Source organism: Hymenobacter sp. AT01-02, assembly GCF_000961955.2.
GTDB lineage: Bacteria > Bacteroidota > Bacteroidia > Cytophagales > Hymenobacteraceae > Hymenobacter > Hymenobacter mucosus.
This window is the reverse complement of the sequence record NZ_JZIR02000011.1, coordinates 1-56,556: the sequence shown is the minus strand read 5'-3', so window position 1 is coordinate 56,556 and position 56,556 is coordinate 1. Positions and strand designations below refer to the sequence as shown.

Genomic DNA, 56,556 nt, shown 5'->3' with positions numbered 1-56,556 from the left:
GTCCTGAGTTTAATCCTCAGGAGGTCCCCTTCGGCATGGTGCCTTGCCCTGGCGGCACTTTCCACATGGGCCAGACTGACCAAGATATCTCAGCCTCCATGGTCAACATGAACAAGCAGGTTACCATCGCCGGCTTCTACATGGACGAAACAGAAATCACCAACAATGAATACCGTCAATTCATGAATGCCATTCGGCAGGATTCTATTGATGTGTTAGGTGAAGAATACGTAATGACAGAGCTCTACCCTGATACTACCGTTTGGGTACGCGACTTCACTTACCACATGGGGGATCCTCTCATGGAGTACTATTATACCCACCCGGCTTTCGATGATTATCCGGTAGTAGGAGTGGATTGGTTTGCGGCTAAGTATTTCTGCAACTGGCGCACCAAGAACAAAAATGCTGCTAACGAAGAAGCTGGTTTAGCGCCAACACCAAACTTCCGTCTGCCTTCCGAAGCTGAATGGGAGTATGCCGCTCGTGGTGGCCGTGACTTAGCTACGTACCCCTGGGGTGGCCCCTACCTGCGTAATTCGAAGGGCTGCATGCTGGCCAACTTTAAGCCCGGCCGTGGTGATTACGCTTCGGATGGCTATGCTTACACTTCTCCAGTAGGTGCCTTCTTCCCGAACGATTTCGGTCTGTATGACATGTCAGGCAACGTATCGGAATGGTGCGACGATGCTTACATGGAAGCTTCCGTGCCAGTAGTATGGGATATGAACCCGACTAACCCCGACGACAACGAGCCCCGCAAAGTAGTGCGTGGTGGTTCTTGGAAGGACATTGCGTACTTCCTGGAAACCGGCACCCGCAACTTTGAATATCAGGACTCAGCCCGCTCCTACATTGGTTTCCGCACTGCCATGATTCAAATTGGCATGGGCACCAATAGCAGCCTGAACTAAGCCTACGCCTACTGCACTGATTATTTCTAATTCCCCAATCTGCGTTTCTTTTTCGCTTTTCATTAATCAAAACCTCTTCTTTTCAACAATCAAATCACATGGCAGCAAAAGGCGGTAATTTTTTCTTCGACAAAGTGATGCCAATGATTTATGGCATCGGTGCTGCAGTCGTAATTGTCGGAGCACTATTTAAAATTCAGCACTGGAAGGGGGCTGACATTATGTTGATCGTTGGTTTGGGGACTGAGGCTCTAATCTTCTTGTTCAGCGCATTTCAGCCCACGGAGAAATCCCCTGATTGGTCGCTGGTATATCCGGAATTAAGCGAAGGCTATGACCCCTCGACTGGCAGCTCCAGCTTCCGTAACAATGCTATTGACAATGGCGGCACGGGCTTGACCCGTAAGCTGGACGATATGCTGAAGGATGCTAACGTAACCCCAGAAGCAATTAGCTCCTTGGGCCAGGGCTTGAACCGTTTGAGCGCTACTACTCAGCAGCTATCTACGCTTGGTGATGCTACAAGCGCTACTGATGAGTACACCACGAAGGTTCGTTCGGCCGCTCAGTCGCTTGAGCGCATCAACGAAGCCTACGCTAACACCGCTCAGGCTATGACGGCTATGGCTGATGCCACGTCTGACGCAAAAGAATATCACCTGCAGGTGCAAAACGTGACCAAAAACTTGGGCGCTCTGAATGCAGTGTATGAGATGGAACTTCAGGATGCCAACACGCACTTGAAGTCTATGAATAAGTTCTATGGCACGCTGTCGCAGGCAATGGAAAACCTAACAGAAGCCGGTAAGGAGACTGAGCAGTTCAAGCAGGAAGTAACTAGCCTGACCACGAACTTGAGCTCGCTCAACCGTGTGTATGGTAACATGCTGAACGCTATGCGTGCTACTAGCTAATCTGCTAGTTATCCTAACGATTCAGAATCAGTTCCACCCCAGTATAGATAGGTAGACACGATGGCGGGAGGTAAAGAGACTCCGCGGCAGAAGATGATCGGGATGATGTACTTGGTACTCACCGCTCTTCTGGCCCTTCAAGTAAACTCAGCAATTCTGCTAAAATTTAAATTCCTGGACGACAGCTTGCTCGGTATCAACGATAAGACGTCGGTATCGAACGATAACACAGTTAAAAGCATACAGTCCAAAGTAGAGCAAGCTCACAACCAAAAAGGCGACTTAGCCGTCCTGGAGCAGAGCAATGCAATCCGGACGCGCACTAAGCAGATGATTGATTATCTGCGCGGAGTACGTGACCGACTCGTAACTGCCACTGAGAACACTAAAGGCAAGAACGAGTACAAGAACATGAGCGCTGAAGACAAAGTGGCTATTACCATGATCGGTGGTAAAAAGGACGGCGCTGCTTACGAAATGAAGGACAAGCTCAATGAGTATTCTTCGTTCATTAAGCAATACGTACCGAATGCTGCTCCGTTGGCTTTAGATGCTAAAGAAGATCCAATGGTGACAGAGCCGGAGCAGAAGAGCAAGAACTTTGCTGAAATCAACTTCGAGAATACTCCCTTGGTAGCTGCGTTGGCAGTGCTTTCGCAAAAAGAGGCTGAGGTACTGAAGTACGAATCTGATGCTCTGGGTGTATTGGCCTCTAAAGTTGGTGCTAAGAATATCATCTTCGATAAGATTGGTGCTTTCGCCAGTGCTGAATCAAATACGGTAGCTGCTGGTACTAAGTACAAAGCGGAGTTGTTTTTGACTGCTTCAGCTTCTGGTTTGAACCCTTCGATGACTCTGAATGGCTCACCTCTGTCAGTAGGCCCCGATGGCAAAGGCAAGGTAGAATTCACTGCTCGTCCAGGTTCATTTGACCAAGCTGGTAATGCTAAGGCTCAATGGACCGGCACGATCCGCTTCAAGCAAGGTGGCCGCGATACGACTTTTAAAGTAACGGTGCCTTATACAGTCACTAAGCCAGTGATGCAGATCCAATCTGCCTCGGTGCAAGCTTTGTACTTCCGTTGCGGTAACAAGTTGAGCGTACAGGTACCTGCGTTGGGTGCACAGTATGAGCCCAGCTTCTCGGCCTCCGGTGCCTCTACTATCAAAGGTTCGGCTAAGGGCGAGGTAACGCTAGTGCCAAACTCGAAAGAGGTGACCCTAAGCGTAAGCAGTGGTGGTAACCCCATCGGTTCGCAAACTTTCCAAGTTCGTCCGATTCCTAAGCCAGAGATTAAATGCATCGTAGGTGGTCGTGAGGCTAATGAAAAGCAAGGAACTCCAGTTACAGCTGTGCGCAACATGCAGTTGCGTGCTGTAGCAGACGCTGGTTTTTCGACCTTCCTGCCTGATGATGCTCGTTTCCGCGTTGCTCGCTACGAGGTTATTTTGGTGCGTGGCAAACGCCCAGCAATGGCTCCTATTACTGTAAACGGTCCAACTGTTGATCTGAGCAGCATCGTAAACTCAGCCCGTGAAGGTGACCGTCTGTACATTGAAGTGAAGCAGGTACAGCGTCAAAACTTCCAGGGTAACGTTGAAGAGGTGAACGTGTCGAAGACGTTCAATATTCCGCTGATATAATACGTTACTCTTCTGAACTAACCGCCGCGCTTTTTTGATTACTTCGGTATGAACAAATTCCTCTCCTTCGCCGCTCTGACGGCCGGCCTGATGCTGTCGGTGGCAGCCTCGGCTCAGGAACAAGCTACCACCGCGAGCAGCAACGGCTCGTACCGCCCGATTCCTAATTCGGATATCATGTTCCGGAAGACGATTTGGCGCGCGATTGATCTACGCGAGAAGCAGAACAAGCCAATGTTCGCGGAGCAGAGAGAAATCAGCCGTGTAATTATCGAAGCGGTGAAGCGTGGAGAGTTGCAAGCATACAAAAACGATTCGTTGACTTCGACCTTCTCTTCGAAGGAAGTGATGTCGAATATGTCGTATGCTGAAGCCAGCGCAGGCCTTAGTGACGAAGAACGTGCGGCTGGTTTCTCGGAGGACACGGGCGATGATTGGGGTACACCAGCTCCTCGTAATCGTAACGGTCGTTCGGCTGCTGCCCCGCGCCAGCCTGCTGCTCCTGTAGCTAACGAGTATCGCTATAAGGACCTCTACCAGATGGAAATGAAGGAGGATATGATCTTTGACAAAAAACGGTCACGGATGTATCATGATATCAAAGCCATCACGCTATTGGTTCCTTCTACACTGTCTGCTAACACCTCCGGTATCGAGAAGGTAATTGGCACGTTTAAGTACAGTGACCTAGTGAAGGTGTTCCGCAACAATCCGGACAAGGCCATTTGGTTTAATCCGCAGAATGATGCCCAACACAAGAACTTGGCAGATGCTTTCGAATTGTGGTTGTTCAACTCGTACATCGTGAAGGTTTCCAACCCGAATGATTCGCGTCTCGACGAAATCTATGGTGGTCAGCAGCAGGGTATTCTTGCTTCGCAGCAGGCAGCCGCTGATCTTATCGAGTACGAATACAACCTGTGGAGCTTCTAAGCGGTAGTACCGTTTAATTACCTTGCAAAAAAGGCCTTGTCATAACGACAAGGCCTTTTTTGTCTTATATCTTGCCATCTCGTACATCAACGGGCCACAATAATATTGTGGTGTTAGTATGCTTGAAAAGAGAGTTTGTAGACCTTTGGCAAGGTGCCAAGTAGATATCGTTTCATAGCTTAGGTGGTAGCTTACCATCTAGCTGGCATAGTAGGCTGATTACAACTTCACGAACCTTTGTTTATTCCATGGACGCACAAGACAAGAAACAGCTAGCTTCGGCCGACAAAGTAGCTCCTGCAACACTGCAGTTAGGCAAGTACCAAAGTGCCATCAACGCCAAACTTCAGGAATTTGATGCAAGAGACTTTACGAAAGGCTTTTGGCAGAAAGAAGCTTCGCTGTGGGTGCAAGATGAGGCCGCGCAGCAAAGCGTACGTAGCTTTATGGGGTGGTTGCGAGTAGCTGAAACGATGGTGGCCGCTGTGCCTGAAATCGAACAGTTCGCGCAGGAAGTAAATGCGGCGGGGTTCAAGCACGTAGTCGTGATGGGCATGGGTGGTAGCACCATGGCTCCCATCGTATTTGAAAAGTCATTCCCGCAGGGTGAAGGTGGGCTTCCCATGTCCATTCTTGACACGACTAATCCTGGTACCGTACGTGAGATTGAGGAGTCGGTGCCTTTGACAGAGACGCTCTTCATTGTGGCCAGCAAATCAGGAACTACGGCTGAGCCACTAGCTTTCGGTGACTATTTCTACCACCGCTTACAAGAGCTAAAGGGTGACAAAGCTGGGGAGAACTTCGTGGCAATAACTGACCCAGGTTCTAAGTTTGTTACCGCAGCTACCGAGCAAGGATACCGCCGTATTTTCCTCAACTTTGCTGAAGTAGGTGGTCGTTTTTCGGCGCTATCGTACTTTGGGTTAGTGCCTGCTGCCTTATACGGAATCAACATTCGGGAGCTACTAGATCGTGCTGTTGAAATGATGCGTGCGTGCGGTGCCTACGGACCAGTTAATTATAATCCTGGTTTGGAGTTGGGTGTTGCACTGGGCGTATTAGCTCAGGAAGGCCGAGACAAGCTAACCTTGGTAGTACCGCAGTCGTTGAGTGACCTGGGCTTATGGCTAGAGCAGCTTATTGCGGAAAGTACAGGTAAAGAAGGAAAAGGCATTTTGCCAGTAGCCGGTGAGCCGCTAGGTGCACCGGCAGTATATGGCCAAGACCGAGTGTTCGTGTATGTTGGCTACCAAGCAAGCCTGACGAGGCCAACCAGCAAAAGCTAGGAGCATTAGAGCAAGCTGGGCACCCAGTAATTACCATTCTGATGGCTGACCCGCTAGATCTTGGCCAAGAGTTCTTCCGGTGGGAAGTAGCAACGGCCGTAGCTAGTGCTGTAATGCAAATCAACCCCTTCGACCAGCCGAACGTGCAAGCCGCCAAGACAGCTACCGATAGCCTGATGAAGGTGGTAGAAAAAGAAGGCAAGCTACCTCAGACGGAAGAGCCCAAAGTAACGGAAGATGGTGTATCGTATTACACTGCCGTTCAAGCTAATACGGCTGCTGACTTAGTGCGTGCATTCTTCGCGCAGGCCAAACCCGGTGACTTCCTCAATATCCAAGCGTACTTAACGGAATCGCCTGAGTTAAATGAAGATTTACAGCGGCTGCGTCAGCAGGTTGTAGATCAACTACACATTGCTACTACCTCTGGGTACGGGCCGCGCTTCTTGCATTCCACTGGTCAGTACCATAAAGGCGGTCCTAACACGGGCTTGTTCGTACAGTTCACCGTAGACCATCCGCAGGACATTCAGTTGCCCGGTCGTTCTTACTCGTTTGGTACTTTCCAAAATGCGCAGGCTGCCGGCGACTTGCAGGCACTGCATGACTACAGCCGCCGTACGTTGCGTATTCATCTCGGCGACAATGCCGAGCAAGGCATGCGTACCGTGCTTGCTCGCTTGCAAGGAGCCCCTCTAGTTGGTGCCCAGGCATAATGCCGAAACCGCCACTGCCTGCTAGAGTTAGCTGACAGTGGCGGTTAGTGCGCTACAAGAAGCTGGCCCGGATTGTCCGGACTACTGCACTGCGGGTGAGTCCTGCTCGGCAAAGTAGTCTAGGAGAATCCGGGCTTTTGCTTTGCCTACCTCTGCTATCAGTTCGGCTTCGGTCAGCTCCTTGATTTTCTTGACCGACTTGAACTTGGTTAAAAGCTTATCGGCCGTAATAGGACCGAGGCCTTTGACATCGGTTAGTTCCGTTTTAAGAGTAGCAGCATCGCGGCGGCTGCGGTGGAAGGTAATGCCGAAGCGGTGGGCTTCGTCCCGCATGCGCTGAATAAGGCGGAGGGTTTCGCTCTTCTTGTCGATGTAGAGCGGTAAGGGGTCATTGGGAACGTAAATTTCCTCTAAGCGCTTGGCGATACCAATGATGGGAATTTGCCCCCAGAGCCCAAGGTCCTTTAGTGCCTTAACTCCCATGCCAAGCTGGCCTTTGCCCCCGTCTACAATAATCAGCTGGGGCAAGCTGGCACCTTCATCCAACAAACGGCGGTAGCGCCGCGTCACAATTTCGTACATAGAGTCGAAGTCGTTGGGGCCTACTACGGTTTTGATGTGAAAGTGCCGGTAGTCCTTCTTACTCGCCTTCGCATTCCGGAAGCATACCATGGCAGCCACTGGATTGTCGCCTTGGAAGTTGGAGTTATCGAAACACTCGATGTGTTTGGGTAGCTCCGTCAGGTGCAAGTCCTTCTTCATGGTTTCCATGATGCGAACTTCATTCAGGTCTTTGCTCCGGTCGTTCATGCTTTCCTTCTCCTTGCGGAGGTAAAGCACGTTCTTGATGCTAAGCTCCATTAGCTTGCGTTTGTCGCCGATCTGCGGTTGGCTGACGGTTACGCCCGGTAGAGGCAAGGCAGGTATTGCCACGTTGGTCAAAACTTCTTTTGACTGGCTCTCGAATTCCTCACGCATCTGCATGATCAAGGGCGCTAATATTTCATCGTCTGGCTCATCCAGCTTCTTCTGCACCTCCACCGATTGCGTCATGATAATGCTACCATTCATCACCTTGAGGTAGTTGATGAAAGCCGATTTCTCGTTCGAGGCGATGCTGAACACGTCAATGTTCGTGAGGTTCGCATTGACAATAGTGCTCTTGGCCTGAAACTCATCCAGTTTGTCTAGCTTCTGCTTAAGTTGATGCGCTAGCTCGTACTGTTGCTCTTGAGCTGCCTGCATCATCTTCTCGCGGAAGTATTGCTTGGGCAAACGTAGGTCGCCGTTTAGGATCTGCCGGATCTGCTGGATGTACTGGTTATACGTTTCTTCATCTTGCAGGGCCTCGCAGGGCCCCTTGCAGTTGCCGAGGTGATACTCTAAACACACTTTAAACTTTCCTGCCTCCACATTTTGCGGCGAAAGGTTGTAGGTACACGTCCGCAAAGGGTACAACGCCCGGATCAGCTCCAGTATCAGGTTCATACCCGTCACGTTGGCGTAAGGGCCGTAGTAGCGACCATCGCCCGGCTTTTTGTTCCGGGTTGGAATGAGGCGTGGAAACCGCTCGTTGGTCAGCAGCAAATAAGGGTACGTCTTGCCATCCTTCAGTAAGATATTGTACTTAGGCTGAAGCTGCTTGATTAGGTTGTTTTCCAGCAAAAAGGCATCAGACTCCGAGTCAACAATAGTAAACTCAATTCGTCGGATGTTCTTGACCAGCTGTTGCGTTTTCTTGTTGTGGTCCTGTTTCGTGAAGTAGCTACTTACACGTTTGCGCAAATCGATGGCTTTGCCCACGTAAATGATAGTGTCCTCGGCATCGAAGTACTTGTAAATGCCCGGCCGGTGGGGAAGCTGACGAATTTGGTCTTGTAAATGAGCTTGAGCAGCCATAGAGCGGAAGGTTAAACGGCGCGGGAAGGAGGATACCCGCAGGAGTACGCATAGAAATTACACCAGGGTTCGGTGGTAAGTGTACATGCGGCCTTCTATAACAAAAAACGTGGCCAGTAAGTCCCGGCCACGTTCTGCAATTTATTACGTGAGTAGAGTGTCCGCTGCGCGCAGCAACTACTATCAACTTGAGGGATTATATATCCTGATCTTCCAAGTCATCAAGGTCCACTTGGTTTAGCTTCTGCTCGTAGGGAATGGTGTCGCGCTGGCCACTATTGCCACCGTAGTAGCGGGAGCAGTCAATCTCGATGCTGAGCGGCTTCTCCGGTTTCTCAAATGGCCCGCGGTCAATATCAATGCTTTTGTCGCCGTACACCTTCCGCATAAACAACCCGTAGATTGGCAGCGCCAAGCGAGAGCCTTGCCCATAGGACCCCGTGCGAAAGTGTACGCTCCGGTCTTCGCCGCCTACCCACATGCCACACACAAGGTTAGGCGTAAGGCCCATAAACCAGCCATCGGAGTAATTAGAGGTAGTACCCGTTTTCGCCCCCATTTCATAAGGGAAGTTGAAGCCGTTCTTGAGGATGATGCTGGTGCCACCTTGCTCTTCCGTAGCACCGCGGAGCATGTAGGTCATCAGGTAGGCAGTTTCTTCGCTTAATGCTTCCCGGGTTTGGGGAACAAACTCGCGGAGCACATTGCCGTTCTTGTCTTCAATGCGCGTTACCATCATGGGCGCCGTCCACACGCCCTTGTGCACAAAGGTGCTGTAGGCCCCTGCCAACTCGTAAATGCTCACGTCGGAGGAGCCGAAGCCCACGGCGGGCACTGCCTCAATAGGGGAGGTGATACCAAGACGCTTCGCGTAGCTTACAATAGTAGCGGGCTCCAGCTTCTGCACCAACCACGCCGTAATGGAGTTCATAGAGCGAGCCAAAGCTTGGCGTAAGGTAAACGAGCGGCCAGAATAGCTCCCTTCAAAGTTTTTAGGCGTGTAAGCCGGGCGGCCCCGCTCCGCCGGGAAGGTGGTAGGTACGTCGGGGCGGCGGTAGCAGGGAGAATAGCCCTGGTCAATGGCCGCCACGTACACAAAGGGCTTAAATGTAGAGCCAGGCTGGCGCTTTCCTTGCTTCACGTGGTCGTACTTGATGTACTTGAAGTTGATGCCACCTACCCACGCTTTCACTTGGCCATTCAAGGGGTTCATAGCCATGAACCCCGAGTGTAGGATGCGCTTGTAATAGGCCAAAGAATCCATGGGCGACATTAGCACTTCCTTCTCGCCACCCTGCCACGTGAATACCTTCATGCGGTACTTCTTGTTGAGGTAGTACTTGATGGAGTCCTTATTACCCTCAAACCGGTTGTTGAGTGACTTGTATCGCTCCGTGCGCTGAATGCTAGTATTGAGAAAGTTTGGAATGACGCGGCCATTCTCATCACGCCACGGCTGCTGGCCTTTCCACTGCTGATCAAACCACTTCTGCTGCAGCTTCATGTGCTCCGCAATAGCAGACTCCGCATACTTCTGCATGCGCGAGTCGATGGTGGTATAAATCTTAAGGCCGTCGGCGTACAGGTCGTGGTCGGTTTCCTTGGCCCAGGTTCTGAGCATTTTGCTTACCTCCACCCGGAAGTAGGGCGCAATACCTTCGTTCTGATTTTCTACGCTGTAATTCAGTGCAATGGGCTTGAGCGTGTCGGCGCGCAAGGCAGTAGCATCCAAGTAGCCATACTTGTTCATTTGGCGTAGTACCCAGTTGCGCCGTGCCTTTGAGCGGCCTGGGTTAAACTTGGGGCTAAAGCGCGAAGGAGCGTTTAGGACGCCAACTAGAGTGGCCGCTTCTTCCACAGTTAGCTGACGAGGCTTTTTATTAAAGAAGGTTTTGGCTGCTGTATTGATACCAAAAGCGTTGGAGCCGTAATCGTTGGTGTTCAAATACATTCGCAGGATTTCGCGCTTGGTGTAGCTGCGTTCCAAACGCACCGCCAAAATCCACTCCTTGGTTTTCGTAACCAGCATCCGCACGCCAGGCACATCATTGAGTACACCGTCGTTCAAGTCGCCGCGAGTCCGGAACAGCACCTTGGCTAGCTGCTGGGTGAGGGTGGAGCCGCCCCCACCGCTTCCGCCGGTAGCCAAGCCTGCAACTACCCGGCCCGTTGCTTTGGGGTCGATGCCGGAGTGCTCCTCAAAACGGGCATCCTCGGTTGCAATCAGGGCATCTACTAAGTGTTGGGGGAGGTCTTCGTACTCAGCAGGCGTGCGGTTCTCACGGAAATACTTACCCATGAGCACACCATCGGCTGAGTAAATCTCCGAAGCTAGTTCACTCCTGGGGTTCTCAAGCGTCTTTAAGTTGGGCATGCGCCCAAACAGGTTCATGAAGTTGACGCTAACGGCTAGTACATATAGGATCAGACCAACAATGCCGAGCCCAAAAAGCGCCCACAATGTGCGCGTGAGCCCAGTAAAACGGCCTGCAGAGTTAGACTTACGTAGAGTAGATTTGTTTTTAGCGGCAGGATAAGCCATTCGTTTGAAGGAAATTTGACCTAGTATTCAGTCTCAGCTTGCAACCTTACCAAGGAGGCTTTCAAGCTGAGACTTAAATACTAGCGGTAGGTTTGCTGGTAGAAGCGTTGGTACCCCTCTAGGTCTTTGGTTTGCAATAGGAGTGGCAAGTTATCAATACCAATTACTAGAGTTTGGTAACCCGCACCTCGTAGCTTACTCACGGGCGACTGAGGGCCCCGCAGTTTCAGCGCGTAACTCTGAGCAACTTTAGCCCCCGCCAGGCTGCTGATGATTAGCGCATCCTGCGTATCGTTGAGCGGTTGCTGCTGCACCTGCAGGTTATTGGCCTTGAAGAATCTGCTGTTATATACCCCAAGCTGATCTGGTAAGGTTTGAAGCGAGGCTGCTCCTTTGGGGAACACAAGCACTACCACATGCTGAGCGCTCAGATCCGCTTTATATGCTGTCGATGGCCTTGAGGGTGCGGTGGGCACCGATGCAGCGGGTGTACTGGTAGTAGGAGCAGGTGGCTGAGGAGCAGGTGTACCGGCTACTGGAGCAGGCGCAGGAACTGCTGCAACAGGGGCTGGTGTAGCCTCAGCTGGGACTTTTGTTTTGGGAGCTACTGCTGGCTTCTTGCCACGAGCCCGCGCTTGGGCCGCAGCCATGCGAGCCGCCTTAGCTGGGTCTACCGCCGGGGTAGCAGGTGTACTAGCGCGGGTTGCGGCCGAATCAGTAGCAACCGTTGGTGTAGTAATAGGAGCTGTAGCTGGAGCAACAGGTGCCGCTGAAGTAGGCGAAGCTGAAGTTGCTGGAGTATTTGCGGGTTTGGTTGTGGGCGTGAGCGCAGGAGTGGAAGCTGGCGCAGTTGGCGTTTCTTTGTAGTAGATGCGCATTCGGTTCTCTACTTCACCCGGCCGGAACATTGATACAACAGGCTTGTCGGTAGATGCGAGGGTACCAGAAATCTGGCCTGCTTCGTACTGCTTGTAGGTGTTTATCATTGATACCGCTTGGTTGGCAAGCGGACTTTGTGGGTAGTCTTTGTAGAACTTCTCTACTGCGGCCTTGGCCGTAGCGGGCGGCTGAGTCCGAATCGTAAGAAGGGTGCTGAGGAACGCGACCCGGTCGTTCAGGTCGTTTTCGGGATACTGCTTTTTAGCCTGCGACAGTACGGACGATGCCTTTGTAAAGTCTTGCTTTTTATAAAGTGTAAAAGCCGAGTCTACCAAGATGGCTACTTGCGCAGTTGCTACTGAAGTACGCCGCAGGTATTCTGGGTCGGCCACCAATCGGGCGTAGGACGACGAAGGGAAACGCTGCCGCAACTGCTGGGCATAGCCTTCCGCTTTGCCAGCCTCGTTGCGGTCCTTATAGAGCAAGTACAGAATGTATAGCGTTTCGGGCGTGTGCTGTCCGTCGGGGAAGCGGGCCAGCAGTTTTTCGTACGTTTCAGCAGCTGGTAGCGGCTCCCGTAGCTCTTGATTGTAGATGCCTCCTAAGTTGAACAGAGCCTCCTGAATCAGCTCCTGCGAAAGTTTCAGCGAGGGGCTGGTCAAAGGTAAATTCTGTCGGTACTGAGCTACCAAAGCATTGAGTTGCACTGCTGGGTCCTGGGGCGTTTGCTCCTGGGCACCTGCGCCGGTAGGGTTCACGCTTGTACTTGTATTGCCAGCAATGCTCACTGGCACGTTGCCGCCTTGCTGCGTGACAGGAGAGTTACTGATTTGGGTAACTATACGCCAGTTGTCTTGCAAGGGCCGGTCACCCCATTTGCGGATGAACTCGGTACGTGCCGAGCCCAGTGCGGTTGGATTGTCAAAGTACCACTTATCGCCCGTACTGGCCGCCAAGAAATCATCAGAGTTAATGCCGGTTTGTAAGTCGCGGGCATTATTGACACCTAGTTGTGTTTGGCGCCCACGCTGCTCTAAGCTTGCCTGTTGCGCAGCTAGCGCCTCATTTTTACTTCGCTGCTCATCAAGTTCCGCCTGGGCATATGCCGTCAATCGAGTGCGAAGAGTTGCCGTATCCAAGCGAGCGAGTGCCTGTAGACTATCCTGCGTTTCGATGACGGTCAACTGCCGAGCAAAATCCTTAAGAATAGCTGCTCGCTCAGAAATAGCCGCGTACTCTGGCAACTCTTGCGGTAGGTTTTGCACCGTGCTGTCATAATAGGCAGCAGCTAGGCGGTACTTCTGTAGGTTCTCGTAATAAATACGGCCGCTCAGCAAGTACGTATATGATTTCTGTGCTCGGTTAGTGGTCGTAGTACGTGCCGACCGTTGCAACAGGGCTAGGGCTTCTGGGTAGCGTTGCTGACGGTACTCCAGCCGCGCCATCTCATAGTATATCTTGTCGCGGTATTCTTTATTCTTGGTGTCCTTCAGCAGTTTGGCGAAGTACTTATCCAAGCGGGTCCGGTCTGTTTGGTTCAGGTCGGATACCTGGCCTAGCATTAGCTTGGCAAAGAAATCCAGCTCATAAGGTGGGTTCTTCTTAAGAATATGGTTTAGCTCGGCGTAGGCTTTCTTGTCCTGGCCCTGTGCTTGATAGAGTTGGGCCAAAATGTAGCGGGTGCGCGACTGTTCATTTTTTGGCGTAACCAGAGGTACCGCTTTTTCCAGTTGCTCAATGGCTTTGGCTTCCTCACCTACCCGCAGGAAGTATTCTGCCCGCGTCAGAAACAGTTCTCGTGCGTTTAGCGGAGTACCCTGTTCCTTGTCAAGCAAGTCGGAAACAGCCCCGGCGCTTTCCAGCTCTTTTGTAGCTAAGAACGTGCGCATCAGCCAAATCAGTGCCTCATGCCGGGCGTTGGGGTCTTTGCTCGTTGTGTTGACGTACTTAAAAGTCTTGGCAGCATCTTCGTATTCGGCCTTGTAGTAGCGCGCTTTGCCAACCAAGATGTAGGAATCATCAGTCCAGTCGGACCCCGGACGGTGCTGAATAGGCAAAGATGCTTTTTTGATGATGTCCTCCATATCAGCTGAAATCCGCTTGACAGTGGCATCATCTACCGTTGGAAACAAGGGTAGCACCCGATTATAGTCGTTTACACGGGCTGCGTAGAGCGTAACTTCTGTAGCACGCATCTTCTCGCGGGCCAGGAAATACGCATTATCACGGGCTACTACGTTATCGTAGGTGTGTCCTACCAAGGAGCCACGCTCCGCAGAGCAGCCCACTACTCCGGCTACGAGCAGCAGTGCAGCTGCAGGAGCAGATAGCAGACGAGATAAGGAGAGGATTGACTTCAAAACGGCAGGGCCTAAGGCTAGATAGTGGGTAGAAAACGCGGTTGCTCTCCCAATTCGTTCGGGTACCACTCTGTTTCAACGTAGCACTTCCGGTAAAATTACGGCTTTAATCTTCGCGAAGCGAGAAGGGTGATTTAGGAGTCCGCCCCGATACTTTCTGCCGTATGCCCTAACTTCCCCGAAGCGGCTGCGTAGTTTTGCGTCCCGTCTCTGTTCGTTTCCTATGGCTACTGATACGCTCCCCACCCTACGCCAGACCCCAACAACTCTGACCGGCTGCGTAGCTTCGCTCGCTACTCTGGTATCGGTATCCAAATGCTAGCCACCATTGGGCTAAGCACGTGGGCTGGTTATTGGCTAGATGGGCATTACCAGACCAAGACGCCGTGGTTCACGCTGGGGCTAATGCTGTTGGGGTTGTTTGCCGCTTTATACAATGTTATTCGTTCGGTCACGAAAGGACAGTAGCTAATAGAAGTGCCTCACCCCATCCCCACCGATTCTATACCATAGGCTGCCTGTGAAGAAATTTCTCCGTTCCTATTTACTTTTCTGCTTGCTTGTGGGCTTTGTGCTGTACGCATTATATAGTCAGTTCGGACCCCGCATCATTCACCCCTTCACCCTCTACACGTTCGCCTTCTTCACGGTCTTGACCTTCGTCACCTACCGGGTCACCGCGCGTATTGTGCAGGCCAACGCAGATAATTTCATGGTTGCCTACTTTGGGTCCATGATTATTCGGCTGCTTTTATCACTCGTATTAGTGCTGATATACCTTTTCCGGGGTGGTGGAAAGGAAGGTGATGCCCGGTGGGCGTTTCTGGGAAGCTTCTTCGTGTTGTATTTTCTCTTTGCTGGGTTTGAAGTCTGGAGCGTTCTGAGTAACTTGCGCCCGTTTTCAAAACCGGGGGAAAATGCAAAATGAAGATTTTGTGAAATCCACCCCAAATCCCTCTGAATGAAGCGCTTACTTTTAGCTCTCTTCTGTTTATTATCGTTCTCTGTCTACGCTAACGAGCCGACGGCTACGACTGCAGAAGCCACCGACAAGGAGGAGTTCAGCCCCGGTGAGATGATTCTACACCACATCGGTGATTCTCACGAGTGGCACTGGTTCTCTACCGACAACAGTCACTTCACCACGTACCTGCCGGTTATTGCGTTCCGTCCAGGCCAGGGGCTGTCCGTATTTTCGTCTCGCAACTTGGCCGAAGGCAAGGTGTACGACGGCTTTAAGCTGGAGCACGAGCATCTCGTGTCAGAAGACGGTAGCAAGGTATACGATTTTTCAATCACCAAAAATGTCGCTTCGCTGATGCTGAGTGCCATTCTGTTGGTGGCCGTGTTCACGGCAGTAGCCCGTGGCTATGCCAAGCGTGGAAGCGGTGCCCCTCGCGGTATTCAGTCTTTCTTCGAGCCAATCATCGTCTTTATCCGCGACGAAGTAGCTAAGAAGTCTATTGGCCCTAAGTATGAGCGCTACATGCCATACTTGCTCACCGTTTTCTTCTTCATCTGGTTCAACAACCTGATGGGATTACTGCCTGGTAGCGCTAACCTCACTGGCAACATTTCCGTGACGTTGACGCTGGCATTGCTGACACTGCTTATCACGCTGTTCAGCTCTAATAAGAACTACTGGCATCACATCTTCGCTACGCCAGGTGTGCCGAAGGCCCTGCTTCCAATTATGATTCCGGTTGAAGTTATCGGCATCATTGTGAAGCCCTTCTCTCTGATGGTTCGTTTGTTTGCCAACATTACGGCTGGCCACATTGTAACGCTGAGCTTCATTTCGCTCATCTTTATCTTCCGCAATTTGGGCGTAGCTCCAGTTTCTCTGGCGTTTGGTTTGTTTATCAACACTCTAGAGCTGATGGTGGCCATCCTTCAGGCCTATATCTTCACCCTGCTGACGGCCATGTATATTGGCGGCGCAGTGGAAGAGCACCACGATGCCGATTTCCAAATGGGCGGTGGCGACGGTGCCGAGCCAGCACACGCGCACGGTCACTAAGTTTTCTCACCCCCTGATTTTTTTGTTTTTCACTCCCCACAAACTTCTTTTTTATGCTTCTTTCTCTGTTGTTGCAGGCCATTACTAATTCTGCTGGTCTGGCCGTATTCGGTGCTGCTATTGGTGCTGGTCTGGTTGCTCTAGGTGCCGGTCTGGGCATTGGTCGTATCGGTGGTCAGGCTATGGAGGCCATTGGTCGTCAGCCGGAGGCTTCGGGCAAAATCCAAACCGCTATGCTGATTGTGGCCGCTCTGATCGAAGGTCTGGCCCTGTTCGCAGTAGTAGTCTGCCTGCTGATTTCCTTCAATCTCTAGGGATAGAGGTAGTACATAAGCAGCCCGCTGCGCGCGTCGCCTCAGCGCACGGCGTAGCGGGCTGTCTTGGCTTTTCTGGTTCCAAGCTGTCGGGTATACACAGGCGGAACTTCCGCTTACTGCCCAGCCGTTACGGGGGCCTATTCCTCACTACCTACTTGTTTCTACAATGGGAATTGTAACGCCCGAATTTGGTCTGATATTCTGGCAATTGGTGATTTTCGGCATTGTGTTGCTCTTGCTGCGCACGTTTGCCTGGAAACCAATTCTCAGCTCGCTGAAAGAGCGGGAAAGCTCCATTGAAGGTGCGCTGCGCATGGCCGATCAGGCCAAGCTAGAAATGCAGCAGCTGAAAGCAGGTAACGAAAAGTTGCTGGCTGAAGCTCGCATGGAGCGCGACCGGATTCTTAAAGAAGCTTCTGATGTTTCTAACCAGCTCATTGAGCAGGCCAAGAACAAAGCTATCGAAGAAGGCAACCGCCTGACGCTGCAAGCTCGTGAAGCTATTCAGAACGAGAAAAATGCCGCTCTGGCCGAGGTGAAAAACACCGCCGCCAAGCTCTCCATCGATATTGCTGAGCGCATCTTGCGTCGTCAATTAACTGATGAGCCTGCTCAACAGCAACTCGTGGACTCGTACCTGAAGGAAGTAAAATTGAATTAGTAGTGAGTATCGGTACTGAGCAGTAGGCTGCGGCCGAACCGAGCACACTGTCTCCTTACTTACTACCAACTACTCAATACTAAAATCAATGTCTGAACTACGAGTTGCTGCCCGCTACGCCAAGTCCTTACTGGATTTGGCAGAGGAGCGTGGGACGCTGGAGCAAGTGAAGGAGGATATGGACCTATTCAACAAAACGTTGGATGAGAACCGTGACCTACGCTTGTTGCTGCGTAATCCCATCGTGAAGCACGACAAGAAGCTGGCTATTTTGCGCGCCGTGTTTGGGGGCAAGGTAACGGACCTCACCGAGAAGTTCTTTACTATCATTACCCAAAAGAACCGCGAAAGCGCGCTTGAATTCATCGGTTCAGAATTTCTGGACCAGTATAACCGCCTACGCGGCGTGCAATCAGCCGAAGTAACTACGGCGGTGCCGCTTAATGCCGTAACTCGCCTGCAGGTGGTGCAACTGGTGCGCCAGCAAACCGGCCAGCAGCAAGTTACGCTGTCCGAGAAAGTAGATCCTTCGCTGATTGGTGGCTTCGTGCTGCGCGTCGGCGACCGACTTATCGACGACTCGGTTAGCTTCCGGTTGCGCAAGCTGCGCACCGAATTCTCGAAGAACCCCTACCAATCTCAACTATAAGCATCATGGCAGAAGTACGTCCGGATGAAGTATCCGCCATTCTGCGGGAGCAGTTGTCCAACTTCAAAACCGAAGCCGAACTCGAAGAGGTTGGTACGGTACTGCAAGTGGGCGACGGTGTAGCCCGTATTTACGGTCTGAGCCAAGCTCAGTCGGGGGAATTGCTCGAATTTGAAAATGGGCTGCAAGCCCTTGTTCTTAACCTGGAAGAAGATAACGTTGGAGCAGTACTGCTCGGCGACGCTAGCGACATTCGGGAGGGGGCTACGGTACGTCGTACCAACAAAATTGCTTCTATTAAAGTAGGAGAGGGCATTGTGGGTCGCGTAGTAAACACGCTAGGCTTGCCCATCGATGGCCGTGGTCCAATCACTGGCGACACCTACGATATGCCTCTGGAGCGTAAAGCTCCTGGTGTTATCTACCGTCAGCCAGTAAACGAGCCCATGCAAACGGGTATCAAGGCTATCGACGCATGATTCCAATCGGCCGTGGACAGCGTGAACTCATCATTGGCGACCGTCAGACGGGTAAGTCTACGGTAGCTATTGACACCATCCTGAACCAGCGTGAATTTTACGACCGCGGTGAGCCAGTATTTTGCATCTATGTTGCGGTAGGCCAGAAGGCTTCTACTGTAGCGCAGGTAGTAAACTCCTTGCAGCGTGGTGGTGCCATGGATTATACCGTAGTGGTGTCGGCTTCGGCCTCTGATCCGGCTCCTCTGCAGTTCTACGCTCCTTTCACTGGTGCTGCCATCGGCGAGTTCTTCCGTGACACCGGCCGCCCAGCGCTGGTAGTATACGACGACTTATCGAAGCAAGCAGTGGCTTACCGTGAGGTGTCGCTGTTGCTGCGTCGTCCTCCCGGACGTGAGGCTTATCCTGGTGACGTGTTCTACTTGCACAGCCGCTTGCTAGAGCGTGCCGCCAAGATCAATGCTTCCGACGCCATTGCGCGTGACATGAACGACCTACCCGAAAGCATCAAGCACCTGGTGAAAGGTGGTGGGTCGCTGACGGCTCTGCCGCTCATCGAGACGCAAGCAGGTGACGTATCGGCGTACATTCCGACGAACGTAATTTCCATTACGGACGGTCAGATCTTCCTGGAGACCAACTTGTTTAACTCCGGTATTCGTCCGGCTATCAACGTAGGTATCTCGGTATCGCGTGTGGGTGGTAACGCCCAGATCAAGTCGATGAAGAAGGTAGCAGGTACGCTAAAGCTCGACCAAGCTCAGTTCCGCGAACTAGAAGCCTTTGCCAAGTTCGGTTCTGACCTGGACGCCTCAACCAAGCTCACAATTGAGCGTGGCCGTCGTAACCTCGAAATCCTGAAGCAGCCTCAGTTTTCGCCCCAAAAGGTAGAAGATCAGGTAGCTGTAATCTACGCTGCTACCAACGGTTTGCTCGACCAAGTGCCTGTAAACCGGGTGCGTGAGTTCGAGAAAGAGTTCGTGCAGGTGATGAACACCCGCCACCCTGAGGAGCTGAAAGCTCTGAAAGCTGGTAAGCTGGATGATACCATTACCGGTGCTATCCGCCAGGTCGCTAAAGATCTATCGGCAGCATACGCCAATAAGTAATCAGTAGCCTATTACGAGCGGACGGGGCACTGCTTTGTTAATCGCAAAGTGGTACACTGTCCGCTCGTGATGGGTACCTGACAACCCCTACCATATGGCTAGCTTAAAAGAAGTCCGCAGCCGCATTACGTCGGTACAGAGCACGCAGCAGATCACCAAAGCCATGAAAATGGTGGCGGCAGCAAAGCTGCGGCGCGCTCAGGATAACATCCTGCGTCTGCGTCCCTACGCCCAGCGGCTCAACAGCATTCTGGGCAACCTGACGGCCCTGGCCGGTAATGACATGGTGAGCGAATACGGTGTACAGCGTGATGTAAACCGCGTACTCATTATTGCAATTACCTCGGACCGCGGCTTGGCGGGTGCTTTCAACAGCAACATCTTCAAGGGCGTTAACGCGGCAATTCAGGAGCGGTACGCTGCCCAGGCTGCTGCTGGCAACGTAACGGTGTTAGCCATCGGCCGTAAGGCACACGAGTACTTCGGCAAGCGGGTGCCTTTATTGGGCAACTACTCACACGTATTTGGTAAGTTGTCTTTCGATACCGTACGCGAGGCGGCAGAAGCGGCTATGGACGGCTTCCGCGCTGGTCAGTACGATGAGGTAGTGATGGTGTACAACGAGTTCCGTAACGTGGCAACCCAGATTGTGCGCACGGAGCAGTTGTTGCCACTAGTACCAGCTGAACTGCCTGCTGGTGCCTCGGCAACCAGCAATGTGGACTACATCTTTGAGCCCTCGAAGGAGCAAATCGTGCAGACGCTGATTCCGCAGTCGTTGAAGGTGCAGCTGTACAAGGCTGTATTGGAAAGCAATGCTTCGGAACACGGCGCCCGTATGACGGCTATGGACAAAGCCACTGAAAACGCTGGTGAGCTGCTGAAAGCCCTCAAACTAACGTATAACCGGACGCGCCAGGCGGCCATTACTACCGAGATTCTCGAAATCGTGGGTGGTGCGGAAGCCTTGGCTTCGAGCCGGTAAGAACACCCCTACATAAGAAAAGGCCCCGCTCTTCCAGAAGAGCGGGGCCTTTTCTTATGTGGTACCTCCTACAGTTTCATATAGTTACGCTGGGCTAATTCCTTATTTGGCTTAGGTGTGGCGGGATTCTGCTCTAGTAGCTCCAATACCTGCGCTGGGGTAATTTCGGTGAAGTCTTTCATCACATGAAGGGGCGCTTGAAATTTTTCGGCCTTGATGGAAGTAGTAAGCGCCACACAGCGCATACCTGCTTTGTAGGCTGCTTGCTCCCCCATAATTGCGTCTTCAAACACTAAGCATCTTTCTGGAGGAATTCCTAGCTTCTCGCAGGTTCTGGAGTAGGTATCAGCGTGGGGTTTGCCTTTGTCTACATCATCTGTGCCTACTATCACATCGAAATAGCGCCGCAAGTCGAGATGGTCGATGACGTAGCTGATAGTATCGGATGCTGAACCCGTGCCGAGGCCTAGCTTGAACCCGGCGGACCGAGCCGCTTGAAGAAATTGCGTGAGGCCAGCTACCTCCTTGCGCTTGTCCCAGTACAAAACTCGGTAGAGAAACTCGCGCTGAGCCGCGTACTCCTTGAGCTGCTTTTCGGGGACGGAATGAGTGAATATTGTTTTTAGAATGTTGGTAGCGGGCATACCGTTAAGCCGTTCCAAAAGCCGACGAGCATTAGTTGTCAGGCCAAGGTCGCGGAAGAGCAGCTGAAAAGCGCGAGCCTGAATAGCCGTATTATTTATGATGGTGCCGTCCATGTCAAAGATGAGGGCATATGGTAAGGAGTTGCTAGTCATGTGAGGGGGAGGTAAAGCGCTTGGTGTATTGCAGGTGAAAGGCAGTCTTTAGCCATCACGGGCATAAGAGCCGCAAACGGCGCATCGTTTAATCTGCTTACGCTCACCTATCCATTTAGGCTGCGGACGAGTTGGGTACGAATGCGTGGTGCGGGCTATCTTTGCCCCTGTCCGTGCTGGTCGGGAACCGTACCCCGATTCTCAATTTCCTTTCCTTTGAAAAAAAGCCTGAGCCTGTTGCTGGCCGCTACCGTGGCCCTGCCTGTCTTTGCCCAAAAAGCATCCAAATCCCTTGAGCGCCCGAAGCTGGTAGTCGGCATCGTAGTGGATCAAATGCGCTATGACTATCTCTACCGCTACTGGAGTAAGTACGGGAAAGGTGGTTTCCGTCGCCTAGTAGGAGAAGGATTTAGCTACGAAAATGCCCATTACAACTACGTGCCTACTTACACGGGCCCCGGGCACGCCAGCATCTATACTGGTACTACTCCCGCAGTTCATGGTATCATTGGCAATAATTGGCTAGTGCGTGAGGAAGGCAAGGGCACGTATGTAACCGAGGATAAATCGGTGCAACCAGTAGGGGGCTCCGTGGCTGCGGGGCAGCAGTCACCGCGCCACATGCTCACCAGCACCATCACCGATGAGTTGCGTCTGGCTACTAACTTCCAGAGCAAGGTAATTGGCGTGTGCATCAAAGACCGCGGCTCTATTTTGCCCGCGGGTCATTCGGCCAATGGAGCGTACTGGTACGATGGTACCAATGGAGCCTTTATTACCAGTACTTTCTACGCTCAGCAGCTACCGGAGTGGGCCGTGAAGTTTAATGCGGAGAATCGGGCGGCGAAATACCTCGATCAGCCCTGGAATACCCTGCTACCCATTGGGCAATACACAGAAAGCTCGCCGGATGATGTAGCCTGGGAAGGTGCCTTCAAAGGTGAAGCAAAGCCCGTGTTTCCGCACGACTTGCCTACGCTGAGCGCCGCGCCTACCAATCCTATCAAACAAAACTTGCAAACGGAGGGTGAAAAGCCACCGATTGCTTCGCCGCGCAATCTGGACCTTATTCGTTCTACCCCGTTTGGCAATAGCCTAACACTGGACTTTGCGCTGGAAGCCATGCGCGCCGAGCAGATGGGACAGCGGGGCCAAACGGACTTCTTGGCCCTGAGCTTCTCGAGCACGGATTACGTGGGGCACCAGTTCGGGCCGAACTCAATTGAGGCTGAGGACACCTACCTACGCCTCGACCGTGACCTGGAGCGCTTGTTTGACTACCTCGATAAGACGGTAGGCCGCAAGCAGACGCTGGTGTTTCTGACGGCCGACCATGGTGCGGCGCACTCCCCCAATTTTCTGATTGACAAACGGATTCCGGCCGGCTCTGTAGGTCCTGGCTTGATGCGCGACTCCCTACAGCATATGCTAGCAAGCCGTCATGGAGCAGGCAAGTGGGTACTGAGCTACGAAAACCAGCAAGTCTACCTTAACCGCTCTCTAATAGCTGAGAAAAAGCTAGACCTCTACCAAATGCAACGCGAAGTAGCAGAGTTGATGCTGCGCTTTGCGGGCGTAACCCGCGCCCTTGCAGCCGAGGATGTGCAGAAGTCGCATTGGGAAAGCGGAATGCTGATGTACCTAGAAAACGGTTACTTCCCCAAGCGCAGCGGCGACGTGCTGGTCGTGCTGGAACCGGGTTGGCTTGAGTCCTACCAGTACCCAATCAACAAGGGCACTACCCACGGCTCGTCGGGCAACTACGATACCCACGTGCCGGTAGTATTCTGGGGATGGCACGTAAAGCACGGCGAGTCGTCGGCTCCGGCTAAAATCACCGATATTGCGCCCACGCTGGCGCGCTGGCTACACATTCAGGAACCTGATGGCTGCACGGGCGAGCCTTTGCCGCAAGTATTAGGCTGGTAAGTGCACCAGAGAGCAACTTTTTTGCTATGTTCCGTAAGTCAAGCGCACACTGTAGAACTGGTTTTCATTCACCTTCATTTTCCAAGCTGTTTCCTTACCCAAACAGCTAACCGAGTAACCAAATGGCTCATTTTAACCCCTGGCACGACGTAGAGCGTGGCGAAGACGCTCCCAAGATTGTAAACGGTATCATTGAGATTCCGAAAGGCTCGAAAGGCAAGTATGAGCTGGACAAAGAAAGTGGCCTGCTGAAGCTGGACCGCGTACTATTCTCCGCTGTACACTACCCTGCAGCTTACGGTTTTATTCCCCAGACGTATTGCGACGACAAAGATCCCCTGGATATCCTGGTGCTATGCTCCGTTGACATTGTGCCAATGTGCTTGGTAGACGCCAAAGTAATTGGGGTGATGCAGATGATTGACCAGAACGAGGAAGACGACAAAATCATTGCAGTGGCCGCCAACGACGTATCGGTAAACCACTACAACGATATTTCTGAGTTGCCCCCGCATACCCTGCTCGAAATGCAGCGCTTCTTCGAGGATTACAAAGCCTTGGAGCACAAGCAAGTAACTGTAGAGCGCTTTATGGGTCGTGAGGATGCGTACCGCATTATTGAGGAAAGCATCAAGCTGTACAACGAAACTTTCCCCAAGGGTAGCACTCAGGATAAAGCAAATGTGCAGGAAGCACTAAGCTAATACTGTAGTTACCCTGTAACTACCTGCTGAACAGCCTCCCCCGAGTTCCGGCTCGGAGGAGGCTGTTTCGTTTGCACAGGAGTAGAGCTGAAGTGTAGCAGCCATTAGCGGGGCGGCTTCGTATGGCGGCTTATGCCCAAACATCCGTCTTCATCTCCCATTCTGCGTTTTCTGTATGAAAACAGCCTCCTACTAATTGGAGGTTTGCTAGTGTTAGCTACCCTGATCGGTCAGTTCTTTACCGGCTGGCACGACAATAATAGCGACCTGCAGGAAATGGGTCTCCCCCAGCTCAGCCTCGGGCAATACGCTTCGTCGGGGCACTTTCTGGAAGCTACCTTCGAGAACTGGGAAAGCGAGTTTCTGCAAATGGGTCTTTACGTAGTGCTTACCATCTGGCTGCGACAGCGCGGTTCGTCTGAGTCGAAGAAGCTGTACGAAGAAGAGGAAGTAGACAAAGAACCCGACCCTGACAAATCTGACGCGCCCAGACCCGTAAAGCGTGGGGGGTGGCAGTTGGCGCTGTATCGTCGTTCCCTGAGTATAGCGTTCTTCATCCTGTTTTTTGGGGCGTTCTGGCTACACGCGAAGGGAGGGGCCGAAGTATACAGCATTGAGCAGCAGCACGAGGGCAAGCCCGCCATAACCACCGTGGAATATATGAGTACTTCGCGGTTCTGGTTTGAGTCGTTTCAGAACTGGCAAAGCGAGTTTCTCTCCATTGTGTCCTTGGTCGGCCTTTCCATTTTCCTGCGCCAGCATGGGTCTCCCGAATCGAAGCCCGTAGACGCTTCCAACGGCGAAACCGGCAAATAGTAAGGGGAGCCTATCTTCGCAGTTCTGGGCGGCGCTGCGCAACTCAGCAAGGGTAGCGTCATGCGTTTTTTTAGTTCACCGATGGTTATTCTAGGCCAGTCTCATGTCAGGGGTTTTCTGCAGCGGGGGCTTGATGCTGTGCTATACAGCAGCGCGTGGCTGGCGCTGGCGGCCTTAGGACTTACGTGGTCTACATTCCTGTTTTGGCAGGTGCACATTCCTGGTCATCTGGGTACGATGATTTTCACGGCTACCCTGTTCCTGTATAACCTCGACAGTGTATTGCCTTACAAGCATCACCAGCCGGTGGTACCATCGGGTCGGAAGAGCTGGATGCGGGCGCATCGGCAAGAACTGCTAGTACTAGCTCTGGGGGCTTTTGTAGTGGCCGCGGCGCTTTTCTTTCAGGCGGGCTGGCAAACCCTAATCGGCTTCATTAGCCATTTAGCCGCCATTTCAGTTCTCTACTCCCTACCAGTGCTGAAAGTGCATGGCCGTTGGCGGGCCCTGCGCGATTTTCCGCTGCTGAAGGTATTTCTAATTGCCTACGTTTGGGCCGCTGTTACGGTCTGGATTCCGGCCTTATACCTGCACCGCGCATTGCTTCGCCCGTCGTCCTGATTCTGTTTGCCCGGCGCTTCCTCTTTATTCTTGCGCTGGCCTTCGTGTTCGACATCCGTGACTATTCAAAGGACCTGCTGACTGGCACGCGCACTTTTCCGGGCGTGTTTGGTATGCGCGCTACTAAGCTGACGGCCTTGGCCGCTTTGGTTGGAGCCGCTCTATTGTTACCACCCGGCCTGAGCCCCTTGTGCCAAGCCGTGCTGCTGTTGCCTTTTGCCCTGGCTGGCGGCGTGATCTGGTGGGCTGAAGAAAGCCGCTCAGACTACTACTTTGCCTTGCTAGCCGACGGGGTAATGCTGGTGCAGTTTGTGGTGGTGTGGTTTGTAAGCTGGCTTGGCTGCTAATAACGTAAGCACTACAGTCCTAGAACCGGGGTAGTAAGCTCGTGGAGTACCGGCCCAATAAAGCACACTATATCGCCAGCAACGAGACCAGCCTGGCCGGTTTCTAAAGCGGCTAAGTCGCCGGCCCGGCCGTGGGCATACAGGCCTAGCAAAGCAGCATCGAGAGCAGAAAGACGTTTGTCGGCCCGCAAAGCCAGAAGCAAGCCGGTAAGTACGTCGCCGCTGCCGCCAGTAGCCATGCCGGGGTTGCCAGTACTGTTGAAGTACAATACCCCTTCGGGGGTAGCCAACGCGGTATAAGCCCCTTTCAGCACGCAGTAACAACGGCGCTGCTGCGCAAACCCCCGGAGCTGCTCTAGTCGGTGGTAGTCGTCGCGGGCGGGTTCGCCTATAAGGCGCTCAAACTCCTTCGGGTGTGGCGTAAGTAAGGAGTCAGGTGGGAGCAGGTCAAGGATGTCGCGGTGAGTGCCTAGCAGGTTCAGGGCATCGGCATCTAGTACCAGCGGGACGGTAGCTTCCTGTAGCAACTGGCGCAGTACCTTGCATGAAACATCATCTTGCCCTAAGCCCGGACCTATTCCTACGGCCGCATATGGTTTCAAGTCGGGCAACTCCGTAATGTGGTCCTGGGCAGGATCAACGAGCGTCATAGCTTCCGGCGCTGATGTCTGTAGAATGTCGTAGCCTACGGCCGGTACGCGGGTGGTCAGCAACCCTACTCCTGCATGTAGGCACGCCCGTGAGGCCAAGACGGCAGCACCAATCTTGCCTTTGCTACCAGCCAGCAGCAACGCGTGCCCAAACGTGCCCTTATGGCTGAATTTGCCCCTATACGGTAGCCTTCCGCGGAGAAATGCTGCCTCCACAAAGTAGTTATCCACAGGTAAACTGTGGATAAACTTCTTGTCTAAGCTAATGGGTAGGAGATGCCATTCCCCAACCCATTGGGCGTTTTGCGGGAGTAAGAATGCGAGCTTGGGTAGCTCGAAGCTAACCGTAAAACGAGCCGCTACTACGGGGCTGTCAGCGGGTTGAGGCGCATCAGCAAACAGGCCCGATGGTATGTCTACCGCTACTACTGGTAAGTGAGCTTGGTTGATATAGTGCACCAGGGTTGCGGCATCGTCGGTAAGGACCCGCGTAAGTCCCGTGCCAAACAAGGCATCAACTAGTACAGTGCCAGCAGGCAGTGGCGGAAGGCGTTGTACGTCCAGCTCCGCGCACGGCACGTCGGTGGGTAAGCGCTGCCGGTTGGCTGTAAAGTCAGAGGAATAGGCATTGGCGGGTAGTAGCCACACGTGCACTGCATGACCCGCATGATGCAGATGACGAGCTATTACCAAACCGTCGCCGCCATTGTTGCCTGGGCCGCAGAAAATATGCACTGCTTGCCGCGCTAGCCGATCTAGGAGCCATTCGCTGAGGGCCATGGCCGCACGCTCCATCAAGTCAGTGGAGGTGATGCGTTCGGCTTGGATAGTAGCCTGGTCGGCGGCGCGGGTTTGGGCAGCAGTTAGTATATGCATAGGATTTCTATACTCGAAACCGGCCGTACCGGATACGTTGGCTACCTGGTTTTGTAAGCGGGGGTGTGCTAGTCCTATCGGCCCCTAGGCTACAGGGCAGCTTTACTGAAAACTTCCGGCTAGTCCAGTGCGTTGCATAGCTATCTGATCTGTATAAACCCTCGACAACCATATGCAAACTTGGAATGACGTCATCCGGCTAGCCAACCACGGCGGTCCAGCCCCCGATAAGCGAGTAGAAAAGACCAACGCCGAGTGGCGCGCTCAGCTCACGCCCGAGCAGTACCACGTAACGCGTGAACACGGCACGGAGCGGGCCTTTACGGGCGAATACTGCGAAGCCCACGAAGCAGGTCTATATGCCTGCATCTGCTGCGGCACGCCCTTATATGACTCCCGCACGAAGTTCGAATCGGGTACGGGCTGGCCGAGCTTCACGCAGCCAGTAAAGGAAAACGCGTTGAAATACAAGAAAGACACTAGCTATGGCATGGTGCGCGTGGAAGTGCTCTGCAACACCTGCGACGCCCACCAGGGCCACGTATTCCCCGATGGTCCTCCGCCCTCCGGCTTGCGCCTGTGCATCAACTCTGCCTCTGTGAAGCTGGTGAGCGAAACCGAAAAAGTGGCTTAACACTTCGCTAGCGCAAACATGCTACACCAGCCCCGTTGCTACAGGCAGCGGGGCTGTTTTCTTGATGAAGGTGCCCGCAGTACGATGCCGCGCCTAGTTCTAACCTCGGGTTCAGTAAAACTTCAGACGGTGGCACGGCCTGGGAAAACGGGTGTACGCTTGCGGGTTTGGTGGTGTGGGGCTTGTACTTGGTCGAAATATATTTCAGCAGTGGGCGGCACATGGGTACTTGGCGGCAGACTTTCACCTGACCAACACCGCTAAGCCATGACTGCCTCCCTACCTTTCCTCCCGTACCGTCCGGCCGTTGCTGCTTCCGGGTGCTTCCGCTGCCTTGTGGTGCTGCTGGCGTTGCTGCTACTTGGCCTTGAGGCCTCCGCTCAAACTATTAATACCGATGCAGTGACGCGCTATTGGGAGCTTACGGATGCCTTGCGCCAGAACCAGCCCATCACCGATCAGGCCTGGGATGAGTTTATTACGATGCCCGGCAACACCACCTACATCCGCAATACATTCCTGCCCGATCCTAAGTCCAAAAGCTCCTTGCAGTACTACCGTCAAGCCCTGGAAGTGGTGTACATGCCTAAGCACGATTCGGTGCGGCGGGCCAAGCTTCAAGCCAAGGAACAGCCCTACGTGTTGATAGAAGATTACAAACAGCGGGAAGCCGACTACCGGCAGTACATCCAGCAAACCGTACAAAGCCCCGACTACCTGCCCCTGATGTACCGACTGGCCTACGAGTACCTACCGGCCGCCACCCACACGAAAGTGCCCGACCTGAAAATGTACTACACGGCCATCGGCAACGGAGCTACCTCTCAGAAAGAAGGCATCTTTTTCAGCTTAAAAGTGGTGGTAGACGATGATAAGGCCAAACCGGGTATCATCGAAGCCCACGAAATGCACCATCAGTTGATACCTATCAAGCAATTCGGAACCATAGCTGCGGAGGATAAAGGGCTGATGTGGGCGCTACGTGGTATTCGGGCCGAGGGCATTGCCGATTTGATCGATAAAAAGGCGCTATACCAAGTTCCGGGCGACCCGCACCGGGTGAAGGCGCAGTTTTTGGACCCCGCCCCCCGGGCTATTCTCCGCCTAGACTCGGTGCTGCAAGTAGTAGCTGGCGGCGCCACTACGGGCAAATCGGCTAGCTTCTACCAGCAAATCCTGGGCTTCTCGGGTCACGTACCGGGCTGCTACATGGCTCGTATTATCGAAGCGCAGGGGCACCGGAACGCCCTGGTTGCTGAGGCTGATAATCCTTTTGCATTTGTGCGACTTTATCAGAAGGCTGCCAAGAAATCAGCGGCGCGGCCCCCTTTATTCTCGAAAGCTACCATGATTTACTTGGCTACGCTAGAGAAACGCTACTTGGCTCAGGTCCCGAAGGCGGGATAATAGTTCGATTAAATACCCAAATGCTAGTGCCATAGGTTGAGGCGCTGCCTTGTGTGGAACTGCACAATTAGACGAAGAAAAATCACTCCAACGGAGTGCTACTCCGTGGACGGTAGTTCCCTAAGCCAGAAAGGTTATTCGGGTAAGGTAATATGAGCAAAGACGAGCTTTCTGCTGGTGGTAGGTTGCATATAAATGCCGATTTTCGCACCCCTCTTAGCTCCGGTGTGTTGCCGGTAAAAGCTGCCCTATTTCCCACTCCCTAGTTCTACCCACCCATGTCCTTGCTCTTCACCGATTTTGCTTCCTGGCAGGCCCACTGTGCTAGCACTGGCGAGCCGCTATACCAGCCCGTTCTCGACTACGAGATTGAGCAGAAAGGCCGCACCGAGGAAATCATCTGGAGTGGTTTGCAGCGGGCTTACGATGTGATGCGCGACGCGGTGAAAACGGGTCTTACTCAGAATATGAAGTCGCGCTCAGGCATGGTAAACAACGGCGCCAAGAAAATAGCTGCTTCGCCTATCACGGTACTGGCGCCCGAGTTCAAGCAGCTTATTTCGCGGGCGTTAGGAGCCAAAGAGGTAAATTCCTGCATGGGTAGGGTAGTGGCAGCGCCTACGGCTGGGGCTTCGGGTATTCTGCCTGGGGTACTAGTTACCCTCCAAGATTTGCACCAGCTCCCGGATAGGAAGATTCTGGAAGGCTTACTGGTGGCTGCGGGCATTGCCCTGATTATTGAGCAGAATGCCTCCTTGGCTGGTGCCGTGGGAGGCTGCCAGGCCGAAACCGGCTCGGCGGCAGCCATGGGGAGCGGGGCCATTGTGTATTGCCTGGGAGGGTCGGTGGAAGAGATATTCGCTGCCGTGGCCATCACCATTCAGTGCATGCTGGGCCTGATTTGCGACCCAGTAGCGGGCCTAGTAGAAGTGCCCTGCGTGGTGCGCAACGCCTCGGCAGCAGCCATTGCCTTCAGCTCGGCCCAGATTGCCATTGCCGGCGTAGACCCCGTAATTCCGGTAGATCAGTGCGTGGCGGCGCTTGGGAGGTAGGTCAGAGCATGGAAACCCGGTACAAGGAAACTGCCCTCGGTGGCTTAGCCAACACAACCCGCGGCCGGGAAATCGAGAAGATGGTGCTTGTGCAAGATGTCAACATCCTGCCGGATGAGGACATACACTAAGCTAGCGGCACCATACGAGATTCAGATAGGCTTGATTTCGGGAGCCATCGTGAGTTTTGCCAGGTAGGTAATGGCTCCGGCGTAGCGGCTGCGCAAGTCGCGGTACTGTTTCCAAGCGGCCTCCTCATCGGGCTGGAGCGGAATCTTGGCTTCCTGCATTTCCTGGTACGCATTGTGGAAGTCTTGGCGGCCGGGCTCCTGCATGGGGTCGCGGTCATCAAACGGTTCAGGGGCACTAACGTCTGCTTCGTACTTGAAGAATCGTGACACCCGGTTAATGGCAACGCAGCCGGCTTTGAAGCACAGCTCCATGTGCGGGTTGCGGGGTAGGTCTGCGGTACTAATGATGAGCGCTGCCGCATCCAGAATAATGTCTACCGTAGTCACCCACGACCGACCGGGCTGGGGAGAGCGGAAAAACGACAAGATGGGCAAGGACGTGTGGGTTTCCTCAATTTCCACAAACCACTCCTCCCAGGTAGCCCATTGCTCCTCGTTGTCCTGTAGAGCACCCGTGAGGTTGAACCAGCACAGCAGCTCTACTGCGGAAGCTTTGGCCCCCGCCCGTAGCTCTAGCCGGGCCACTACTAGCTCGCGCCGAGAAAAGGCCTGGTACATGGTAGGCAGGTAGGAGATGAGCAAGGTCATCAGGAGCAGCCCCAAGGTAGCCTCCGAGTACGAAGCCACCGTTGGTAGCACGTGCGTGCTAGGCTCTTCTGAACCCAGCGTGAGCAATGAGCTATTGCTGATGCGGTAGCATCGTTCCAGGTCGCCCTCACCCAAAGACCAGAAGATGATGGTATACCCGAAGCTGACCACGCCTAGCCACGCAATGGTAGGGCTACCAAGCCTACCGGCGCATATAGAGCCATTACTCTATCGCGTTGCCCATAGGTTCTGCCCAGGCTGGCAATCAAGGTAAAGATGCGCCGTAAGCCAGTAAATACCCAGTTGTTGATGAGCACTGACTCATTGCGGGGCAACACGAATGAGCGGATAGCCGCCAGCACGGTGCTGGCTACTAGAAAGGCACCGGCTAGGCCAGTTAGTGCTTTAAGCGCGATAGTAAACATGCACAGAGGACAGTGGTGCGACTAGGGCGCCGCCAGCCTTGTACTCTGTTGGCCCTTTGGAAGTTAAGGCGCGGCCTTACAGGTAGCAGATTTCTCGGGCTAACCTGGTAGCAATCAAGTTATTTCCTTTCTTTCCACAGCTGGCGGAAGGTCTTGGGCGCCACCTGTACGGCGTCGCGGCGCTTGCTCCAGCCTACTTGCCCAAGCAGGCGGCTGAGTACCCAATTCTTGGCAGTGGCGGGCGCCAAATCCCACACCCAGCGGTGCTTCATGCCATGCAGCCACAGCGTAATGGCGCGGCGCTCTTCCTTCTCGGTAAGGCCCTCTGCTACACTTTGCTGGCGGTTTTTGAGTAGGATGTTGTGGATGGGAATCTTCACTGGGCATACCGACGTGCAGGCCCCACACAAACTGCTGGCGTAGCTCAGGTGTTTGTTTTCGGCCATGCCATTCAAGTGAGGCGTAATTACCGAGCCAATGGGACCCGAATACGTAGCCTCGTAGGTGTGGCCCCCAATGTTCTTATACACCGGGCACACGTTCAGGCAGGCCCCGCACCGAATGCAGTTAAGGGCTTCCCGCTTGTCGGGCTGGGCGAGCAGGTTGGTGCGCCCATTGTCAAGCAGAATCACAATCATCTCCTCCGGGCCGTCCTTTTCCAGCGGCTGGCGGGGCCCCGTATAAATCGTGTTATATACCGTCACTTGCTGCCCCGTGCCGCTGGTGCTGAGTAGGGGCCAGAACAAGTCTAGGTCGCGGAGGCGCGGAATAACCTTTTCAATGCCTACAATGGCAATGTGCGTTTGGGGGAAGGTAGCCGAGAGGCGGGCGTTGCCCTCATTCTCTGTCACGGCAATGGCACCAGTATCGGCAATGATAAAATTGCCACCCGTAATGCCTACTTCAGCAGCAGTGTACTTACTGCGCAGCAAGTGGCGGGCCGTTAGTACCAACTGCTGGGCGTCGTCCGTGTACTCAATGCCGAGGTGCTTGACAAAAATATCGGCAATGTCAAGCTTGCTCAGGTGCATGGCCGGCGTCACAATATGGTAGGGGCGCTCGCCATTTAGTTGCACAATAAACTCGCCCAGGTCTGTTTCTACCGACTCGATACCTCGCTTGCCCAAGTACTTGTTCAGGTGAATCTCCTCGGTAGTCATGCTCTTGGCTTTCACTACCGTGCGGGCCTTGCGACGCTCCATAATCTTGCCTACCTCATACAAGGCCTCCTCGGCGTTCTGAGCCCAAACTACCTTGCCGCCCCGGGCCGTGAAGTTCTGCTCAAATTGCAGCAAGTACTGGTCAAGGTTATTGATAACCTGCGTTTTGAGGTAGGACGCCCGGGACCGGGCTAACTCATGGTCTTCGTAGAAACCCAGGCCCGTTTGCACGGCCGTGTTGTACTTACCAATGTTGAAACGGATTTTACGGCGGTGCTCCAAGTCGAAGGCCTTGCGGTCGGCATCGGTCAGGAATTGGGCAGCTTTGGTAGGGGCGGTGGTCGGCTTCGGCGAGTTCATGGCGGGCAACAGGGTAGACCAGAGTTGTATACAAATATAAAACCCGCCGGACCAGATCGGGTTCGGCGGGTTCTAGAGAACGAGAAAGCCAGAAGAAAATTCTTACTTCTTGTTCGAGTCAACTACAATACGCTTGTCGCGGTTGGCTAGGTCCCAGGCGGTGTAGAACACTAGGCGGGCCCGCTTTTCCATCTTCGGAAACTCAATCTTGTCTACTTCATCTCCGGGGCCGTGGTAGTCATCGTGCACTCCATTAAAGAAGAAGGCCACCGGAATGCTGTGCTTGGCGAAGTTGTAGTGGTCGGAGCGGTAGTAGAAACGGTTCGGATCTTCCGGGTCATTGTAGCGGAAGTCCAGGTCCATCTGCGTGTACTTCTGATTAGCATTCTGCAGAATGGTGTGCAGCTCCGAGCTTAGCTTATCCGAGCCGATAACGTACACGTAGTCGCCCTTGCCTTCGTGGTCTTTATCCGTGCGGCCTACCATGTCGGTGTTCAGGTCTACCATGGTGCTGGCGAGGGGGAAAACCGGATGGTCGGTGTAGTACTCCGAGCCTAGCAAGCCTTTTTCCTCACCCGTCACCGTCAGGAACAATACGCTACGGCGGGGACCGTGGCCTTCGGCTTTGGCTTGGTGAAGGCTTCCGCCATTTCCAGTACCGTTACCGTACCCGAGCCGTCGTCGTCGGCCCCATTATGCACCTCCCCGTTTATTACCCCAATGTGGTCGTAGTGGCTGATAGTACCATGACCTCCTGCTTGAGGTCGGTGCCTTCCATATAACCCAGCACGTTTTCAGTAGTGAAGTCCTCGGTTTTCTTGGCGGCTTTCACCAGCATTTTAGCAGGCTTGAAAGTGCCCGCTACGGGCTTGCCTGCCTTGTCAACGCTGGCGGTGTACTTGGTTACAGCAGGGGCGGTGGTACCTAGTAGCTTATACCCAAGCGCCGGCGACACAAAGAAGGCTGTGGCGCGGTTGCCTCGGGCTTGGCATCTTTGAAGGCAATGCTGGGGCGGCTGATGTAAGGCGTCATGCGCGCGGCCAGCTTCTGGAAGTTGCTGTTGGGGTTAAAATCCACGAAGAATACCGAGCGGGCGCCTTTCTGGCTGGCTAGCTGCAGCTTAGCACGGAAATCTTGGCCCCACTTGCTGTTCTGGCCTTCTTTGCCAAGCAGAGCGGTGCCTTTGCTGGTTTGGGGCTCTCCCAGCAGAATCAGCAAATCCTTGCCCTTCACGTCGCCCAGGGCAGCGTAGTCAGAGTAGCCTTCCTGCTCAATGCCGTATCCGGCAAATACTGGCTGTACGGCAGTTTCTTGGGCAAAGCCCGTGGTACCGTAGGCGTAGAAGTCCGTCAGCCAGGCGTAGCTCTGGCCGCCTACTTTCAGCGTAGCGCCATCGGCCCAGGTGCTGCGCACCATGGTAAAGTGTTGCAAGTAGGGATTGTCGGAACCCTGTACCGGACCCGTCAGGCCCAATTCTTTAAAGCGGTTAGCAATATACTCAGCGGCCATTTTCTGGCCTTTTTCGCCGGTTTCGCGGCCTTCATACGCATCAGAGGCCAGTACGGTGAGATGCTGGCGCAAGTCGGCCTGCGTGATGGTTTCGGCGTAGTTCTGTGCCCAATCGGCCGGTACGGGGGCTTGCTTGGTAGGCCCAGCTTCCGGGGCCGTAGTAGCCGACGCTTCGGTTTTGGCCTTGCGCTTTACCTTGGTTTTGATTTTTTCGGGCGCCTGCTGGGCCATGGCGGCGGTAGTCATGCCCGCAGCCAGCAGCAGCGCCAGGAAGGAAGGTTTGTGCATATGTACGTGGGGGTATATAAGTCGGGAAAGAGGGCGGTTGTAGTTCAAGCAAGGTGCTGCATCTGCCAAAGGATAGACGCGGCCTTGCACAAATTCACCGTTTTGCCTTTTAGGGTTGCACAATCAGCACGGAAGCGTAGGCTGCAACTCCTTCGCGACGGCCCACAAAGCCTAGTTTTTCAGTGGTAGTGGCCTTAATGCTGATGTCGTCTGCGTCAATGCCCATTACCTCAGCCAGCACCCGCTGCATTTCCGGGATGTGGGGGTTTACCTTGGGCGCTTCAAGGCAGATCGTGGAGTCGATATTGGAAATGGAGTAGCCGCGCTCCTGGAGCAGGCGCACTACCTCGGCCAACAGCCGCTTAGAGTCGATGCCCTTGTACTGCGGGTCGGTATCGGGAAAGTGGAACCCAATATCGCGCAGGTTAGCGGCCCCCAGCAGGGCGTCGCAAATCACGTGAATAAGCACATCGGCATCGGAGTGGCCTAGGGCGCCGTGGGTGTGAGGAACTTGGATGCCGCCGAGCCAGAAGGGGAGGCCCGCCTGCAACTGGTGAACGTCGTAGCCGAAGCCGGTACGGATTTTCATGGAGTCGAAACGATGGGTAAACGATGGAGCAGCAAGGTACAACAACCCACGCCACTTACCGGAAACGGACTGCCCGGCGCCGTACCAAGAAAAAAAGTTGGGCTTGTCTAAAGTAAAAGGGCAGCGTGTTCGTCAGAGGAAAGAGTACGCCTCCAAGTCGGGAAATTAAATAGCAAAAAAGTGATGGAAACTTTGAACACATTAAAAGTTTCCATAGTACCTTTGCTTCCGCAGACATGGAAATAAAAGACCGAATCTTACTAGCAGCCCAGTCCCTGTTTATCCGCAATGGGATAAAGAGTGTATCGATGGATGACATAGCCACCCATCTGGGCATCTCGAAAAAGACACTGTATAAATGGTTTGACAACAAGGATCAGATTGTGTCAGCCGTTATTTCTAGCCACTTACATGGCGTGCAGGGCGAATGCGAAGGCATCATTATACAGGCGCAAAACGCCGTGGATGAGATGCTGCAAATGATGAGCTGGACGGAACGTCAATTCTCGGGAATGAACCCCACCGCTCTTCACGACCTCCGCAAATACTATCCGGTTGCTTGGGACTTATTTCACGCGCACAAGAACAAGTACATCCTCAATCAAATTCAAGCCAACCTGCGCCGGGGAGTAGCCGAAGGCCTCTACCGTTCCGACTTGGATGTAGAGGTGCTCTCACGCCTCCGTTTATCGCAAATAGATGCGCTTTTTGACCCCGATGTATTCCCACATACCGAGTTTGAACCGCTCCGAGTGCAGATGGCCTGCAACGAGCATTTCCTGCTGGGCATGGTGACTCTGAAAGGCCACAAGCTCATTAATGAGTACCGTCACGTGACGGAAGAAGAATAGAACTAGCTCCATCACCCGCTTTCCTGTATATGAAGAAGAACCTACGCGTGTTGCTGCTGGCTGCCGGGTCGGGCCTATTGGCTCCTGCTGGTACCGCCCTAGCGCAGACGCCCACGGCCACTCGGCCGGGCCTCAGCAACCAGTTAGCCGCAGTGGATAACATGCCTCTGTCGTTGCAACAGGCCGTTGATTACGCTATCAAGAACAAGTCGTCATTGCTGGCTACCCGCCTGGGCGAGCAGACGGCTAAGGCGCGGGTAGGAGAAATTCGGTCGGCGGGCTTGCCCCAAGTAAACGTAGCCGCCAACCTGGCCGACAACTTTAAACTCCAGAAAAGCTTAGTAGACTTCGGGGCTTTTGCCGGCGGTAACTCAGCTACCACGCTCACGCCCAGTGATATTGCGGCCGCTCAAAGTGGTCAGACTGTAAACCTGGGAACAGTTACGCTACCCGCCGAGCCTGTACCCCCACAAGCTCTGGCCTTCGGACTGCGCCACGCTGGTAACACCAGTGCTTCGGTATCGCAGCTGCTGTTCGATGGCTCGTATCTGATTGGCTTGAAAGCCGCGAAGGTGTATGAGCAACTCGCGCAAAAACAAACCCAGCAGGCGGAAATTGACGTGGTGGAGCAGGTGAGCAAAGCTACTACAGCACGCTGGTAGCTCGTGAGCGGCTGCAGTTGTTAAGCCGCAACGTGCAGCGCCTCGACACTATCCTGTACCAGACCAACCAAACCTTTAAGGCTGGTTTTGCCGAGAAGCTGGACGTACAGCGCCTGCAAGTACAGCGCAACAACTTGGTAGTGGAGCAGCAGAAAGCTCAGCGCCTCACCGAGTTGAGCGTAGCCCTGCTGAAATTCCAGATGGGTCTGCCCCAGGATCAGACGGTACAACTCACCGACTCGCTGAGCGCAGCGGTAGTAGATGCAGGCTCTCTGCGCCAGCGCTTAGGCGTAGCCAACCTCGCCACGGGTGCAGGGGTTACGGGCTTAGGCGGGGTGCCAAATGCGCCAGCACCTACTGCAACCAACACGCCTGAGCAGAACCGCCAAGATCAACAAACGGCCCTCAGTGGTGCCCGCACTGGCCAGCTGGCCGCCGCCTTCAACTATAACAACCGTATCGAGTTTTCGACGCTGGAAACGCAGCAGGCCTTGGCTGGCCTGGACCTGGCTAACCGCCGGGCAGGCGCGTACCCCCGTCTAGTGGCTACGGCGGCCTATGGTTTTACAGGTTCGGCCAACAACCGTCGTGACTTGTTTGCTTTCCGCGGGCCTGATTCGCGGGCGGCCAACGGCTTCCCCAACCAGAATTGGTTTGGTTTCGGCAACGTGGGCTTGAGCCTAAATATTCCGGTATTTGATGGCTTCCGCCGCAAATATCTGGTGCAGCAGGCCCGTATTGCGCAGCAGACGATTGAGCGTGGCTTCGAAACCCTGCGCCAGAGCATTGATTTGCAGGATGCGCAAAGCCGTACGACGCTCATCAATGCCTTGGATGTGCTGGACAACCAGCGCGCTAACCTTGACCTAGCTGATGAAGTGGCCCGGGTGTCGCGCATCAAGTTTAAGGAAGGGGTAGGCTCCAACATTGAAGTGGTAACGGCCGAAACCTCCCTCCGCGAAGCGCAAACCAACTACTACTCTGCGCTGTACGATGTGCTGGTGGCTAAAGTAGACCGCGACAAGGCTACGGGTGAGTTGTACAACCAAGCCAAGAAATAGAAGCTAGGCGTCAGAAGCTAGGAGCTAGCAGCTTCTGACCCAGCCGTTCCGCCATCAACGTCTAGCTCCCAACTCCTTGCTATAAGCTACTAGCTTCTCCTCAAATGAAATACGCTGCTTCTGCCTTACTCCTGACTCTGGGCCTCCTGACCGCTTGCGGCGAAAAAGACCCCAAGGCCGAGTTGGCTCAGTTGAAGAAAGAACAAGCCGCCAACCAGGCAAAAATTGCCGATTTGGAAGCCAAGACTGGCGCTAAGGCCGAGGGTGCGGCCGCCCAGACTACCCCAGTGTCGGTGATTAAAGTGGCTCCCGAAAGCTTCAAGAGCTATCTAGAGTTACAGGGTCGCGTTGATTTCGACCAGAATGCCAACGTAGCGGCCGGGCCGCTGGTACCCTCACCAGCTTGCGCGTACAGCGCGGTGACCAAGTTCGGAAGGGCCAAACCTTGGCTACCGTGGACGCTCCGTGCTTGACGCCAGCATTGCCGAACTGCGGACTCGCATGGACCTGGCCCGTGTGGTATATGAAAAACAAGAGCGCCTCTGGAAGCAGGAAATCGGCACCGAAATCCAGTACCTGCAGGCCAAGAACAACTATCAAGCCCTGCAGCGTAACCTGGCTTCCCTGAATCAGCAGCGCGCCCTGTATAGCGTAGTGGCACCTTTTGCCGGCACCGTGGATGACGTACTGCCTAAACTAGGTGAAACGGTGGCCCCTGGTGCCCCGGTGGTGCGGCTGCTCAGCAACAGCGGTACTGGTAAAATCTTGGCCGATGTTTCCGAAGCCTATGCTTCGCGCATCAAAGCCGGAGACAAGGCCTTGGTAACTATTCCGGACCTGGGTGCCGAGGAACTCCCCGCCACGGTACGGGTGGTATCTAGCACCATTAACCCCACCAGCCGCACCTTCACCACAGAGCTGCGCTTAAGTAGCAACAAGGCCAGCCGGCTGCGCCCCAACATGGTGGCCAATGTGCGCATCCAAAACTACGACCGTCAGAACGCTACCGTACTCCCCGTAGACCTGGTACAGAAGGACGAACAGAATACTTACGTGCTGGTAGTAAGCGACAAAGGCAACCAAAAAGTGGCCGCTAAGCGCGTTATCCAGACCGGCAATACTTATAACGGTAAGGTGGAGGTGACCAGCGGCCTCCAACCCGGCGACCAAGTGATTTCAGCCGGCTACCAAACCCTGAACGAAGGCCAAATAGTGACGCTGTAACCAGCGTTACTTAACGTCAAGAATCAAAGCCATGCAGGATTTAGAGAAAGAGTTTGGGCCAACCAGTTGGTCTATCAATAACAAAACCAGCATTTACATCATTACGGTGCTGCTGTGCGTGGCGGGAATTTTTGCCTACATCAAGCTGGGCAAAGAGAAATTCCCCGACATCGTAATCCCGCGCATCATCGTGGCTACCATTTACCCTGGTACCTCGCCGGCCGACATTGAGAACCTAGTGACGCGCCAGCTTGAGAAAGAGCTGAAAAGCGTAAACGGGGTTAAGAAAATCAACTCCACCTCCAACCAGGACTACTGTATCGTTGATATTGAGTTCAACTCGGGGGTAGACGTGCAATATGCCAAGCAGCTTATTAAGGATGCGGTGGATAAGGCCGCACCCGAACTGCCGAACGATTTGCCTTCCCCGCCCACGGTAAACGAGGTGAACATCTCGGAGCAGCCCATCATGTTCGTAAACCTGAGCGGTAACCTGCCGGCAGTACAGCTCAAGAAGTACGCCGACGACTTCCAGGACAAGATTGAGGCCCTCCCCGAAATTACCCGCGTGGATATTGTGGGTGCCCTCGACCAGCAGGTAAACGTGGATGTAGACCTAAACAAGCTACGCGCCTCACGTCTGGGCTTCTCCGACATCAGCAATGCTATTGCCCGTGAAAACGTAACTATTTCGGGCGGCTCCATTGATGTAGGCTCTCAGAAGCGTGCCGTGCGTGTGGCTGGCCAGTACGTGCGCGCCGAGGACATTGCCGACATTCAGGTAAAGAACCTCAACGGCGCTGCCGTGCGCCTCGGGGATATTGCTACCGTGCAGGATGGCTTCAAGGACCGGGAATCGTATGCTCGTCTTGATGGCAAGCCAGCCATTACCCTGAACGTAGTAAAACGCCAGGGCGAAAACCTGATTGACGCCTCCGATAAGATTAAAGCACTCATTGCCGAGTCGGAGAAAACGCTGCCCAAGGAACTGAAGGTGACCGTAACCGGCGACACCTCCAACGACACCCGCGTAACCCTGCACGACCTGATTAACACCATTGTTATCGGCTTCCTGCTAGTAACGGCCATCCTGTTGTTCTTCATGGGCACTACCAACGCTATGTTCGTGGGCCTGTCGGTGCCGATTTCGATGTTCCTGGCCTTCCTGATTATTCCGGGCTTCGACTTCTCGCTAAACATGATTGTACTCTTCGCCTTCCTACTGGCGCTGGGTATTGTAGTGGACGACGCCATTGTGGTAATTGAAAACACGCACCGCCTGCTGCACGAGCACCCTGAACTGAGCACCGAGAAGGCCGCTAAGTTTGCGGCTGGTGAAGTATTTGTACCCGTATTGGCGGGTACGCTTACGACGGTGGCGCCCTTCGTGCCTCTCATGTTCTGGCCTGGCATTGTGGGCTCGTTCATGTACTACCTGCCCGTAACGCTCATTATTACCCTGATGTCGTCGCTGGTAGTAGCCTTCATCATGAACCCGGTGTTTGCCGTGAGCTTCATGGAGCGCGAGGAGCACTTCGAAGAAGACCTGCACAGCAAACCCAAGCTGAGCAAAGGCCTCAAAATTGCCGTAGGCGTACTGGTGGTACTGGGCATTCTGTTCAACGTGCTGGCTCTTGGAGCAACGCCTGAGGTTGGGCCCGACGGTGAAACCAGCGGCCTGCTGGGCCACTTCATCGGCAACATCTGCCTGGCCCTGGCCGGGTTCATCCTGCTCGACAAGTTTGTGCTGGTGAAGATGATTGCCTGGTTCCAAACCCGCGCCCTGCCGAAGTTTCAGAATGGCTACGCCAGCCTGGTACGTTGGTCCATCAATCACCCGGCGCTGGTAATGATTAGCGTAGTGGTGCTCTTCATCGGCTCGTTTATCGCCATCGGCATGCGCAGCCCGAAGGTGGACTTCTTCCCCAAAGGCGACCCGAAATTCATCTACACCTACCTGAAAATGCCGGTGGGTACTCGGGTAGAAATCACCGACTCTATTACCAAGGTGCTGGAAAACCGCATCTATGGCGTGATTGGGCGCAACAACCCCGATGTGGAATCGGTGATAACCAACGTGGCCATCGGCGCTGGTGACCCCGGTGACGTTTCCTCGGCGAGTGGTACGGCTATGTCGAACATGGGCAAGGTGGCTGTGGCCTTCAAAGAACTGAGCGACCGGACCGGCCCAACCACCGGCACCTACATGGATAAAATCCGGGAGGTAGTGAAAGGTATTCCCGGCGCCGAAATTTCGGTAGACCAGGAGGCCAGTGGCCCGCCTCAGCAGAAGCCTATTGCCATCGAGGTTATCGGCGACGATTACCCTACGTTGGCTAAGCTTTCGAAGAAGGTAACCCGCTACGTTGACTCGCTCAACATTGGTGGCGTAGAAGCCCTGCGTTCCAACCTGGAAGACCGCAACCCCGAAATTGCTGTGAACATCGACCGTACCCGCGCTAACCGGGAAGGCATCAGCACCGGCCAGATTGGTTTGGAAGTGCGGACGGCCATCTACGGCTCGGAAGCCAGCAAATTCAAAACCTCTGACGATGAGTATCCCGTGCAGGTGCGCTACGCCAAGCCCTACCGCAACGACGTGGACGCCATCATCAACTCCCCGCTGACCTTCCGCGACGCCACCGGCGCCGTGCGTCAAGTGCCTATTTCGTCAATTGCCCAGGTAAGCTACGGCTCCACCTACGGCGGTATCCGACGCAAGGACACGAAGCGTGTGATTACCATCTCGTCTAACGTACTCAACGGCTACACTGGCCCCGACGTGGTAGCTAATATCCGGACGGCCCTTAAGTCGTTCCCCACGCCCGCTGGCTACACCATCAAGATGGGTGGTGCTGAAGAAGACCAAAAGGAAACGACCGACTTCCTGCCCATGGCTGGCTTAGGGGCTCTGGCCCTCATCTTCCTGATTCTGGTAACGCAGTTCAACTCGTTCAGCAAGCCGGTTATCATTCTTTCGGAAGTACTGTTCTCCATTGCGGGTGTATTCTGGGGCCTGGCCATTACGGGCATGAACATCAGCATTGTAATGACGGGCGTGGGTATCATTGCCCTGGCCGGTATTGTGGTGAAAAACGGCATTCTGTTGGTGGAATTCACCGACATTCTACGGGCTCAGGGCATGCCCCTGCGTGAAGCCATTGTGCTAGCTGGCCGCACCCGCCTCAACCCGGTAATCCTGACGGCTACGGCCGCCACACTGGGGTTGATTCCGCTGGCTATCGGTCTGAACATTGACTTCTACGAGCTGTTCGCGTCCGGCAACCCGCACTTCTTCATCGGTGGTGAGTCGGTAGTGTTCTGGGGCCCGCTGGCCTGGACTATCATCTTCGGCTTGGTGTTTGCGACTGCCGTTACCCTGTTGGTAGTGCCTGTAATGTATCTGCTGAGCGAAAGCCTGAAGCTGCGCGTGAAAAAAAACGCCCGATGCTCCTGCTACTACGGATGAAGTAGAAGCCGCTAGACCTCCGGTTCTGGCCGAATACTAAATTTTGCTGCGGCGCTTGCAACCATTTCTCGGCTGTGCGGCCTCTTTCGCCCGAAAGGGCGCGGAGCCCCAGCCGGGGACCCGGCGCCTACCTTTCATCGTTCTCCCCGTTTCTGTCGTTTCTCATGCTAGTTACTGCAACGACCCCCAAAACCATTCAGCAGCAGGTGCTGCGTATCATCAGCAAGCGCAAAGCCATTAAGGCGCGGCGCCTGCGTATCGGCAGCAACCTCAGCAACGAGCTGGGTTTCGACACCGTGGATGTCGTAGATATCATCTTGGAGCTGGAGCGCAATTTCCACATTACTATCCCCGACGAGGTACCCCTGGCTACTGTAGGCGACTTTGTGGATTATGTTGTATCGCACGCGAAAGCCGCGTAACACGTCCTCGCTCCTACACGCAGAAGGCCCCATAACCTAGGTTATGAGGCCTTTTGCGTGTAGGAGCGAGGACGTGTTATCGAACGTTGCCGCCAGCATCTCCGCCGCTCGGGCGAGAATCGGTGGAGGTGTTAGGCTCACGGCTGCTATCGGTAGTGTTGGCAGCAGTATCAGAATACACCGTTGCCGACGTTTCAGCATCTTCGTGCTTGCTAGGGGTAGGCTGTGAGGCCGATGGCTGCTCAACGGGAGGGGTAGCTGCCGATGTGGCTTCGGTTGGCTCGCCGGTAGTTTCTACCACTGTGGGGCGCGTCTTCTCCCACTCAGCAAACTTGTCTAGCTCTTCTTTGATCGTCGTGCTAAACCAAGCAACTAAAGCTACGTCGTCCAACAGGCCCAGTACTGGAATGAAATCTGGGATCAGGTCGATTGGGCTGAGGAAGTAGATGGTCACGGCTATAGCCGCAATTACTGTGGAATTGGGCAGGCCTGTGTACTCACCTGCTACCGATGAGCGAATCAGACGGAACATTGTCTGTAAGGTATCCCACGCTTCATGCGCTAGCGACCCAAGGTCCTTCTTCTCACTCGCTTTAGTATACGCATCGTTCAGCAACTGCTTCATGCGTGTAGGCTTCTGCAGATAGTCTTCGGCTTTGCCCAAGAACTTTTTGAACAGGGGGGAGGAGGCAATCTGGTCGCCCTGGGGATTTTGCTTATCCATGAGTACGGGAAAGTAGGGAGGAGTAGAAATGTCAAATTGAGGGCATAAGCCCAGCGGTTTGCTATACTATTTCAGGGCAAAATAGTTTTGCTGAGCTTTGAGTGCTCTTCAAGCAAAAGCCCCGTTTCAATGAAGAAACGGGGCTTTTGCTTAAAAAGTCAGGGGTACACTAGTCTAATTGCTTTCCACGCGGCCAGCGGCGTAGAAATTGCGGCTATAGTAGGCCTGTGTGAGGGAGCTTACCATAACGCCACCACCGCAAGCGGAGTGAGCAAATTTGCCATCCTTTAGATAGATGCCAACGTGGTAGATGGGCTGTCCCGGACCCCGGCGGAAGAACACTAGGTCGCCGGTTTGCATTTCGTCTTTCTGCACGTGCTTCACCTTCTCAAACATGGAGCGGGAACTGCGTTGCAGTGTAATGCCGTATACTTCCTTGAAAACCCGGGTTACAAAGCCGGAGCAGTCGGTGCCGCTCTTGCTATTACTACCGTAACGGTAAGGAGTGCCCAACCAGGAAACTACTGTAGCTAGGAGGGTCTTGTTGTCATCGTAGCTAGCTCAATGCCCAGACGAGTCGCGTATTTAGTGTATTCTGTTGAGTCAGAAGAAGTAAGCAGGCCAGTAGCATGAGGTTCCTCGGTGGCAAAGAGGCCGCTGAGCAAAGAAGCTTGCTGGGATACTAAGGATGCCGAACTTTGAGCAGTAGTGGCAGGTGTGTTTTCGAAGAAAAAGGAGAGGACCATCGAGGCCGCGGCGAGGCAATACAGAATGCTGTTTTTCATTGTCCGTCGAGGGGTGGTAAAAAAACTAATCGGGGGCTACCGACGAGCTGAACGCGTACTACTTCTTTCGATAGGCTAAAAACCTGGGAACACGAAAAAGAAAGACAAAAAGGAGTTTCTTCTGTCGGGTTTTTGCTCCTGTTGAGCTACTTGCCGATTGTTAAAGCTAACCCTAAAGAATTGGCTAGTCCAAACTTTTAGGGTGAATTAGGTGAAAAAACATGATTATGTACAATGTTTTTGCCTAAAAATTCAAGAGGAAAATGCAACCTGGTTCGTCATCTTGCACGTATAGACTGCCCTGTTTTTTTGTATATATGGAATTCCCACGTATTGTTGAAAATTCGCCCTTTGCCCGGGTGGCTCGCCTCAAGCTACGGGCCCGTAGCGTTGCTATGGTGCTGGGACAGAGCATACATTTAAGTGGCGCTACCCGCGAAGAATTCTTGCAAGACCCCTACTGGGTAGCCCACGAAATGGAACACATTCGGCAGTTTCAGGAACATGGCAGGATGGGCTTCTTATGGCGCTACCTCCGCGACTGGGCCCGGCACGGCTATTACAATATTCCCTTTGAGGTTGCTGCCCGTGAAGCAGGGGAGCGGGACGCTCATCTGTATGCCCAAGGCCGAGCCCTGCCTACTCCAGATCAGCGCCATCCCTCACCTGCCGTAAAAAGCAAAAACAGCTAGTCCCCACCCGTCTCTGCATCAAGCAGAGTAGGCAGGAAACGAGCTGTTGTCTACTCTGCCCTATTTATCTATAGGGAAGCAAGGCGGCCTCCATCGAGCACCAGCGTTGTGCCGTTCATAAAGTTGGCTTCGGAAGAAGCAACAAAGCAGACGGCTGCGGCCAGTTCCTCCGGAGTGCCTACTTGGCCCGTTACTTTTTCCTTTCCACTTTTCACATTGGGGTTACTCCAAAGCATGGCTGTATCAACGGCTCCGGGGGCCACGGCATTGATGCGGGCATGGGTATGAGGAATTTCGAGACTTACGCCGCGGACGAAAGCCTCAATAGCTCCTTTGCTGGCAGCGTAAGGAGCCACGTTAGGAGTAGACTGATGAGCGTGGACTGAGCTAACCGCTACAATGGCGCCGCCTTTCATGTGGGGCAGGCAAAGCTGAGTTAATCGGAACAAGGCCCGCAGGTTAATATGCATGAGTGTATCCCACGCCTTCGGTTGGAGCTTTAGGATTGGCTCAAACGTCATCATGGCTGCATTGTTGACGAGCACATCAATTCGTTGCCACGTCTTGCAAATGCGCTCTACGGCCCGTACCAAATGAGCATCTTTGCCTACGTCGGCGCTAATGAAGATTGCTTGGCCCCCGGCCGCTCGAATAGTACGTACTACTTCGCGGCCCTCTTGGGCATCACGCCCCAGCACAGCCACGCAACCTCCTTCTTGGGCTAGGCGCAAAGCCGTAGCCCTTCCTATACCCGCGGTACCTCCCGTAACGAGGCACACCTTGTTTTGAAAACGCTGGGGAAATGAGGGGGTAGACATAAAATCAAGCTAACGTGCAAGCACAACAGTGTGGCTTAGCAAACGTGCCTGGGCTACACTAGTTGCGCAAGCACCAATACCGCGGTTCTGTCAGTACGTATTGGCCTCACTTAGCTGCTATTGTTTTAATGACTACCAAAGTCGCATTGGGCTAGGATAGCATTGAACTTCAGAGGAAAGAAGCGAAGCAGCCACAACTTTTCGGGGCGTTTTCACGAATAGGGGAGGGGCACGCTTCTAGCGAGCCAGATATGTATTTATCAAACCTAACATTGCCACCCATCATGGAAAACAAGCAAAACCAGCCCTCGAATGGCTCTGCCCAGAATGGTTCTTCTAATAGCAAATCGGCTTCTTCGCAGCAACCAGTAAACGCCGAAGTAAATTCTGACAGCATTCCTGCTACCTCAGCCTCTACTGCCGACAGCAGCCGCGCACCTCGTCCATCAGGTAGCCGCGGTAAAGCAACAAGCACCGCAGAAACGTCGGACCAAGCTAGCGGTCAGGAAAGCCAGTCAGGTCAGCAAGGCCAGCAGAAGTCATGGCTGGATCAGCAGCAGTGGTTAAAAAATATTGACGTAAACCAGCTACCCCAGCAGCTAAAAGACATCAGCAGCAAAGCCGCTGAGCAGGTGAATAAACTCACGCCCACGCAGAAAGTGATTGGGGGCGCTATCCTGGTAAGCGGTCTGAGCTGGCTGGCTCTGCGCTCCAAGAGCAACTCATCGAAAGGGGAAATCTATCAGCCCTACCGCGGCGCTAAGGACAGCTCTTCGAAGTGGAACAGCAGCAATGAATCGGTATACCGGGGCGCTTCCCAAGGCTACGCCGACGACGATTACGCTTCCGACTTGTAAGCAACGATAGGCAATAAGCCATATAATAGCCGAGTAAAAGCCGTGGATTTAGGCAGTACTACTCGGTAAAAAGACATAAAAAAGCCCTGATAAACAGCGTTTATCAGGGCTTTTTTATCGAGAGCCTCTTATTGGACTCGAACCAACGACCTGCTCATTACGAATGAGCTGCTCTACCAGCTGAGCTAAAGAGGCATTTCCTAGCCGGCGGATCCGGTAGGGGCAGCAAAGATAGGAAGGCTGGTAAACAACACGCAAGCCGCCGCCGTATTTTTTTCGAGTCCAGACTCATTAACTACTCTCTAACTACTGGCTGGGGTTAGGTTATCAACGTAGTAGGTATATGAAAAACAAGACAACCTCCGCTCACATTGTGCAGGCACTGGGCAGCGGCTTAGCCGGAGCACTAGCTCTGAATGTAGTGCACGAAGCCGTACGGCAGGTGCGCCCGCAGGATGCACCACGTATGGACATCTTAGGAAAGCGCGGCCTTCGTCGGCTACTAGCGAAGGCCAACGCCTCGCAGCCAACCGAGGACACGGCCTACGTGCTCACTATGCTAGGCGACCTAGTGAGCAATGGCTTATACTACAGCTTGGTAGGTAGCGGCCCAGGAGTATGGTGGCGCGGAGCAACTTTAGGAATAGCAGCCGGCGTGGGTGGAGTTGTGCTGCCTGGCCCCATGGGTTTAGGACAAGCTCCTAGTAACCGCACCCCTCAAACAAAAGCCATGACCGTAGCTTGGTACTTACTGGGTGGATTGGCTGCGGCTGGCGTTTCTCAGGCATGGAGCAGCAAGCGGCGCTAGCATAGCCGCTGGCGTTACATATCAGACTTTGCTCCCTGGTACCATGTATTGTACTGCTGCACAATCTTAGCAATGTCTCGTTTGCGGTAGCGGCCAGCTCGTAAATCGGTGGCTAGGGCTGGGTAGTCGGCAAAATAGGTAGCTGCGTCTTGGCGTAAATCCCACCAGGAAACCTCTTCTAAGCGTTTTGCCCCAGCCCGGTAAGCTACTATGCAACGGTTAGAGCTTTGGGAAGCAAACTCCGCTTCCTTACGGCTTAAGGGCCCAAAAGTGGGGTATTTCTTATCCCAGCTCTGCGGAATTAGGAGCAAATCTGCTTGCCTACGGGGCCAAACCGGCAGGTACGCGTAGTCGTAAAGTTGCACCTCACCAGCAACAAGTTGTCGCAAAAAGCCGCGGGAAGGAATGTTAGACCCGTCCTGGTAGAACGGTAAGGCTACGTAGCGTATCAGCTTGTCCTGCTCGTAGTAGCAATACCCCGCCAATTGATACGCATCAAGCACCAAAACTTCTTCTCCGCGAAGAGGCACAAACTCGACGCGCATCTGCTGTAATAATCTGTCGCGCAAAATGATAGCGCCCTTTAGCGTGTCGCCGCCAGTTGTAAGCACGTAGCCGAATGCCGGCTTCTGGGCCATAGCCGTAGTTCCGGCGAGGAGTAAGCAACTAAATGCGGCTGAATGAACCAGTGCGGGTAATAGCTTGGGTAACATAACGGACGGATAGAAAGGGTGACAAGAAACCAAACCTAGTATAATGCGTGCCGGTTCCGGTGGCTATATACGTGATAATGTATGGTTTTACTACAAGTTTGCCATGGTTGTTTGCGTTGAGAGCGTGCACAGGCAAAGCTGATTGACTCGGCCTGGAAATGCGCCACAGCACCCATCCGCATGGCTACTCTTCCAAACGGCGTGCTGGGCGGCTATTTTCCAGTGCATGGAAGCTGTTGAGTTAGTCAAGTAAACGCAAACAACCGGATTTCAGGTGATAGGAGCAGTAGTGGGCCAATGCTAAGCCGCGCCGCCTGTTACCTTTGCCGCCGCTATGATGAAACCTCTCCGCAAACTCCTGATTCGTGCGCTTGGCTTCGAGCGGTATATCCGCTTTGTGAGCCACGTATACCTGCGGCTGGTAGGGGCTGGCTGGGGTAAGAAGCAGTACCCCGAGCTGTTCTTTCTGCAGAAGATAGTGCGCCCAGGTTTCGTTTGTATTGATATCGGGGCCAACCTGGGGTACTACTCCGTCGCGCTGTCTCGCCTGGCGGGCCCAAGTGGCAGGGTGCTGGCCGTGGAGCCCATCCCCGATTTTCAGGCTATTTGGCAAGACAACGTGCGCTTAAGCGGAGTGGACAACCTTACGCTGCTACCTTATGCCCTGGGCGGACAAGCCACTACAGTACAAATGGGAACCCCAGAGCGCGACGGGCTGCTGCATCATGGCATGACGAAGGTGGCCGCAAGCAACACACAAGAGCATTATGCCCGCACCTACGACGTACCCATGCGAGTTCCAGACGAACTGTTTGGGGGCCTCGGGCGCTTAGATTTTGTGAAATGTGATGTCGAAGGCTTCGAGTTTGAGGTGTTTCGGCACATGCAGCACACGCTCCGCCGCTTTCAGCCACTCATCCAGACGGAGCTAAATGGGCTGGAAAACCGACAGGCAGTCACTACTTTGCTTGCCGAGCTTGGCTATAAACCATTTGTGCTTTCCGAGCGTTTGGAGCTTATACCGTGTTCTGCTGCACAATTAGCCAGTGCAGTCACAGCCGATTTTTACTTTCAACCTGAATCATCCCCCATTTCCTCTGCTCGCCCATGACCACGTTTCTTTTCGTCCTCCTTGTCCTGTTCTTCCTTGCTCGCTTTGTGCTGCCGGTTGTGCTACGGCTGGTGGTGGGCAATTTCGTGAAGCAACAGGCGCGGCGCTATGGGCAAGGATTTGGCGGCGCGCAGCCGTTTGAGGGCGGCTATACTGAGCCACATCGCCCTACCAATGGAAACGGTTCTTCCGTGCACGTTGACTATGTGCCGCCGCGCCAGAAACCCCGTCCATCTAAAGACTTCAAGGGGGGCGAGTACGTAGAATTTGAAGAAGTCAAGTAAGACTGTTAAGAAAGCAAAAAGGGCCTTCTGCACTACGCAGGTGGCCCTTTTTTTGTATGCCATCCTGCTGCCTCCTAGAAGCCTAGACCTACCCGTACCCCGGTACCCGCCTTCTGCCCCGATTGTAGGCTGGTATAAAAATCTAGGCGCCCTACTTTCAAAATGTGCTCAATTCCTACGCCAAGCTCGAGGTAGTGACCCGCTGTGGGCGTGGTCAGGTAGTTAAGCGAGGCAACCTCTTGCCATTTCAGGCGGCGCAGCATCGGCACTTTGTTCAGGATAAACCCATTGAAATGGTGGTTATAGTGCGCTTCTAAGAACTTGTCGGCGGTGCTGAACCGGTAGTAGTCCAGCAACTGAAACTGGCTGAAGTCGGCGGCGAGGTAGGTGCGGTTGCCGCTGAAATGGTGGAAGTCCATGAACGACAAGCGCGGGGAGCCGGGAAATATACCCGCAGCAATGCGGTAATTGCTGGTGCCTAGCAAGCCTAGGCTCACGGAATGCCGCAAACCAGCTTCCAACATGGTGTAGCGCACATCGGAGGCCAGAATACCTCCTATTCCTTGCCGCCATCTTAGCAGCAGCGTGGGGTATTTGGAGCTTAAGTTGAACTTGCCATCCGGGCGGGTGATGAAGCGCTGCCCTGGCCGGAAGGACGCTTGCACCTCCGTAGTGAGGGCTTGATTGCGGCCAAAGCTGGTACCGTTGGGCCGCTCTAGCGCTATGGGGGCATTGGGCGTGAAAGCCTGACCTTCCCGATCTACCCATAGCTTAAAAGTGGTGTTGAACAGCTCCTGGCGGTTGAAGTAGCTAGCGAATGTTTGCACTGTTAGTCCATTCAGTAGCTCCCACTGGTAGCCCAGTTCTAGCCCGTCGCGGCGGTATAGCTTGGCGTAATTGCGGTTTTCGAGCAGCGTATAGTAGCTGTTGATAAAGGGAGTGAGCTGGCTACGCGGATCGAAGTTTTCAATGATGCGGCCCGCACGAACACTTAGGCGAGCAAGCTTTACAGCATCAAACTGCCACGAAGCCGCAAGGCTGGGACTGAATAGCTTATTGGAAAAGCCGTAGCGCAGAGCGGGCGTCACAGACCACGTACGCCGGTCGTCGGTGCGTTGTGTGAAGGTGGCTTCGGGGTTAAGTACTGTGCCCTCCACCGTGTTGTAGTTCAAAATGTTGAACACAGGTGCCACGTACCACTGCTGCTTGCGGAAGGTATTGTTGTACACGTAGCCCGTAAACAAGAACTTGCCCACCGAAGGCTCATTCCGCTTGTGGTCCAGGGAATCTTGGTAGGGGCGCGAGTTTCGGATGACCTCGGTACTATCCTTCACCTGGTAGTCTTTCACTTCTTCGGCGGTGAGCGGAATAGGGCGCACTTGGCCCAGTAGCTGGTGTCGCGCTCATTCACGCCTTTCTCTACCAGCATTACTTCCCCGCGCTTCATCTTACCTAGGCTCATGCTCTGCCCGGTAGTGTCACGGGCGGCTTGGCGGCTCTGGCGGCGCACTTCCCGGCTCAAGCCCGCTAGTTTAGGCTTCTGCCTTTTCACGTCGGCTACCGATTCGCGCGTTACGGGGGCATCCTCCGGTTCTTTGCCACTTGGTGGGGGCGGGGCTACCGTGGGGGTAGGGCGGTTGGGGAAGGTAGGCGTAACGCGGTAGTTAGACAGGATGGCGGTGATGTAGCCGCTGCCCTTAAAGCCAAACGCCGTGAACCCAACCGTCACCTTCTGGGACTGCATCACCCACACATCGGAAGGGCCAGGGGCCGGGGCAAACAGCTGCTCAATGCGTAAGTTATCAACGTAGTCGAGCTGGGCGTCTTTAGTCAGGTTCAGCGCCACGGAATGTAGGCGCCAGGTGCCATCCACAATGTAGATGTGGCCGCTAAAAACGGGGTCGGTGCGGCGCCGTGGCGTCACCCGGATTTTGTGAATCAGCAGGGCACCCTGTTGGGTGCTGCCTTCTAACTCGTAGCGGTAGAACAAGGGCGCGTTGGATGCGATAGGAGACACAAACCCCCGCTCCGAAAACCCACTCTTGAGCACATTTTGGTAGAAGTTGAGGCCCCGGCCCGCACTGGCTCGGTTGAAGCTGATGCCTTTGGTGTCGCCGCTCACGCGGGAGGAAATCATGCGTTCCTGCACCACATTGGGTTGGCGGAAGCTCATCTCCGACACAGTTTCGGATAAATAAAAAATGCCTGGCTTAAAATCGGGCCCTACCTTCACCAAACCCAAAATCTTGCCTGGCACATCTGAAAAGCGGGCCAGCGTTTTGATGTAGGCCCGAGCCTTGAAAGCGGCTACCTCGCGCTGGTGATAACGCCGCCACTGCATGGCCTGCTGCACAATAGTATAGGCGGGGTCTTTGTCGGTAGCGCGTACTACCACTTCTCGCAGCTTATAGCTTTCAGGGTCGAGCTTCACATTGAGCACTGTGGCTGTGTCGCCGCCGAACACGCGAATGCTTTCCAGATGGGGCTTGTAGCCCACGTACTGAAATACTAGCTCGTAGCGCCCGGCCGGCAGCCGCAATTGGTAATTGCCTTGCTCATTGGTAGCTGTGCTGGTTGTAGTACCCCGAATGGCCACGTTGGCAAAAGCCAAGTTCTCATTTTTTTCGTCCGTTACCCGCCCGCGCACTACTCCACCCCAAGACCACCCAACGCTCAGCAGAAAAGAGCAAAAAAACAAGAAAATAGCGCGCATAAACGGAGTAGCCATAGATGGTGTCAAGATAGATATAATCTGCTACCAACCGGTTGCCTCAGTGCCCCGCCTTACCCACAAAAAAGAAGGACTGCTCCAGGAGCAGTCCTTCTTTTTGTGGATGCGAAATGGGGAGTGGCCTTACACGAACAAGCCGCTGGAAGGCACCACAAAATTGCGGGCTATGGACTTCACCGTAGCGGGGTCCAGAGGCTCATCAAACGCTTCCGTAGCGGCATCCATGGTCATCGTGACGCCCGTCGTGTTCGTCATGATGTTGACGTTTGCCTGGGTGATGTTGCTTTCGGCGGGGAAGAAGAGGTCAGTGGGGCCACCTGAGGCCGGTACGCCAGCGTTGTAAACCGGTGCCGTAGATGGGTCAGTAGAAGGCGAAGGGCCACCATTCTCAATACCCGAAACCCAGCTCTTAGGCCGGCCCGTTTTGCCGCTTAGGTTAGCTAGGTCGCCCGCTATGGTAGTGGCAGCCTGCCCACTTTGGGAGGCCGACAGACCCCGGCGAATGGTGCGCACGTGCGAAGAGTGGCGCGCTTCCACAGAGTGGATATTGAGGGCTGCTTCCAACAGATCAGGATTGGGCATCAGGGTAGGAGCGCCGCCCTTATAGGCTCGCACACCAGTGTCGACAAAGGCCTGCGAAGAGCCCAAGTACAAGGCGTAGTCGTTTACCAAAGCCGGTGCGAATGGCCCCGTCATGCTACCGCGGCCACCGCTGTAATCGAAGGCCGCTGCTGTAGGATCGGGAATGGCGGCGTTGCCCAGGGCTCCGCGCAGCACCTTAATGTGCCCCGACTCGTCGTTGCGAATGGTTTCGAAGGCGGGGCGGTCGGCGGGAGCAATAAGACCGGGTGTGTTGAGGCCTTTATCGTAGAAATAGAACTCTAAGTATTCTAAGCTCAGGGCCAGGTTGAGAACCGCAACAATATCGGGTGATAGAGAGGTGGTTTGGCCGTAGGCGCGCTGGAAGATGCCGCTTACCAATCCGGGTAGTACGGCGGCAGTTACGGCTTTACCAGCCATGCCGAAGTGCTTAAATACTCGGCGGCGCGAATCGAGACGCTCGTACACTTCCGGGTCAACTTTTTCTATAGCTGAAATTATTTTGAACAAATCCATGAGAAAGGGCGACGTGATAGGTGAACTAAGGGATTATACTAGGTTATTAGCGCTTAGCTTAGACCCCTCTTTGAGGAAGGCGTTGGCGGCGTTTACTACATCGGTGGGCTTCTTTGAAATTTCTTGGCCAGTGCCTTCGCCCACGCCAGGCGTAGAGGGAGAGGATGTTGGCACAAACAGGTTGACAACATCGGAGCCAACGAAGGTATTGTACCCAATCAGGTCGCGAATCAGGCTGCGTGGCGTGCTTCTACCGATACAATTTTGCCAGCAATAGCCAGGTAAGCCGCCGTTTTAATGTAACGCCCGGCGCCGTTGTAGCTGCAACGCCCAGGTCTTCAAACGTCCTAGCAGCCATAAGCACGGCGGTACGGTCGTTGAAATTGATGGCCGAAAAATCAGGCTCTAGCTCTTTAATAGCATTAGAGCCTAAAACCGTTTTGAAGAAGTCGGCGTGAGCTTTTTCGTGTAGGGCCAAATCGTCAAAGATCTGCTTCTCGGCGCTGTTAGCTCCCTTGTAGTAGTCACCAGCCTGTACCCGGGCGTAGAAGGCCGCTTCTAGCTGCTCTAGAGCGTAGGCATAGTTTAATACACCGTTGTCGTCTCTACCTACGTCAATGGTAGAGCCCATATCGTCGCTGTCATCATCACAGCCAGCTAGAAGCAGGCCGCCAAGGGCGAGGCCCGTGCTGGAGTAGCGCAAAAACGAACGGCGCGCTATAGGAGAAGAAGTTGCCTCCGCAGCTTCTTGGGGTGGGGAAAGGAGTTTGGTCATAGCGCTATGTAGATGCTAGTGGAACATGCCTCGTTGTACGCCTGCCCTGGCAGCCCCGCCCAGCTTATAAGGATAAATACGTGTTAATACCCCATATAATCAGTACTTAATCGGATGTTATAAATAGCTTACTGTTAAGCTTATACAATGCTAGAGCTAGGAAGAGCGCTCTGTCCGAACGTTTACTAGCCGGTATGCGTCGTGTAGTACTAGCTTAGAATTGTCTATTTTCCCCAAGCATGATTCAGCCCAAAAAGAAGTTCTACACCCCCGCCGAGGCACTGCAAAAAATTCTGGCTTACTGTACTTACCAAGAGCGCACACACAAAGAGGTAGAAGCCAAACTGCGTGAGTATGGTCTTGATGAAGATGAGGCGGGCGAAATCATCATCCGGCTCGGCCGCGAGAATTTTCTTGACGAGGAGCGTTACGCCAAAAGCTTCGTGCGTGGCCACGTGCGCCAAAAGAAGTGGGGCCGTCGTCGGATTCAGCAGGAACTGAAGCAGAAAGGGTTGTCCGACTACTGCATCAAAGCGGGTATGAAGGAAATCGACGGCGACGAATACTACCAAAACCTGGTAGACCTATTGGAGAAGAAAGACCGCCAAGAAAAGGAGAGTCACCCTAGCAAGCGCCGCCAGAAATTGCAGCTATTCCTGACCGCAAAGGGCTACGAGCAAGACCTGATTCGGATAGCGCTAGAAGATCTGGGGAAAGCACCCGAGGAAGAGTAAGAGGTGTAGTTGCTACTTTCCCCTGAAAGTAGGCGTACCACGGCCCACAACCACGCGTGCCTCTTTACCTGCGGGCGGGGCGCACCGGGTTTTGCATCTGGCGAGTTAGTATTACCCGGCGGCCCGTCATGGTTTCCAGCATGGGCTTAAGAATTTTCTCAGCATTCTGCTCAGTTTGAGCTAAGATGCCTGACTGCAGGGCTGCCTGTCGTACGTTTTGCTCAGCGTACTTGTAGCCAGCATCCACTAGTTCAGCATCTTGAAAAAAGCCGTTTTCTACGCTATACACGCGGCTTTGTGAGTGATCAACTTGCCAGGTGCACAACTCTGGTGCTGGCAGGGCGAGGCGTACTATGGAGTCGCCTTCTAGCACTACATCCTGGGGCCGCACTTTGCGCAGGTCGAGGCAGCCAACGGCGTCGCCGGCTACAATGAGGGCAACTTTCGCATCGGGCAGGAAGCGGTACGTGCTTTTCTTGTACTCCACTACATCCTTGAAATGGTAGCGTACCAGTTCTAGCCGACCCAAGTCCTCTACTTTTTCGAGTACCGTATTATGGGTCACAGTAACGCGCGGTTTCGGATCCAAGGGGTTTTCGAAGGTAGAGAGGGCAGGACGAACCTTTGTCCAGAGAAACCAACCTAGACCCAGTAAAAAGGCAAGGGGCAATAGGCGGCGGAGTAGGCGGGCAAGGGGCATAGCAGAGGAAACAGAACAGCAGAGTCTATGCACAACGTACGGGCCGGCGCCAATAGGGGTGCGTAGTCAGGGCAAGCAAGCGCCTTGGTACGGATAGATGGCAAACCTTTTTGCCTCTACCTTTACCCTACCGTATGCCTGCTCCCTCCCCACTGACTATGTCTTCTGCTAGCGCGCCACTACCCGCTTCAACTGCGCCCGGTCCGGCATGGCTGCAACGTTGGCACGGTTGGCTACTAGTGGGACTATGGGTGTTAGTACAGCTTTCGTTGCTGTGGCAGCATCACGGCCCCAGGTACGTGAATGACAGTGGGCGCTACTTGGCCTACGGGACGCGCATTGCGCAGGAGTGGCACTTTGAGCACGACCACAACCTTCGCTACGTTGGCTACCCTTTGTTTATTAGCCTATGGCTAAAGGTAGGGGCCGACCGGTGGGGAATTGTGCTGGGGCAAATGGCGGTGAGCGGCTTAGCTGCTTGGGCTTTCTATGCCGCGCTACGCCAACTCACGCCCGACCGTACCGACTGGCGACCGGCAGCACTTGCCACCGCCGCTCTGATAGGCTGGCGTGATGTACAGCAGTTCAACGTGTATATCCTAACGGAGTCCTTATTCTGTAGCTTAGCCATTTTGGCTTTCTGGGCCTTGGTGCGGGCCCGAGAGAAAGGAGCGTGGGGGTGGGCACTCCTTGGCGTGGTAGCAATACTAGCGGGCATCGAGCGGCCTAATGGGTTTGTAGTGGCGGGCGCAAGTGGTGTGGCGGC

The 56,556-nt window shown here is 53.9% G+C and carries 54 protein-coding genes, 1 tRNA gene and 6 pseudogenes (1 of these 61 only partly in view); 37 read left to right on the top strand and 24 right to left on the bottom strand.

Features of this window, described 5'->3' with window-relative positions; translation table 11 throughout:
• The 6 genes from VI25_RS04260 to VI25_RS04235 all read left to right on the top strand — a co-directional run.
• A protein-coding gene (locus VI25_RS04260) for an SUMF1/EgtB/PvdO family nonheme iron enzyme (RefSeq protein WP_089333293.1) crosses the window boundary here: on the top strand, positions 1-914 show its 3' portion. The gene continues 106 nt to the left of window position 1, outside the view; only the last 914 of its 1,020 coding nucleotides appear in the window; the start codon falls outside the window, past its left edge; the stop codon is at positions 912-914.
• Positions 915-1,012: 98 nt separating this feature from the next.
• Positions 1,013-1,828 (top strand): gliding motility protein GldL, encoded by an 816-nt coding sequence (gene gldL / locus VI25_RS04255; protein WP_045688353.1) that lies wholly within the window; start codon positions 1,013-1,015, stop codon positions 1,826-1,828.
• A gap of 60 nt (positions 1,829-1,888) precedes the next feature.
• Entirely contained in the window at positions 1,889-3,472 is a 1,584-nt protein-coding gene (gene gldM, locus VI25_RS04250) for a gliding motility protein GldM (RefSeq protein WP_045688352.1), read from the top strand.
• 48 nt (positions 3,473-3,520) lie between these two features.
• Entirely contained in the window at positions 3,521-4,405 is an 885-nt protein-coding gene (gldN, locus tag VI25_RS04245) for a gliding motility protein GldN (RefSeq protein ID WP_045688351.1), read from the top strand.
• Positions 4,406-4,653: 248 nt separating this feature from the next.
• The gene (locus VI25_RS04240; RefSeq protein WP_052695176.1) at positions 4,654-5,694 is read left to right on the top strand and encodes a hypothetical protein; all 1,041 of its coding nucleotides are present in this window, start codon (positions 4,654-4,656) and stop codon (positions 5,692-5,694) included.
• 41 nt (positions 5,695-5,735) lie between these two features.
• Positions 5,736-6,410, top strand: a complete 675-nt coding sequence (locus tag VI25_RS04235) for a hypothetical protein (protein WP_052695175.1) — start codon at positions 5,736-5,738, stop codon at positions 6,408-6,410.
• 81 nt (positions 6,411-6,491) lie between these two features.
• On the opposite strand, the gene uvrC is transcribed toward VI25_RS04235, so the two are convergent.
• The 3 genes from uvrC to VI25_RS04220 all read right to left on the bottom strand — a co-directional run bounded on the left by uvrC (position 6,492) and on the right by VI25_RS04220 (position 14,090).
• Positions 6,492-8,309, bottom strand: a complete 1,818-nt coding sequence (gene uvrC, locus VI25_RS04230; RefSeq protein WP_045688350.1) for an excinuclease ABC subunit UvrC — start codon at positions 8,307-8,309, stop codon at positions 6,492-6,494.
• 196 nt (positions 8,310-8,505) lie between these two features.
• The gene (locus VI25_RS04225) at positions 8,506-10,851 is read right to left on the bottom strand and encodes a transglycosylase domain-containing protein (RefSeq protein WP_082455390.1); all 2,346 of its coding nucleotides are present in this window, start codon (positions 10,849-10,851) and stop codon (positions 8,506-8,508) included.
• 80 nt (positions 10,852-10,931) lie between these two features.
• The gene (locus tag VI25_RS04220) at positions 10,932-14,090 is read right to left on the bottom strand and encodes a tetratricopeptide repeat protein (RefSeq protein WP_045688349.1); all 3,159 of its coding nucleotides are present in this window, start codon (positions 14,088-14,090) and stop codon (positions 10,932-10,934) included.
• A 276-nt stretch (positions 14,091-14,366) separates the two neighbouring features.
• Between VI25_RS04220 and VI25_RS23230 the strand changes: the two genes are divergently transcribed.
• The 8 genes and pseudogenes from VI25_RS23230 (at position 14,367) to atpG (ending at position 20,310) form a co-directional block, all read left to right on the top strand.
• On the top strand, positions 14,367-14,558 hold the full coding sequence (locus tag VI25_RS23230; protein WP_045688348.1) for an AtpZ/AtpI family protein: 192 nt from the start codon (positions 14,367-14,369) through the stop codon (positions 14,556-14,558).
• Positions 14,559-14,610: 52 nt separating this feature from the next.
• On the top strand, positions 14,611-15,018 hold the full coding sequence (locus tag VI25_RS04215; protein WP_152981487.1) for a hypothetical protein: 408 nt from the start codon (positions 14,611-14,613) through the stop codon (positions 15,016-15,018).
• Positions 15,019-15,051: 33 nt separating this feature from the next.
• A complete protein-coding gene (gene atpB, locus VI25_RS04210) occupies positions 15,052-16,110 on the top strand; it encodes a F0F1 ATP synthase subunit A (RefSeq protein ID WP_045688346.1) in 1,059 nt (352 codons plus the stop codon).
• Between the two features lie 53 nt (positions 16,111-16,163).
• Positions 16,164-16,424 carry an ATP synthase F0 subunit C gene (atpE, locus tag VI25_RS04205; protein ID WP_019946527.1) on the top strand — a complete coding sequence of 87 codons (261 nt, stop codon included), beginning with the start codon at positions 16,164-16,166 and terminating at the stop codon, positions 16,422-16,424.
• A 169-nt stretch (positions 16,425-16,593) separates the two neighbouring features.
• The gene (locus VI25_RS04200; protein ID WP_045688345.1) at positions 16,594-17,088 is read left to right on the top strand and encodes a F0F1 ATP synthase subunit B; all 495 of its coding nucleotides are present in this window, start codon (positions 16,594-16,596) and stop codon (positions 17,086-17,088) included.
• Positions 17,089-17,176: 88 nt separating this feature from the next.
• Positions 17,177-17,737: an ATP synthase F1 subunit delta gene (atpH, locus tag VI25_RS04195; protein ID WP_045688344.1), complete on the top strand. Its 561-nt coding sequence runs from the start codon at positions 17,177-17,179 to the stop codon at positions 17,735-17,737.
• Positions 17,738-17,742: 5 nt separating this feature from the next.
• Positions 17,743-19,325: pseudogene (gene atpA, locus VI25_RS04190) on the top strand (F0F1 ATP synthase subunit alpha).
• Positions 19,326-19,419: 94 nt separating this feature from the next.
• Positions 19,420-20,310 carry an ATP synthase F1 subunit gamma gene (gene atpG, locus VI25_RS04185; RefSeq protein WP_045688343.1) on the top strand — a complete coding sequence of 297 codons (891 nt, stop codon included), beginning with the start codon at positions 19,420-19,422 and terminating at the stop codon, positions 20,308-20,310.
• 68 nt (positions 20,311-20,378) lie between these two features.
• Here the strand turns inward: atpG and VI25_RS04180 are convergent, their stop codons facing one another.
• Positions 20,379-21,107: an HAD family hydrolase gene (locus VI25_RS04180; protein ID WP_045688342.1), complete on the bottom strand. Its 729-nt coding sequence runs from the start codon at positions 21,105-21,107 to the stop codon at positions 20,379-20,381.
• 216 nt (positions 21,108-21,323) lie between these two features.
• Between VI25_RS04180 and pafA the strand changes: the two genes are divergently transcribed.
• The 5 genes from pafA (at position 21,324) to VI25_RS04155 (ending at position 25,524) form a co-directional block, all read left to right on the top strand.
• Entirely contained in the window at positions 21,324-23,036 is a 1,713-nt protein-coding gene (pafA, locus tag VI25_RS04175) for an alkaline phosphatase PafA (RefSeq protein WP_045688341.1), read from the top strand.
• Between the two features lie 122 nt (positions 23,037-23,158).
• Positions 23,159-23,740 carry an inorganic diphosphatase gene (locus VI25_RS04170; protein ID WP_045688340.1) on the top strand — a complete coding sequence of 194 codons (582 nt, stop codon included), beginning with the start codon at positions 23,159-23,161 and terminating at the stop codon, positions 23,738-23,740.
• A 132-nt stretch (positions 23,741-23,872) separates the two neighbouring features.
• Positions 23,873-24,556: a DUF6766 family protein gene (locus tag VI25_RS04165; protein ID WP_236704877.1), complete on the top strand. Its 684-nt coding sequence runs from the start codon at positions 23,873-23,875 to the stop codon at positions 24,554-24,556.
• A 210-nt stretch (positions 24,557-24,766) separates the two neighbouring features.
• A complete protein-coding gene (locus tag VI25_RS04160) occupies positions 24,767-25,177 on the top strand; it encodes a hypothetical protein (RefSeq protein WP_236704876.1) in 411 nt (136 codons plus the stop codon).
• Complete coding sequence (locus VI25_RS04155) at positions 25,108-25,524, top strand: hypothetical protein (RefSeq protein ID WP_152981486.1); 417 nt, start codon at positions 25,108-25,110, stop codon at positions 25,522-25,524. Before VI25_RS04160 ends, VI25_RS04155 begins: the two co-directional genes overlap by 70 nt.
• Before the next feature lie 11 nt (positions 25,525-25,535).
• Here VI25_RS04155 and VI25_RS04150 read toward each other — a convergent pair whose 3' ends face one another.
• Entirely contained in the window at positions 25,536-27,050 is a 1,515-nt protein-coding gene (locus VI25_RS04150) for a bifunctional ADP-dependent NAD(P)H-hydrate dehydratase/NAD(P)H-hydrate epimerase (protein WP_045688338.1), read from the bottom strand.
• 172 nt (positions 27,051-27,222) lie between these two features.
• On the opposite strand from VI25_RS04150, the gene msrB reads away from it, so the two are divergent.
• The 3 genes and pseudogenes from msrB to sdaAA all read left to right on the top strand — a co-directional run bounded on the left by msrB (position 27,223) and on the right by sdaAA (position 30,274).
• Positions 27,223-27,684, top strand: coding sequence for a peptide-methionine (R)-S-oxide reductase MsrB (gene msrB / locus VI25_RS04145; protein ID WP_045688337.1), 462 nt, complete (start codon positions 27,223-27,225; stop codon positions 27,682-27,684).
• A 267-nt stretch (positions 27,685-27,951) separates the two neighbouring features.
• Complete coding sequence (locus VI25_RS04140; protein WP_055562295.1) at positions 27,952-29,091, top strand: DUF5700 domain-containing putative Zn-dependent protease; 1,140 nt, start codon at positions 27,952-27,954, stop codon at positions 29,089-29,091.
• Between the two features lie 278 nt (positions 29,092-29,369).
• Positions 29,370-30,274 (top strand): annotated as a pseudogene (sdaAA, locus tag VI25_RS04135) (L-serine ammonia-lyase, iron-sulfur-dependent, subunit alpha).
• 21 nt (positions 30,275-30,295) lie between these two features.
• On the opposite strand, the gene VI25_RS04130 reads toward sdaAA, so the two are convergent.
• From VI25_RS04130 to ispF, 8 genes are all read right to left on the bottom strand, one after another.
• Positions 30,296-31,093, bottom strand: a complete 798-nt coding sequence (locus VI25_RS04130) for a hypothetical protein (protein ID WP_052695173.1) — start codon at positions 31,091-31,093, stop codon at positions 30,296-30,298.
• Between the two features lie 2 nt (positions 31,094-31,095).
• Positions 31,096-31,347, bottom strand: a complete 252-nt coding sequence (locus VI25_RS04125; protein ID WP_045688335.1) for a hypothetical protein — start codon at positions 31,345-31,347, stop codon at positions 31,096-31,098.
• Positions 31,348-31,466: 119 nt separating this feature from the next.
• Entirely contained in the window at positions 31,467-32,867 is a 1,401-nt protein-coding gene (locus VI25_RS04120) for a LutB/LldF family L-lactate oxidation iron-sulfur protein (protein ID WP_045688334.1), read from the bottom strand.
• Between the two features lie 102 nt (positions 32,868-32,969).
• The gene (locus tag VI25_RS26470; protein WP_262489914.1) at positions 32,970-33,449 is read right to left on the bottom strand and encodes a M28 family peptidase; all 480 of its coding nucleotides are present in this window, start codon (positions 33,447-33,449) and stop codon (positions 32,970-32,972) included.
• A 2-nt stretch (positions 33,450-33,451) separates the two neighbouring features.
• The gene (locus VI25_RS27600) at positions 33,452-33,580 is read right to left on the bottom strand and encodes a M28 family peptidase (protein WP_410503425.1); all 129 of its coding nucleotides are present in this window, start codon (positions 33,578-33,580) and stop codon (positions 33,452-33,454) included.
• Entirely contained in the window at positions 33,580-33,822 is a 243-nt protein-coding gene (locus VI25_RS26465) for a hypothetical protein (RefSeq protein WP_045688333.1), read from the bottom strand. Before VI25_RS26465 ends, VI25_RS27600 begins: the two co-directional genes overlap by 1 nt.
• Positions 33,792-34,664: a hypothetical protein gene (locus tag VI25_RS26460; protein WP_045688332.1), complete on the bottom strand. Its 873-nt coding sequence runs from the start codon at positions 34,662-34,664 to the stop codon at positions 33,792-33,794. Before VI25_RS26460 ends, VI25_RS26465 begins: the two co-directional genes overlap by 31 nt.
• Positions 34,665-34,773: 109 nt before the next feature.
• The gene (gene ispF, locus VI25_RS04110) at positions 34,774-35,253 is read right to left on the bottom strand and encodes a 2-C-methyl-D-erythritol 2,4-cyclodiphosphate synthase (RefSeq protein WP_045688331.1); all 480 of its coding nucleotides are present in this window, start codon (positions 35,251-35,253) and stop codon (positions 34,774-34,776) included.
• 236 nt (positions 35,254-35,489) lie between these two features.
• Between ispF and VI25_RS04105 the strand changes: the two genes are divergently transcribed.
• The 8 genes and pseudogenes from VI25_RS04105 (at position 35,490) to VI25_RS04080 (ending at position 42,942) form a co-directional block, all read left to right on the top strand.
• A complete protein-coding gene (locus VI25_RS04105; protein ID WP_045688330.1) occupies positions 35,490-36,104 on the top strand; it encodes a TetR/AcrR family transcriptional regulator in 615 nt (204 codons plus the stop codon).
• 29 nt (positions 36,105-36,133) lie between these two features.
• Positions 36,134-36,766, top strand: coding sequence for a TolC family protein (locus VI25_RS04100; RefSeq protein ID WP_055562294.1), 633 nt, complete (start codon positions 36,134-36,136; stop codon positions 36,764-36,766).
• 17 nt (positions 36,767-36,783) lie between these two features.
• Entirely contained in the window at positions 36,784-37,827 is a 1,044-nt protein-coding gene (locus tag VI25_RS04095) for a TolC family protein (protein ID WP_055562293.1), read from the top strand.
• A 104-nt stretch (positions 37,828-37,931) separates the two neighbouring features.
• Positions 37,932-38,300 carry a hypothetical protein gene (locus VI25_RS26455; RefSeq protein ID WP_236704875.1) on the top strand — a complete coding sequence of 123 codons (369 nt, stop codon included), beginning with the start codon at positions 37,932-37,934 and terminating at the stop codon, positions 38,298-38,300.
• Positions 38,231-38,455, top strand: a complete 225-nt coding sequence (locus tag VI25_RS28795) for a hypothetical protein (RefSeq protein ID WP_410503424.1) — start codon at positions 38,231-38,233, stop codon at positions 38,453-38,455. Before VI25_RS26455 ends, VI25_RS28795 begins: the two co-directional genes overlap by 70 nt.
• A pseudogene (locus VI25_RS04090) lies at positions 38,362-39,051 on the top strand (efflux RND transporter periplasmic adaptor subunit); the annotation flags it as partial. The gene VI25_RS28795 and the pseudogene VI25_RS04090, both read left to right, overlap by 94 nt.
• Before the next feature lie 31 nt (positions 39,052-39,082).
• Positions 39,083-42,520 (top strand): efflux RND transporter permease subunit, encoded by a 3,438-nt coding sequence (locus tag VI25_RS04085; RefSeq protein ID WP_055562292.1) that lies wholly within the window; start codon positions 39,083-39,085, stop codon positions 42,518-42,520.
• A 164-nt stretch (positions 42,521-42,684) separates the two neighbouring features.
• Positions 42,685-42,942 carry an acyl carrier protein gene (locus tag VI25_RS04080; RefSeq protein WP_045688328.1) on the top strand — a complete coding sequence of 86 codons (258 nt, stop codon included), beginning with the start codon at positions 42,685-42,687 and terminating at the stop codon, positions 42,940-42,942.
• 370 nt (positions 42,943-43,312) lie between these two features.
• Here the strand turns inward: VI25_RS04080 and VI25_RS27595 are convergent.
• From VI25_RS27595 to VI25_RS26445, 3 genes and pseudogenes are all read right to left on the bottom strand, one after another.
• Positions 43,313-43,474: pseudogene (locus VI25_RS27595) on the bottom strand (YkvA family protein); the annotation flags it as partial.
• A 366-nt stretch (positions 43,475-43,840) separates the two neighbouring features.
• Complete coding sequence (locus VI25_RS26450; RefSeq protein WP_052695111.1) at positions 43,841-44,179, bottom strand: C40 family peptidase; 339 nt, start codon at positions 44,177-44,179, stop codon at positions 43,841-43,843.
• 17 nt (positions 44,180-44,196) lie between these two features.
• Positions 44,197-44,451, bottom strand: coding sequence for a hypothetical protein (locus tag VI25_RS26445; protein WP_236704873.1), 255 nt, complete (start codon positions 44,449-44,451; stop codon positions 44,197-44,199).
• 317 nt (positions 44,452-44,768) lie between these two features.
• Between VI25_RS26445 and VI25_RS04065 the strand changes: the two genes are divergently transcribed.
• Positions 44,769-45,143, top strand: coding sequence for a hypothetical protein (locus VI25_RS04065; protein ID WP_045687979.1), 375 nt, complete (start codon positions 44,769-44,771; stop codon positions 45,141-45,143).
• A 68-nt stretch (positions 45,144-45,211) separates the two neighbouring features.
• Here VI25_RS04065 and VI25_RS04060 read toward each other — a convergent pair whose 3' ends face one another.
• A complete protein-coding gene (locus VI25_RS04060) occupies positions 45,212-45,961 on the bottom strand; it encodes an SDR family NAD(P)-dependent oxidoreductase (protein WP_045687980.1) in 750 nt (249 codons plus the stop codon).
• Between the two features lie 284 nt (positions 45,962-46,245).
• Between VI25_RS04060 and VI25_RS04055 the strand changes: the two genes are divergently transcribed.
• Positions 46,246-46,818 (top strand): hypothetical protein, encoded by a 573-nt coding sequence (locus VI25_RS04055; RefSeq protein ID WP_045687981.1) that lies wholly within the window; start codon positions 46,246-46,248, stop codon positions 46,816-46,818.
• Between the two features lie 122 nt (positions 46,819-46,940).
• Here VI25_RS04055 and VI25_RS04050 read toward each other — a convergent pair.
• Positions 46,941-47,013, bottom strand: a tRNA-Thr gene (locus tag VI25_RS04050).
• Between the two features lie 148 nt (positions 47,014-47,161).
• On the opposite strand from VI25_RS04050, the gene VI25_RS04045 reads away from it, so the two are divergent.
• The gene (locus tag VI25_RS04045) at positions 47,162-47,626 is read left to right on the top strand and encodes a hypothetical protein (protein ID WP_045687982.1); all 465 of its coding nucleotides are present in this window, start codon (positions 47,162-47,164) and stop codon (positions 47,624-47,626) included.
• Positions 47,627-47,640: 14 nt separating this feature from the next.
• Here the strand turns inward: VI25_RS04045 and VI25_RS04040 are convergent, their stop codons facing one another.
• On the bottom strand, positions 47,641-48,264 hold the full coding sequence (locus VI25_RS04040; RefSeq protein ID WP_045687983.1) for a hypothetical protein: 624 nt from the start codon (positions 48,262-48,264) through the stop codon (positions 47,641-47,643).
• 409 nt (positions 48,265-48,673) lie between these two features.
• On the opposite strand from VI25_RS04040, the gene VI25_RS04035 reads away from it, so the two are divergent.
• Both VI25_RS04035 and VI25_RS04030 read left to right on the top strand, forming a co-directional pair.
• Positions 48,674-49,450: an FkbM family methyltransferase gene (locus tag VI25_RS04035; protein WP_045687984.1), complete on the top strand. Its 777-nt coding sequence runs from the start codon at positions 48,674-48,676 to the stop codon at positions 49,448-49,450.
• The gene (locus tag VI25_RS04030) at positions 49,447-49,734 is read left to right on the top strand and encodes a DUF4834 family protein (RefSeq protein ID WP_052695112.1); all 288 of its coding nucleotides are present in this window, start codon (positions 49,447-49,449) and stop codon (positions 49,732-49,734) included. The genes VI25_RS04035 and VI25_RS04030 overlap by 4 nt, the downstream gene beginning before the upstream one ends.
• A gap of 74 nt (positions 49,735-49,808) precedes the next feature.
• Here VI25_RS04030 and VI25_RS26440 read toward each other — a convergent pair.
• From VI25_RS26440 to VI25_RS26430, 4 genes and pseudogenes are all read right to left on the bottom strand, one after another.
• Positions 49,809-52,447 (bottom strand): annotated as a pseudogene (locus VI25_RS26440) (DUF5686 and carboxypeptidase regulatory-like domain-containing protein).
• A gap of 141 nt (positions 52,448-52,588) precedes the next feature.
• The gene (locus VI25_RS04015) at positions 52,589-53,581 is read right to left on the bottom strand and encodes a ferritin-like domain-containing protein (RefSeq protein ID WP_045687986.1); all 993 of its coding nucleotides are present in this window, start codon (positions 53,579-53,581) and stop codon (positions 52,589-52,591) included.
• Between the two features lie 33 nt (positions 53,582-53,614).
• Positions 53,615-53,755, bottom strand: a complete 141-nt coding sequence (locus tag VI25_RS26435; protein WP_236704872.1) for a hypothetical protein — start codon at positions 53,753-53,755, stop codon at positions 53,615-53,617.
• A gap of 56 nt (positions 53,756-53,811) precedes the next feature.
• A pseudogene (locus VI25_RS26430) lies at positions 53,812-54,212 on the bottom strand (ferritin-like domain-containing protein).
• A 383-nt stretch (positions 54,213-54,595) separates the two neighbouring features.
• Between VI25_RS26430 and VI25_RS04005 the strand changes: the two are divergent.
• Complete coding sequence (locus VI25_RS04005) at positions 54,596-55,090, top strand: regulatory protein RecX (protein WP_045687987.1); 495 nt, start codon at positions 54,596-54,598, stop codon at positions 55,088-55,090.
• Positions 55,091-55,154: 64 nt separating this feature from the next.
• On the opposite strand, the gene VI25_RS04000 is transcribed toward VI25_RS04005, so the two are convergent.
• Positions 55,155-55,790 (bottom strand): DUF4230 domain-containing protein, encoded by a 636-nt coding sequence (locus tag VI25_RS04000; protein WP_055562289.1) that lies wholly within the window; start codon positions 55,788-55,790, stop codon positions 55,155-55,157.
• Between the two features lie 134 nt (positions 55,791-55,924).
• Between VI25_RS04000 and VI25_RS03995 the strand changes: the two genes are divergently transcribed.
• The coding region (locus tag VI25_RS03995; RefSeq protein WP_161806868.1) for a glycosyltransferase family 39 protein at positions 55,925-56,556 on the top strand (632 nt) is incomplete at its 3' end.

What these genes read in the sequence shown, in the direction of transcription:
- VI25_RS26455 (WP_236704875.1), top strand. Translation starts at nt 37,932, where the DNA reads ATGAAATACGCTGCTTCTGCCTTACTCCTGACTCTGGGCCTCCTGACC.
- VI25_RS04120 (WP_045688334.1), bottom strand. Translation starts at nt 32,867, where the DNA reads ATGAACTCGCCGAAGCCGACCACCGCCCCTACCAAAGCTGCCCAATTC.
- VI25_RS04085 (WP_055562292.1), top strand. Translation starts at nt 39,083, where the DNA reads ATGCAGGATTTAGAGAAAGAGTTTGGGCCAACCAGTTGGTCTATCAAT.
- VI25_RS04235 (WP_052695175.1), top strand. Translation starts at nt 5,736, where the DNA reads ATGGCTGACCCGCTAGATCTTGGCCAAGAGTTCTTCCGGTGGGAAGTA.
- atpB (WP_045688346.1), top strand. Translation starts at nt 15,052, where the DNA reads ATGAAGCGCTTACTTTTAGCTCTCTTCTGTTTATTATCGTTCTCTGTC.
- VI25_RS04065 (WP_045687979.1), top strand. Translation starts at nt 44,769, where the DNA reads ATGGAATTCCCACGTATTGTTGAAAATTCGCCCTTTGCCCGGGTGGCT.
- ispF (WP_045688331.1), bottom strand. Translation starts at nt 35,253, where the DNA reads ATGAAAATCCGTACCGGCTTCGGCTACGACGTTCACCAGTTGCAGGCG.
- VI25_RS26460 (WP_045688332.1), bottom strand. Translation starts at nt 34,664, where the DNA reads ATGCACAAACCTTCCTTCCTGGCGCTGCTGCTGGCTGCGGGCATGACT.
- VI25_RS04165 (WP_236704877.1), top strand. Translation starts at nt 23,873, where the DNA reads ATGCCCAAACATCCGTCTTCATCTCCCATTCTGCGTTTTCTGTATGAA.
- uvrC (WP_045688350.1), bottom strand. Translation starts at nt 8,309, where the DNA reads ATGGCTGCTCAAGCTCATTTACAAGACCAAATTCGTCAGCTTCCCCAC.
- VI25_RS04045 (WP_045687982.1), top strand. Translation starts at nt 47,162, where the DNA reads ATGAAAAACAAGACAACCTCCGCTCACATTGTGCAGGCACTGGGCAGC.
- VI25_RS04015 (WP_045687986.1), bottom strand. Translation starts at nt 53,581, where the DNA reads ATGGATTTGTTCAAAATAATTTCAGCTATAGAAAAAGTTGACCCGGAA.
- VI25_RS04150 (WP_045688338.1), bottom strand. Translation starts at nt 27,050, where the DNA reads ATGCATATACTAACTGCTGCCCAAACCCGCGCCGCCGACCAGGCTACT.
- VI25_RS26445 (WP_236704873.1), bottom strand. Translation starts at nt 44,451, where the DNA reads ATGAAAAACAGCATTCTGTATTGCCTCGCCGCGGCCTCGATGGTCCTC.
- VI25_RS04100 (WP_055562294.1), top strand. Translation starts at nt 36,134, where the DNA reads ATGAAGAAGAACCTACGCGTGTTGCTGCTGGCTGCCGGGTCGGGCCTA.
- VI25_RS04035 (WP_045687984.1), top strand. Translation starts at nt 48,674, where the DNA reads ATGATGAAACCTCTCCGCAAACTCCTGATTCGTGCGCTTGGCTTCGAG.
- atpH (WP_045688344.1), top strand. Translation starts at nt 17,177, where the DNA reads ATGTCTGAACTACGAGTTGCTGCCCGCTACGCCAAGTCCTTACTGGAT.
- VI25_RS04200 (WP_045688345.1), top strand. Translation starts at nt 16,594, where the DNA reads ATGGGAATTGTAACGCCCGAATTTGGTCTGATATTCTGGCAATTGGTG.
- VI25_RS04125 (WP_045688335.1), bottom strand. Translation starts at nt 31,347, where the DNA reads ATGTTTACTATCGCGCTTAAAGCACTAACTGGCCTAGCCGGTGCCTTT.
- VI25_RS04105 (WP_045688330.1), top strand. Translation starts at nt 35,490, where the DNA reads ATGGAAATAAAAGACCGAATCTTACTAGCAGCCCAGTCCCTGTTTATC.
- VI25_RS04240 (WP_052695176.1), top strand. Translation starts at nt 4,654, where the DNA reads ATGGACGCACAAGACAAGAAACAGCTAGCTTCGGCCGACAAAGTAGCT.
- gldL (WP_045688353.1), top strand. Translation starts at nt 1,013, where the DNA reads ATGGCAGCAAAAGGCGGTAATTTTTTCTTCGACAAAGTGATGCCAATG.
- VI25_RS04030 (WP_052695112.1), top strand. Translation starts at nt 49,447, where the DNA reads ATGACCACGTTTCTTTTCGTCCTCCTTGTCCTGTTCTTCCTTGCTCGC.
- VI25_RS04225 (WP_082455390.1), bottom strand. Translation starts at nt 10,851, where the DNA reads ATGGCTTATCCTGCCGCTAAAAACAAATCTACTCTACGTAAGTCTAAC.
- VI25_RS04055 (WP_045687981.1), top strand. Translation starts at nt 46,246, where the DNA reads ATGGAAAACAAGCAAAACCAGCCCTCGAATGGCTCTGCCCAGAATGGT.
- msrB (WP_045688337.1), top strand. Translation starts at nt 27,223, where the DNA reads ATGCAAACTTGGAATGACGTCATCCGGCTAGCCAACCACGGCGGTCCA.
- gldN (WP_045688351.1), top strand. Translation starts at nt 3,521, where the DNA reads ATGAACAAATTCCTCTCCTTCGCCGCTCTGACGGCCGGCCTGATGCTG.
- VI25_RS04000 (WP_055562289.1), bottom strand. Translation starts at nt 55,790, where the DNA reads ATGCCCCTTGCCCGCCTACTCCGCCGCCTATTGCCCCTTGCCTTTTTA.
- VI25_RS04080 (WP_045688328.1), top strand. Translation starts at nt 42,685, where the DNA reads ATGCTAGTTACTGCAACGACCCCCAAAACCATTCAGCAGCAGGTGCTG.
- VI25_RS04180 (WP_045688342.1), bottom strand. Translation starts at nt 21,107, where the DNA reads ATGACTAGCAACTCCTTACCATATGCCCTCATCTTTGACATGGACGGC.
- VI25_RS04140 (WP_055562295.1), top strand. Translation starts at nt 27,952, where the DNA reads ATGACTGCCTCCCTACCTTTCCTCCCGTACCGTCCGGCCGTTGCTGCT.
- VI25_RS04040 (WP_045687983.1), bottom strand. Translation starts at nt 48,264, where the DNA reads ATGGCCCAGAAGCCGGCATTCGGCTACGTGCTTACAACTGGCGGCGAC.
- VI25_RS04005 (WP_045687987.1), top strand. Translation starts at nt 54,596, where the DNA reads ATGATTCAGCCCAAAAAGAAGTTCTACACCCCCGCCGAGGCACTGCAA.
- atpE (WP_019946527.1), top strand. Translation starts at nt 16,164, where the DNA reads ATGCTTCTTTCTCTGTTGTTGCAGGCCATTACTAATTCTGCTGGTCTG.
- VI25_RS04060 (WP_045687980.1), bottom strand. Translation starts at nt 45,961, where the DNA reads ATGTCTACCCCCTCATTTCCCCAGCGTTTTCAAAACAAGGTGTGCCTC.
- gldM (WP_045688352.1), top strand. Translation starts at nt 1,889, where the DNA reads ATGGCGGGAGGTAAAGAGACTCCGCGGCAGAAGATGATCGGGATGATG.
- VI25_RS04170 (WP_045688340.1), top strand. Translation starts at nt 23,159, where the DNA reads ATGGCTCATTTTAACCCCTGGCACGACGTAGAGCGTGGCGAAGACGCT.
- atpG (WP_045688343.1), top strand. Translation starts at nt 19,420, where the DNA reads ATGGCTAGCTTAAAAGAAGTCCGCAGCCGCATTACGTCGGTACAGAGC.